We start from the raw sequence: 55,617 nt of genomic DNA on the forward strand, positions 1-55,617 counted from the left end.
GTACGGGCCGCTGGCGGTGACGAGCTCGGGGTCCTCGGGCATCGAGGTGAAGTTGAAGCCCGAGTTCCAGAACGAGGCCATCGGCGCGAGCGCGGCGGCGTCGTTCGACTCGATCGCGTCGAGGACGGCCTGCTTGGCCTCCTCGTTGTCCTCGAGACCGAGGGCGTTCTTGGCGATCACGTGCGCGGGAAGCGGCGAGGTGAAGACGAGCTCCCAGTCGACGAACGGCTGGTCGAAGGTCATTGTGATGGAGCGGCCGTCTTCGCCGATCTCGGGGGTCTCGCTCACGAGGCCCATGCCCGACTCGGGGGTCGCGCCCGAGTCGAAGTAGACGACATCGGTCGGGAACGCCTCGGTGAACTCGCCCGTCTCGGGGTCGGTGAACTCGCCCGGGTCGAAGTCCGGGGTGTCCAGCGCACGCGACAGGGCGGCCCAGTTGAGCATGAGGTCAGCGGCGTCGATCGGCGTGCCGTCGGACCAGTTGACACCCTCGTTGACCGTGAACGTGACCGTCAGCGGGTCCTCGCTGACGAGCTCGTAGGTGCCGAACGAGGTGTTCTGCACGAGCTCGGGCGTGTTGTTGTAGTAGTTGAAGCCGTCCAACACCAGGTAGTTGATGTTGTTGTTGGCGGTGGCGTTTCCGAACGACGTGTTGCCGTTCATCGAGTAGAACGCCTGGTTCCACGCCGCGGTGATGGACGATCCTTCGACCAGACCCGAGTCGTCGCCGGCATCGCCGCCGCCGCCCGGGGCGCAGCCCGAGATCACGAGTGCGCCGACCGCGGTGAGTCCCACCGCGATCGAGAAGCGCTTCATTCTCACTGTTCCTCCTGTGCAGGGTTGTGCGCACGCGAAAAGGCCTGGACCTTACGCCGCGCGGATACCGAAACCCTAAGCACGCCCTCTGTGGATGGTCAAAAGGGTGGCCCAAAACGTTACAGAGCCTTAACTCAGAGCGACCGCGATGTGACAATCTGACAAGATGGCCGCCGTGATGCCCTCGGACGATGTGAGGAATCCCACGGCGCCTTCGCGGTCCCGCACATGGTGGGAGATCGGCATCGTGCTGGCCATCACGGTCGGGCAGAGCGCCGTCTACAGCATCCTGTCCTTCGTCCGGTCGATCATCCGCGCCCTCGAAGAAGACCGTCGCATCTCGGATCAGCAGACGCAGCTCAACCCCTCGCGCGACACCGCGGCCATCTGGGATCTCGTCTACCAGCTGCTCGACATCTTCTTCTCGCTGGCGCTGGTCGCGCTGGTGATCTACCTGCTCTGGGAACCGGGGAAGAGCGCCTTCGCAAGAATCGGATTGGACTTCCGCCGCTTCGGCGGCGACCTCGGCCGTGCTGTGCTGCTCGGCCTCGTCATCGGCGTGCCGGGCCTCGGCCTCTATGTGCTCGGTCGCGCGCTCGGATTGACGGTCGCGGTGGTCGCATCCCCCCTGGATGCCGCCTGGTACACCGTTCCCCTCCTCCTGCTCGCGGCCCTTCGGGCCGGTCTGACCGAGGAGGTCATCTTCCTCGGGTATCTCTTCGATCGCCTGCGGCGGGTCGGGTGGTCGTGGTGGGCGATCATCCTCGCCACCGCCGGCCTCCGGGCGGCGTATCACGCATATCAGGGCGTCGGTGCGATCGTCGGGAACTTCGTGATGGGGGTGGTCTTCGGCTGGTGCTACCGCCGCTGGGGTCGGGTGATGCCGCTCGTGATCACGCACACCCTCATCGACATCGTTGCGTTCGTCGGCTACCCCCTGGCCGTTGCACTCTTCCCCGGCGTCTTCGCCCCCGTGATCCCCACCCCCACCCCCACGCCCACGCCCACCGCTTCCCCCACCCCCTGACCTCGCGCCCCGCTCCCGGTTCCCCCCTCACGCACCCACTCTTCGACGAGAGTGCATCTGGGCGCCGAGGATTCGGGGCCGCCCCGCGTTCTCGGCGCCCAGATGGATTCTCGGGCGGCACGCGCGGGGCCGGCGAGGTTCCTGCACAGGCCGGCTCGACCGCGAGTCATCCACAATCTGGGGAGACCCGCGTACCGCCGTCGGGCTCACCGTCAGGGTGAACGGATGTTCACCTCCTCCTCCTTGCTCGAGGTCGCTCCGTGTCCGTTGCCGCTTCTGAGGGCGCGGAGCATCGCGCACCCCGAGCGTGACGTCGCGCGCGGCACTCTCATCCGAGTCCGAAGAAGTGTGTATGCACCCGCGGAACGATGGCGCGATCTCGCACCCTGGGACCGCTACCTCGCTCGCGTCCACGCGGTGCGCCTCACCCATCCGGACACAGTCTTCAGTCACGAGTCCGCCGCAGCCCTCCTCGGCGGACCGGTCATCGGTGACCCCCAGGTCGTCCATGTCTTGGTCGGCACTGCAGACACCTCACGATTCGGCGGCGGCGTCCGAACCCACCGATCCGGCACGGACCGGGACATCCTCGTCGCCGACGGGTTCGCGATCACGAGCCTGGCCGACACAGCGATTGACCTCGCCCGCTATCGACACTCATCGCTCGGGCTCGCGATGGGTGACTTCGCGCTCCGATCCGACGCCGCACTGAGCCAGGAGGAACTTCTCGGCCGCAATGCGGAGCGGCTCAGCGGCCGCGGACGCGGATCGGCTCGGTGGGCCCTTTCGCGGGCGACGCCCGTCGCTGAGACCGTCCTCGAGTCGATCAGTCGCGCCGTGATCGAGTGGCTCGGATTCCCCGAGCCCGACCTCCAGGTCGTCTTCCGTTCGGCTTCGGGTGTGGAAGATCGCGCGGACTTCCACTGGCCGGCCCTCGGTGTGATCGGCGAAGCCGACGGCGACGTCAAGTACGACGGACGGTATGGGAATCCGGTCGACATCTTCCGACGGCAAGGTCATCGCGATCAGCGCCTGCTCGAAAGCGTTGCGGCGACCGCGCACTGGGGCTGGGTCGACGTCGCTGCCGTCGCGCCCCTTCGAGCGACCCTGCGCAGCGTCGGTCTCCGGCCGATCGCACCGGAGAACACAGCCGAACTGGTCGCCGTTCGTCGCCTCCTCTTCCGCGAGAATGCAACGGGGCGCCGAGAGCACGGGTGAAGCCCACATCCTCGGCGCCCAGATGCACTCTCGCCGGCCAGTGCGCGGCGGCGCGGCGGCCGCGCATGGGGTGCGCGGGGCGCGCGCGCCGGCGCGCGGCGCGGGGCGCGGGCTAGGCGAACGCCTCGATCGGGGGGCAGGCGCAGGTGAGGTTGCGATCGCCGTAGGCCTGGTCGATCCGGCGCACCGGCGGCCAGTACTTCGTGCGCACGAGCGCGCGCACGGGATACACCGCTTCCTCACGCGAGTAGGGATGCCGCCACTCGGCGTCCACGATCGACTCGGCCGTGTGCGGGGCGTTGACGAGCGGGTTGTCGTCGGCGGGCCACTCGCCCGCGGCCACGCGTGCCGCCTCGGCACGGATCGCGATCATCGCGTCGATGAACCGGTCGATCTCCGCGAGGTCCTCCGACTCCGTCGGCTCGACCATGAGCGTCCCCGCCACGGGGAACGACATCGTCGGGGCGTGGAAGCCGTAGTCGATCAGGCGCTTGGCCACGTCGTCCACGGTCACACCCGTCTCCTCCCGCAGCGGTCGCAGATCGAGGATGCACTCGTGCGCGACGAGCCCGCCCTCGCCGGTGTAGAGCACCGGGAAGTGATCGCGCAGCCTCGCGGCGATGTAGTTCGCCGCGAGCACCGCCGACGCGGTCGCCCGGGTGAGGCCCTGCTCCCCCATCATCCGGATGTAGGCCCACGAGATCGGCAGGATCCCCGCCGACCCGTGCGGGGCCGCCGAGACCGCACCGCCCTCGAACCGGAAGCCGCCGGAGTGGTCGGCCCACTGCGAGAACGGGTGCGACGGCAGGTAGGGCGCGAGGTGCGCCTTCGCCGCCACCGGCCCGACGCCCGGGCCGCCCCCGCCGTGCGGGATCGCGAAGGTCTTGTGCAGGTTCAGGTGCGACACATCGCCCCCGAGATCGCCGAAGCGGGCGTAGCCCAGGAGGGCGTTGAGGTTCGCCCCGTCGATGTACACCTGACCGCCGGCATCGTGCACGGCCCGGGTGATCTCCAGCACGTCGTGCTCGTACACTCCGTGCGTGGACGGGTAGGTGATCATGAGGGCCGCGAGCTCGACGGCGTGCGCGGCGACCTTCGCACGCAGGTCGTCGAGGTCGACGTTGCCGGCTTCGTCGCACGCCACGACGACGACCCGCATGCCCGCGAGCACCGCTGATGCGGCGTTCGTCCCGTGCGCCGACGACGGGATGAGGCACACCACGCGCCCCTCGTCGCCGTTCGCGCGATGCCACCCCCGAATCGCGAGGAGCCCCGCGAGTTCGCCCTGCGAGCCGGCGTTGGGCTGCAGCGAGACCGCGTCGTATCCGGTGAGCTCGGCCAGCCAGCTCTCCAGCTGCTCGATGAGCGCCGCGTAGCCGCGCACGTCGGCGGCGGGAGCGAACGGGTGCACCCGGGCGAATTCCGGCCACGACACCGCCGCCATCTCAGTGGCCGCGTTGAGCTTCATCGTGCACGACCCGAGCGGGATCATCCCCCGGTCCAGGGCGTAGTCGCGGTCGGCGAGCTGGTGCAGGTACCGCATCATCGCCGTCTCACTGCGGTGCTGAGAGAAGACCGGATGCTGCAGGTAGGCGTCCTCCCGGCGGAGGGCGGCCGGCACCCCGCGCAGCCCCGCGACCCCGTCGAACGCGACCTCGCGGGCACCGTCGGGCTCCGCATCCGGAAGACCGAACGCCCACGCCACAGCGGCGAGGTCGGCGGCCGTCGTGGTCTCGTCGACCGACACGCCGACGGTGGCGTCATCCGCCCAGAACAGCTGGTAGCCCTTGGATCGCGCTCGCTCGATGACCCGCTCCGCCGGTCCCGGTGTGACGACACGGAGGGTGTCGAAGAACGAGTCGGACACGAGGTTCAGCCCGTATGAACGGAGCCGCTCGGCGAGCGCCTCGGTCTTCTGCGCCACCTCGGTGGCGATCCCACGCAGCCCGTCGGGACCGTGGTACACGGCGTACATCGACGCCATGACGGCGAGCAGCACCTGGGCGGTGCAGATGTTCGAGGTCGCCTTCTCGCGGCGGATGTGCTGCTCGCGCGTCTGCAGCGACAGGCGGTAGGCCGGGTGGCCGGCGGCGTCCTGCGACACACCCACCAGGCGCCCCGGCAGCTGCCGCTCGAGCCCCTGCCGCACCGCCATGAACCCGGCGTGGGGACCGCCGAACCCGAGCGGAACGCCGAACCGCTGCGTGGTGCCGACGGCGATGTCGGCGCCGAGCGAACCGGGGGAAGCCAGGAGCGTCAGGGCGAGAAGGTCCGCGGCGACGACCGCGAGCCCCCCGGCGACGTGGACGGCGTCGATGACCCCGGAGGGATCCCACACCCGCCCGGTGGCACCGGGGTACTGCAGCAGCACGCCGAAGACGCCCTCGGGCAGGGTCTCGCCCCGTGCGAAGTCGCGCTCGACGATCTCGATCCCGACCGCCGAGGCGCGGGCATGCAGGAGCGCCCGGGTCTGCGGGAGCGCGTCGGCATCGACGGCGAACACGTTCGCGCTGCTCTTGGATGCCCGCCGCGCCAGCAGCATCCCCTCGACCACGGCGGTGGACTCATCGAGCATCGAAGCATTGGCGATCGCGAGCCCCGTCAGGTCGGACACCATCGTCTGGAAGTTGATGAGCGCCTCGAGCCGCCCCTGAGAGATCTCGGGCTGGTAGGGCGTGTACGCGGTGTACCAGGAGGGGTTCTCCAGCACGTTCCGGGCGATCACCGACGGGGTGATCGTGTCGTAGTAGCCGAGACCGATCATCGGTCGGGCGACCCGGTTCTGCGAGGCCAGCGCCCGCAGCTCGGCGAGCGCCTCGGTCTCGCTCGCGGGGGCCGGGATCGACGACGACGCGCGCGCCGCCGCACGGATGGATGCCGGCACCGCGGCGCTCAGCAGAGCATCGACGCTGTCGTACCCGAGAGCGTCGAGCATGACCGCCTCGGCTGCGGCGTCGGTGCCGATGTGCCGTTCGGCGAAGGTCCGCGCCATCACTCGCCCCCGGTGAGCGCCTCGTAGGCGGCCCGGTCGAGGAGGCCGTCGACGGCGGCCGGGTCGACGCGCAGCTTCAGCAGCCAGCCGTCCTCGTACGGCGAGGAGTTCACCAGCGAAGGATCGTCGACGACGGCGTCGTTGACCGCGACGATGTCCCCCGCGACGGGAGCGTAAAGCTCTCCGACGGACTTCGTCGACTCGATCTCGCCGCAGACCTGGCCGGCGCTCACGCCGGAGTCGACGGCGGGCAGGTCGACGAAGACGACGTCGCCGAGCTTGTCGGCGGCGTAGTCGGTGATGCCGACGGTGGCGACATCCCCGTCGAGGGCGATCCACTCGTGCTCGGCGGTGTACTTCAGGGCGCTGGTGTCGGTCATTTCTTCCTCCGGTAGAAGGGCAGGGCGGTCACGGTGGCGGGAATGCGGGTGCCCCGCACGTCGATGGTCAGTTCGGTGCCGAGAGCGGATGCCGCGGGCGCGACGTAGGCCATGGCGATGGGGTGTCCGAGGGTCGGGCTGAGAGCGCCGCTCGTGACCTCCCCGACCCGCTCCTCGCCGGCGAAGACGCCGTAGCCGGCGCGGCCCGCGCGGCGGCCCTCCGAGACGAGACCGACGAGGACGGGTGCGTTCTCGTCCGGCAGCGCGACATCCGCTTTGTCGGGCGCGACGACACGACCGAGCCCGGCCTGCGCGGGGCGGATGCCGCGCCCGAGTTCATGACCGTAGAGGGGCATCCCGGCCTCGAGGCGCAGCGTGTCGCGGGCGGCGAGGCCTGCGGGCACGAGGCCGAGCGGCGCGCCGGCCGCCAGGAGCGCGTCCCAGAGTGCGCCCGCTGCGTCGACGGGCACCATCAGCTCGAAGCCGTCTTCGCCGGTGTACCCCGTGCGGGCGACGAGCAGCGGCGCACCGTCGAACTCGCCCTGCCGCCAGGCGTAGTAGCCCAGGTCGTCGAGGCCCTCGACGCTCACGCCCGCCGCCGCACGGAGGATCTCCTCTGCGCGGGGCCCCTGCACGGCCACCAATGCCGTCTGGTCGGTGACATCCTCGATCCGCGGCACCGACCCGGACGGCCACGCGTCTGCGCGCTCTGCGAGAGTGTCGACCGCCGCATCGCGGTTCGAGGCGTTCGCCACGACGAGGAAGTACTGCTCTCCGGTGCGGTAGACGATGACGTCGTCGATGATGCCGCCGTCCTCGGCCAGCACGAGCGAGTACTTCGCCTTGCCGACCGCCATCGAGGAGATCCGGCCGGCGAGCGCATCGTCGAGGAAGCCCGCCGCATCACCGCCCTGCACCCAGATCTCGGCCATGTGCGAGATGTCGAAGAGCCCCGCCGCGGTGCGCACGGCGTGGTGCTCGGCGAGGTCGGAGGTGTAGCGCACCGGCATCAGCCACCCACCGAAGTCGGTGAACGAGGCGCCGAGGGCGGCGTGCCGGTCATGCAGCGGACTTCGCCGCGCTGTGTCGTCCATGGAGTTCTCCCGGTCGGATCGGGTCGGCACGGTGATCCGTGCCGAAGAACTCCCCCTCTGTCATGGACCTGAGAGTTTCGCGCCGGGACGTGCCCGGGCTTTCACCGTCGGCGGATGACGCAGAAAGCGGCGGCATCCTTTTTCAGAGTCGGCCGGCACGGACGGTACGCGGTACCTGAGAGATTGGCGGGGAGGCTTGCTCCTTCGGTGCTCGTCGCCGGGGCGTCGAGGCTCTCCCGTCCGTGTCATGGGCCGGTGTGAAATTGTGTCTCGGCAGGGCCGGTGGGGCCAGCATAGCGGCGCCGCCGACGTTCGCCCAGAGACTCGTCGGCGCGCGGGTCAGCCCAGGCAGTTCCCGGTCGACACCCGGTCGCTGAGCCCCGGGGCACCCGCGGCGACGGGCTCGAGCTCGGCGTTCGTCATCGCGTATCCCCGGGTGTCGTCGCCGTCGGCGCGCGCGAAGACGACGCCCGCCACCTCTCCGTCACCGGTCAGGAGCGGCCCGCCGGAGTTGCCGGGGCGCACCTGGGCGTAGAGCTGATAGATCTCCCGCGGATTGGCGGTGTCGTCGTAGATGTCCGGGACCGGAACGGTGCCCACCGAGAGCACCTCGGCGTTTTTCGCATCCCACGGCCCGCCGAGCGGATAGCCCTGCACCTGCGCCGCGCTTCCGGCGGGGAGGGTCTCACTGAGACCGAGAGGGGCGACGCCGAGCCCGTCGACGGCGATGACGGCGAGGTCGTCGATGGGGTCGAAGTACACCACCCGCCCCTCGACGGCGGTGCCGCCGTTGGGCTGCACGACGGGCGTGTCGACCCCCGCCACCACGTGGGCGTTGGTCACCACGCGATCGGGAGCGACCACGAACCCCGACCCGGTCGAACTCGTGCCGCAGGCGAAAGCGGTACCCGAGACCCGCAGGACTGATGCCGCGGCGAGCGCGAGCTCGGGATCGTCGAGCCCGATGGGCGTCGCGGTGCCGGGCGAGACCTGCGGGGAGAGGAGACCGCCGAGCCGCGGCAGACCGTCGTCGGTGACGAAGCTCCGCCACTGCGCGAGCGTCTGCGCCACGGGCGCCGGGATGACGCCGTTGATGGCCGTCATCACCCGGGACGACGCCACCGCGGGTCCGAGCACCGGCGCGCCGGTGTTGGCGACACTCTGACCGACGAGCGAGAGAGCGAGGGCTGCGACCACGACGCTGACGGCACCGCCGAGCAGTCGGTCGATGACCCGCAGCTTCGCCCGGTCCACGCCGCGCCTGACCGCCCCGCCGAGCACACCGCCGATGGTCCCCCCGAGCACCAGCAGGAGGAAGGAGGCCAAGATCACCACGAGCGGCCGCCACTGCTGCCAGGGCCACGCGTCATTGATGACGGGGGCCAGCCACCAGGCCGCGACCCCGCCGGCGGCCAGGCCCAGCAGCGTTCCGAGACTGGCGACGAGGCCGCGCTGCAGCCCGACGACGAGCGCCACCACCAGCAGGGCGATGAGGAGGAGATCGACGATCAGCACGGCCATCCTTCGGCAGGGAGCCACCAGCGTACGGCGCGCGCCTGAGACATCACCGAGGCGGCGCGGTCGAATGTCGCATTTGCCTTCAGGTCGAAGTGACAATAAGATGGCGTCAGGCTTAAAGTCAGGATGACAAGAACATGGACCACGAGAAGGACCCCATCCGCGTGGCGGTGTCGACGGTGATCTTCTCGCTGCGCACCCGTGAGCCCGGGCTCCCCCCGTCGGTCGTCCTCCCCCTCGTCAAGCGCACCCGCGACCCCTTCGAGGGGCTGTGGGCCCTGCCGGGCGGCTGGCTGGGAGCATGCGAAGGACTGGATGCCGCGGCATCCCGCACCCTCGGCGAGACCACGGGACTCGCCCCGAGCTACCTCGAGCAGCTCTACGCCTTCGGCGCGGTCGACCGCTCCCCCACGCGTGTGGTGTCGATCGTCTACTGGGCGCTGCTGCGTCCCGAAGAGGTCTCCGACGTCGAGAACGTCGGGTGGTTCGACGCCGCCGACCTTCCCCGCCTCGCCTTCGACCACAACGAGATCGTCGACTACGCCCTCTGGCGCCTGCGCAACAAGGTCGGCTACAGCCGGATCGCGCACGGCCTCCTCGCCGACGAGTTCACCCTCGCCGACCTCCGCGAGGTCTACGAGGCGATCCTCGACCGCAGGCTCGATCCCGCGAACTTCCGCCGCCAGGTCGACACCTCGGCCACCCTCATCCCGACCGACCGGTTCCGCACCGGCAGTCACCGCCCCGCCCGCCTGTACCGCTACAACCGCGATGTGGAGCTCGCCGACCGCGGGCCCCTGTCGCGCTCGCCCGAAACGAGTGACCGATGACCACCGCGCTCCCCACCCCCGCCCTCCGCGAGCCCGTCGACCCGTCCGTCGACCACGAGATCCAGGCGATCGTGTCGGGTCGGTCGACGACCGAGACCTGTGCGACCGACCTCGCGCTCGGCCCGTGGGACTTCGACACCCGCCCCGGCTACGGACCGGGATCGTCCATGGGCGATGTGATCCCCACCGGCGCACCTCGCCAGGGCGAGCTCCCCCGCGAGTACCGCGAAGCCTCCGAGGCCGAGCTCGCCGATCGCATCCGAGCCGCCAAAGCCACCCTCGGTGACCGCGTCGTCGTGCTCGGCCACTTCTATCAGCGCGAGGAGGTGATCGCCCACGCCGACTACATCGGCGACTCCTTCCAGCTCGCGAACGCGGCGCTCGCCCACCCCGCCGCCGAGGCCATCGTCTTCTGCGGCGTGCACTTCATGGCCGAGACCGCCGACCTCCTCTCCAGGCCCGAGCAGGCCGTGATCCTGCCGAACCTCGCCGCGGGGTGCTCCATGGCCGACATGGCCGACATCGACCAGGTCGAGGAGTGCTGGGAGCAGCTCGCCGAGGTCTACGGCGATCTCGACACCCCCGACGAGGACGGTCTCGTCCCCGTCATCCCGGTCACCTACATGAATTCCTCAGCGGCCATCAAGGGGTTCGTCGGCCGTCACGGCGGGATCGTGTGCACCTCCTCCAACGCCCGCACCGTGCTGGAGTGGGCCTTCGCGCGCGGGCGGCGGGTGCTGTTCTTCCCCGATCAGCACCTGGGGCGCAACACCGCGAAGGCGATGGGCGTGCCGCTCGAGCAGATGCCGATGTGGAACCCGCGCAAGCCGCTCGGCGGCAGCACCGCTGAGGGGCTCGTGGATGCCCGCGTGGTGCTCTGGCACGGGTTCTGCTCGGTGCACCGCCGGTTCAGCGTCGATCAGATCGACCGCGCCCGCGCCGAGCACCCCGGCGTCCGCGTGATCGTCCACCCCGAGTGCCCGATGGCGGTGGTCGACGCCGCCGACGAGGCCGGGTCGACCGACTACATCCGCAAGGCGATCCAAGCGGCGACCGAGCCGACGACGTTCGCGATCGGCACCGAGATCAACCTGGTGCAGCGGCTCGCCGCCGAGCACCCGCAGCACACCATCTTCTGCCTCGACCCGGTCGTCTGCCCCTGCTCGACGATGTACCGCATCCACCCCGGGTACCTCGCGTGGGTGCTCGAGGGTCTCGTCCGGGGCGACGTGCAGAACCGGATCACCGTCCCCGCCGACGTCGCCGACCCCGCCCGGGTGGCGCTGGAGCGGATGCTGGCGGCGAAGCCCGCATGAACGCCACCCCGTCCCGCGTGCACGCCGTGGTCGTCGGCAGCGGCATCGCCGGGCTCACCGCCGCACTGCATGCCGTCTCCGGCGGCTCCACGGTGACCCTCGTCACCAAGGACGTCCTCGAGCACGCCAACACCCGCTACGCCCAGGGCGGCATCGCCGGCGTCATGTTCGACGACGACCGCGTCGAAGACCACATCTGCGACACCCTCACCGCCGGTGCAGGTCTCAGCGACCCCGACGCCGTCCGCGTCCTCGCCGAGGAGGGACCGGCCCGCATCCGCGACCTCATCGCCCTGGGCGTGGCGTTCGACCGCGCGCCCGACGGCAGCCTGGTGAAGGGGCTCGAAGCGGCGCACTCGTATCCGAGGATCCTCCACGCGGGAGGGGATGCCACCGGGACCGCCGTCGAGAAGGCTCTCGTCGCGCGTCTTCGCGAGAGCGGAGCGACGGTGATCGAGCACGCCTTCCTCGTCGACCTCGTCGTGGAGGACGGCCGCGTGCGCGGCGTGGACCTCCTCGTCGGAGAATCCACACACCGCGAGGGCGTCCGGCGCCGGCTCCTCGCCGACGCCGTGGTCCTCGCCACCGGCGGCGCCGGAGAGCTCTTCTCCCACTCCACGAACCCGGCGGTGGCCACCGGCGACGGCATCGCCGCGGCGCTTCGCGCGGGCGCCGCGGTCGCCGATCTGGAGTTCTTCCAGTTCCACCCGACGGTGCTGCCCCCCGACGATCGGGGCGAGGCCTTCCTCGTCTCCGAGGCCGTCCGGGGCGAAGGGGCCACGCTCATCGACGACACGGGCCGCCGCTTCGCCTTCGACGTCCACCCCGACGGCGATCTCGCGCCCCGCGACGTCGTCGCCCGGGCGATCGCCGACCGGATGGCCCGCCAGGGAGGACGCCCCGTGCGTCTGGATGCCACGCACCTGCGTCCCACACTCGCCGAACGTCGTGCGTTCCTCGCGCGCCGCTTCCCCACGATCGACGCCGCCGTGCGCCGTCGGGGCTGGGACTGGGCCGCCGAGCCCGTGCCCGTCACCCCTGCGGCCCACTACCTCATGGGGGGAGTCGTCACAGACCTGCACGGCCGCACCTCGCTCCCGCGGCTCTACGCGGTCGGTGAGGTCGCCCGCACCGGGGTCCACGGTGCGAACAGGCTGGCATCGAACTCGCTGCTGGAGGGCGCGGTCTTCGGCGCACGCACGGGCGACGTCCTCGCGAGGGACGTCATGGGCGGCTGGCCGCCCATCACGACCCCCCCACCCGCCGTCGCCGGCCTTCCCGCGCTTCCCATCGCGGTGGTCACCCCTCCGCCGTTCGATCGCGCGGCCCTCCAGGAGCTCCTCTGGACCCGAGCAGGCCTCGTCCGCACCGAACGAGGACTCGCCGAGGCGGCGTCGATCCTCCGCGCGTGGAGCGCCGTGACCTCCGAGCCCGTGACCGAGAACGACCACGAGGACGCCAACCTCCTCCTCGTCGGCGCTCACCTCGTCGCCGCGGCGCGCGCGCGCCGGGAATCGGTGGGCGCGCATCTGCGCGCCGACCAGCCGGCGCCCGCCGCGTCGATCACCCGGGCGGCGTCATGCTGACCCCCGCCGTCATCGATCGCGTCGTCGCCGCGGCCCTCGCCGAGGACGCACCCTGGGGCGACCTGACGAGCTCCGCCTTCATCCCCGACGACGCCACCGCCCGCGCCGAGCTGGTGGCCCGCGAAGCCGGGGTCGCCAGCGGACTGGCGGTCTTCGCGGCGGCTTTCCGCCTGACCGACCCGGCGATCACCGTGACGGTCCTCATCGAGGACGGCGCGCCGTTCGCGCCGGGAACCGTGCTCGCCGTCGTCGACGGCCCCGCCCGTGGCATCCTCACCGCGGAGCGGATCGGGTTGAACCTGATGCAGCGGATGTCGGGGATCGCCACCCTCACCGCCCGCTACGTCGCCGAGGTGGCGAACACCCGCGCCCGCATCGTCGACACGCGCAAGACGACACCCGGGCTGCGGGTCCTCGAGCGTCAGGCGGTCCGCGACGGCGGAGGCCACAACCACCGGTTTTCGCTGTCGGATGCGGTGATGGTGAAGGACAATCACCTCGCGGTCCTCACCGCGGGCGGCGCCTCGGTCACCGAGGCCCTCCGCACCGCGATGTCGACCCTCCCCCACACCACCCACGTCGAGGTGGAGGTGGACCGGCTCGACCAGATCGAACCCGTCCTCGCCGCGGGGGTGGACACGATCATGCTCGACAACTTCTCGCCGGACGACCTCCGCCGGGGGGTCGCGCTCATCGCCGGCCGCGCCGTCGTGGAGGCATCCGGCGGCGTGACGCTGGAGACCGTGCGCGCCATCGCCGAGACCGGCGTGGACGTCATCTCCGTCGGGGCCCTCACGCACTCCGCCCGGGCACTGGATCTGGGCCTGGACATCCGGATCTCGGCGCCGGACGCGGGATGACCCATGTCGCTGCTGTATCTGGACAACGCCGCCACGACACCGGTGCGCCCGGAGGTCCTCGAGGCCATGGCGCCCTACCTCACCCGCTGGTTCGGCAACGCCTCCAGCCACCACACCGTCGGCGAGACGGCGGCCGCTGCGCTGGATGACGCGCGGGCGCGCGTCGCTCGCGTGGTCGGGATGCGCGCGAGCGATGTCATCTTCACCTCGGGCGGCACCGAGTCGGACAATCTCGCGGTGAAGGGCATCGCCGTCGCCGCCCGGCAGAACCGGGGCGCGAGGCACGTGGTGACCTCGCCGATCGAGCACGAGGCGATCCTGGAGTCGGTGGACCACCTCCGTCGGATCCACGGCTTCGCGGTGACCATGCTGCCCGTCGACCACCACGGACGGATCGACCCGGGCACGGTCGACGATGCGATCCGGGAGGACACGGCCCTGGTCGCGGTCGGCTACGCGAACAACGAAGTGGGCACGGTGCAGGATGTCGCCGCGATCGCCGCCGCGACCTCGGCGCGGCGCGTCCCCCTCCACCTCGATGCGGTGCAGGCCGCGGGATGGCTGCCGCTCGCCGGCACCGGCGCGGACAGCCTGGCGATCGCCGGCCACAAGCTCGGCGCCCCGAAGGGCACCGGCGCGCTCGCGATCCGGGGGCGCGTGCCCCTGGAACCGCTGTTCCACGGCGGGGGTCAGGAACGCGGGCGCCGCAGCGGCACCGAGGACGTCGCCGGCGCCGTCGCCCTGGCCACCGCGCTGGAACTGGCCGAAGCAGAACGGGAAGGCGACAGCACGCGGGTGGGCGCCGCCCGCGACCGCTTCATCGCGGCCGTGCTTCAGCGCGTGCCCGAGGCCCGGGTCACCGGACACCCCGTCCAGCGGCTCCCCGGGACGGCGAGCTTCGTGTTCCCGGGCACCTCGGGAGAGGCGATCCTGCTCGAACTCGAGCGGCGCGGGGTCGTGTCCTCGAGCGGATCGGCGTGCGCCGCCGGCAGCGACGAACCCTCGCACGTCGTGCTGGCGATGGGGTACGAGCCCGAGGTCGCCCAGACCGCCGTGCGGTTCACCCTCCCCCACGAGCCCGCGGTTGACGCCGACGACCTCGCCGCCCGGGTGGCCGCGGCCGTTCGGGCGGTACGATCAGCCTCGTGACACCCGCCCTCACCGTCATCGTCCCGGGCTTCGATGTCGGGCCCTGGGCGGGTGAAGCGCTGGCGTCGCTGCGGGCGCAGTCCTTCCGGGACTGGCGCGCCGTCCTCGTCGATGACGGATCCACCGACGACACCCCCGAGATCTTCGCGCGGACAGCTGCGGAGGACGACCGCTTCCGCGTGATCCGACACCCCCGGCAGCGGGGCCTCGCCGCCGCGCGCAACACCGGGCTCGCCGCCGTCGACACCCCCTACCTCGCCTTCCTCGACGGCGACGACCGATTCACACCCACGGCGCTGGAGCGCCTCCTCGCCGTGCTCGACGACACCGGCAGCGACTTCGTCGCGGGCGCCTATGTGCGTTTGCGCCCCGCACCCCCCGCGGCCCCCGACGGGCCGGTGACCTACACCCCCGGTGCGGTCCAGCCGTGGGTCGCCGCCGCCACCGACCCCGAGCGGCGCCGGACGTCGCTCGACGAGCACCCCGCGGCATCCGGGAACATCGTCGCCTGGTCCAAGGTCAGCCGGCGCGATTTCTGGCAGCGAGCCGGGCTGTCCTTCCCCGAGGGTCGGCTGTACGAGGACCAGATTCTCGCGCAGCGGATGTACGCCGCCGCGCGATCGTTCGACGTCATCCCCGATGTGGTGGTTCAGTGGCGCGAACGGGCGGACGGATCGTCGATCACGCAGCACCGGGAGGCCCTGCCGGTACTCCGCGACTACCTCCACGGCCTGCGCGGGGGCCTGGATGTTCTGGATGCCGCGGGGCGGCCGGCCGCGGTGCGGGCCCGGATCGAGCTCATCATGACACTGGACCTCCCGCCCCTCGTGACGATCGCCCGTACGCACCCCGACGACGCCTACCGGCGGGCGCTGGGGGCCTTCGTCCGCGAGCTGCAGAGCCGGGGGTCGGCGCGCCTGCTCACGGCGGAGCAGTCGGCGGCGGCCCTCTGGTGAGCGCCGGGCATCACCGCGCGCAGGGATCGGCGGTCAGGGCAGCGGACGGTCGGGAAGGACGACGACGGGTTCGGTGAGGAGTCGCGCCACCTCCTGGCGATCTCGCCGGAGCTCCGCCTCGACCTGTGCGTCCGCCGCATCGTCGGGTGCGCGGTCCGCCCGCCGGTCGGGAAGATCGGCCGGCTCATCGGCCGCCTCCGCCTCCAGCACCCGCGTCGTCGCGAGCTGCTGGGCGGCGAGCTCGGCGTAGAGCCCGCCCGCCGCCACGAGATCGCTGTGCGTGCCGGACTCGACGATCCGCCCGGCCTCGATCACGTGGATGACGTCGGCGGCGATCACCGTCGACAGCCGGTGGGCGATCGAGAGGGTGGTGCGGCCCCGGGCCGCCGCGTCCAGCGCCTCCTGCACGACGCGCTCGGATACGGTGTCCAGCGCCGAGGTCGCCTCATCGAGGAGCAGGACGGGCGGATCCTTCAGCAACACGCGGGCGATGGCGATGCGCTGCTTCTCCCCGCCCGAGAGCCGATAGCCGCGCTCGCCCACGACGGTGTCGTACCCCCTCTCGAATCCGGCGATGACGTGGTGGATGTTGGCCGCCCGGCACGCGGCCTCGAGCTCTTCGTCGGTCGCGTCGGGTTTGGCGTAGCGGAGGTTCTGCCGGATCGTGGCGTGGAAGAGGTAGGTCTCCTGCGAGACGATGCCGATCCGATCGATGATCGACTCCTGGGTGAGGTGACGCACGTTCTCGCCGGCGAACAGCACCGCACCCTCGCTCGCCTCGTACAGGCGCGGGGTCAGGTAGAGCACCGTCGTCTTCCCGGCTCCCGACGGGCCGACGAAGGCGACGTGCTGCCCGGGCTCGGCCGTGAAGGAGACGCGTGCCAGGGTCGGGCGCCTCCCCGGTGCCGCGTCGGGGTAGCGGAACACGACGTCGCGGAACTCGATCCGACCGAGCGGACCCGGCGCCTCGGCGACGTCGATCGCGTCGGGGGTGTCGCTGATGGCGGGCGTGAGGTCGAGGTACTCGAAGATGCGGGCGAACAGGGCGGCGGAGGTCTGCAGATCCAGGGCCACGCGCATGAGACCCATGAGCGGCATGAGGAGGCGCGCCTGCACCGTGGTGAACGCCACGATCGTCCCCGCGGTGATGGCATCGGCGCCGCCGGTGACGAGGAGCCCGGCCACGAGGTAGATGAGCGCCGGGACGCTCGACATGAGCACCTGGACGACGGCGAAGAAGCCCTGCCCGCTCATCGCCCGGCGCACCTGCAGCCGCACCTGGTTGACGTTCTCGTCCGCGTAACGCGCCGACTCGGTGCGTTGGCGGTTGAACGACTTCGACAGCAGGATCCCCGACACGCTCAGCGTCTCCTGCGTGATGGAGGTCAGCTCCGAGAGGGACTCCTGCGTCTCTCCGGCGATCCTGGCGCGGACCTGACCCACGCGACGCTGCACGATCACGAGGAAGGGCATCATCACGACCGCGATGATCGTGAGGCGCCAGTCGATGATGATCATCGCGACGAGGGACGCGATGACCGTGACGACGTTCCCGAGGATGCTGGTGACGGTGTTCGTGAGCACCCCGGACACCCCGCCGACGTCGTTCTGGAGCCGGGATTGGATCACGCCCGTCTTCGTCCGGGTGAAGAAGGCGAGCTCCATGGCCTGGAGGTGGTCGAACAGGCGCACGCGCAGATCGCCGGTCACGCGGTTGCCCACCGTCGAGGTCAGCCACGTCTGGGCGACCCCGAGGACCGCGGAGAGGAGGAACAGCCCGATCATGATCGCGACGAGCCGGGCGAGGAGAGGGATGTCGGGCGACCCGCCGCCGACGGGGAACAGGGCGTCGTCGAAGATGCGCTGCACGAGCAGCGGCGGGATCACCGCGACGCCGGCTCCGACGATGACGAGGATGCCGGTGAGCGTGATGCGCCCGAGGTAGGGCCGGAAGAGGGCGACGACCCGGCGGCCCAGGTTCGGGATCTTCGGCGCCTCGGCGTTCAGCCGGCGCTGCGCCTCGATGTCGACCGGCCGGAAGCCGCCCGGGGGACCCCCGCCGCCACCTCCGCGCATGCTCACCTTCGCCAGCCTACTGACGCCCACCGACACCGGCTCGGTAGGGTGGGAGGCATGAGCGAGACCACGCCGGAACAGCCCGCCCGCGACGGGGAGGACCTCGCCGAGATCCGCGCCGAGATCGACGAGCTGAAGGCCGTGCCCGAGGAGGAGCTCGTCTCCCCCACCCCCGCCGGACTCCTGGCCGCCGAGCCGGAACCCGAGCCCACCGACCCGATCGGTTCGGCCGACGAAGACGTGGAGCCGACCGCAGCCTCCTGAGAGCCGCGCGCGGAGGATCACCTCCGACGAATTCCGCTCCGACGGGAATGCCCTGTCGGAGGTGCGGGTTAGCTTCAGACAGTCCTCGCGGATGCCGTGCTCACGCGCCCTCCGTTCCCTTCGCCTTCTTCCGCTCGTCCTGAGGAGCCCTGTGGCAGCCACCGACACCGTTCCCACCGCCGGCCCCGTCCGCGATGCCGCCGCGCCCCCCGCGACGCTCAGCCCGATCGAGAGCCGCATCATCTGGCTCCTGCTGGCTGCCGCCTTCGTGGCGATCCTCAACGAGACGACCATGGGGATCGCCATCCCGCGTCTCATCGTCGACCTCGGCATCACCGCCGTCGCCGCGCAGTGGCTGACGACCGCGTTCATGCTCACCATGGCCGTGGTGATCCCCATCACCGGCTTCCTCCTGCGCCGATTCACCACCCGGCAGATGTTCATCGCCGCGATGAGCCTGTTCTCCCTCGGCACCCTCATCGCGTTCCTCTCTCCGGGGTTCCCCATGCTGCTGGTGGCACGGGTGGTGCAGGCGTCGGGGACGGCGATCATGATGCCGCTCCTGATGACGACGATCATGAACGTCGTCCCGCCGCAGTCGCGCGGACGCATGATGGGCCGCGTCAGCATCGTCATCTCCCTCGCCCCCGCGATCGGTCCCTCGCTGTCGGGATTCCTCATCGACACCGTCGGCTGGCGCTGGAACTTCGGGGTCGTGCTGCCGATCGCGTTGGTCGCCCTGGCCGTCGGCGCGATCTGGATCCGCAACCTCGGCGAGACCACGCGCGCGCCGATCGACGTGATCTCGGTGATTCTGTCCGCCTTCGGATTCGGGGGCCTGGTCTACGGCCTCAGCCAGATCGGCGGTGCCGCCGAGGCCCACGGCGGCACCGCCGCCGAGGCCGCGACGGCGTCCACGACGGCGACCGTCTCGCTCATCGTCGCCTTCTCGGTCGGCGTGCTCGCGCTGGTGCTGTTCGCGTGGCGTCAGGTGCGTCTGCAGCGCAGCGACGACGCCCTGCTCGACCTGCGGGTGTTCACGTTCCGCAACTTCAGCCTCGCGACCGGCCACATGACGCTGCTGTCTGCGGCGTTCTTCGGCATCATCACCGTGCTGCCGCTGTACGCCCAGAACGTGGTGGGTCTCGACCCCTTCATGTCCGGCCTCATCGTCCTGCCCGGCGCGCTCGCGATGGGCCTCGCCGGACCGATCGTCGGGCGCATCTACGACCGGTACGGCACGCGGGTGCTGCTCGTCCCCGGCACGGTCATCGCCGTCGGCATGCTCTGGGCCTTCACCACCTTCACCGCCACGACCCCCGTGTGGGCGATCGCCGTCGGACAGACCGCACTGTCGATCGGCCTCGCGCTGTCGTTCACCCCGCTCTTCACCGCGTCGCTCGCCTCCCTCGACCGGAAGTACTACTCCTACGGCTCCGCGGTCGTCGGGACGGTGCAGCAGGTCGCCGGCGCAGCGGGCATCGCCCTGTTCATCACGGTCATGTCGAGCGTGCATTCCGCCGCCGAAGCGGCAGGCGCGCCCGACGCGGGTGCCCAGGGCGCGCACGCGGCGTTCCTCCTGGCTGCCATCGTGTCGATCCCGCTGCTGTTCAGCGCCTTCCTCGTGCGCAAGCCCGCGGACGAGGGGCTGCCGATCCCGGCCGCACACTGAGGCGTAGCGGCCCGGAGCCGACGGGGCAACCCCGGGCACGCGGACGAGCGGCCGGCCTAGCGTGGGTGCACCCCACGAAAGGATGAATCATGGCCGATCTCACGGGCAAGACCGTCGCCTTCCTCCTCACGGACGGCTACGAGGACAGCGAGCTGACCAGCCCCTGGCAGGCGGTGACCGGCGCCGGCGCACGGGCGGACCTGGTCTCCCCCGCATCCGGCAGCGTCACGGGCAAGAAGGGTCATGAGCAGGCGGTCGACATCGCGGTCAGCGGCGCCGACGCATCGTCCTACGACGCGCTCGTCCTCCCCGGGGGCGTCGTGAACGCGGATCACCTGAGAATGGATGAGGCGGCGGTGGCATTCGCCCGCGAGTTCTTCGCCCAGCACAAGCCCGTCGGCGTCATCTGCCACGGCGCCTGGATCCTCATCGAGGCGGGTGCCGTGGATGGTCGCACGCTCACCAGCTACCCGAGCCTGAAGACCGACCTGAAGAACGCCGGAGCCCGGTGGGTGGACGAGGAGGTCGTCATCGACCAGGGCCTGGTGTCGAGCCGGACGCCCGATGACCTCCCCGCGTTCAACGCCAAGGTCGTCGAAGAGATCGCGGAGGGGACGCACTCCGGTCAGACGCTCTGACCGCGAGGGCTTCAGACGCCGCAGGCGCTCCCGCCGCAGCACGAGCCCGCGGCACTGGGCGCGCCGAGCAGGTTCTCACCCGGAACGAGCTGCTTCACGTCCTCGTCGATCTCGGCGGCGGGGTTCTCGGTGGCGGAGTTCTGCGTGGTCATCCTTCCATGCTAATCCGATCCCCGCGGGCCGGGCGTCCCCGCTCAGTCAGCGGGACCCTGGCACGTCGGACAGTACTGCGCCGATCCCTTGGACCCCGGTACGTCCGCCACGACTCCGCCGCACACTGGGCAGGCCTCCCCGGTCCGGCCGTGCACCCGCATCGCCGCGGCCTTGGCCTGCTTGAGCTTCGGAAGCGGGATGCTGCGACGCGCGGGCACAGCGTCGGCGAGCTCGTCGCGCACCGCCTGGAACAGCGCTTCGCGTTCGGCGTCGTCCAGGGCGGCCGCGTGCGTGGTCGGCGCGATCTTCGCGCGGTGCAGGATCTCGTCGGAGTAGGCGTTGCCGATGCCCGAGATGCTCTCCTGCTCCTGCAGCAGTGCCTTCAGCTGCTTGCGCCGGCCCAGGGTGATCCGGTCGAAGTCGGCCCGGGTGTAGGTGGGAGACATCGGGTCGGGTCCGAGCTTCTTCACCGCCGGAACATCCTGCGGGTGATCCACGAGCGACAGGGCGACGGAGAGCCACTCCCCGGCATCGGTGAACTCCAGCGCGGTGTCGTCGTCGAGCTCGAGCGTGGCGATCACGGCGGCGGGCGGAGGGGGCGGGTCCGACGCATCCCCGGTGTGTTCCCCGTCGGCGTCGTCCTCCACCCGGTGGCGCACCCACCCGGCGCGTCCGAGGGTGACGACGAGGTCGCCGCGGTCGGTGTCGATGTCGAGGTGCTTGCCGAAGCGCGTCACCCCGGTGATCGTGGCCCCGATCAGGTCCTCCACCGGCCTGTCGCGCGTCTTCCACGCGCGGAACTCGCCCACGTCCGCACCGACGATCCGACGGTGGGTCACCGTCTCGTCGAGGACGTCTGCGAGAACCTGGACTTCGGGCGATTCGGGCATGCGGTCATCCTTTCATCGACGGCCGACCTGAGGCATCCGCATGCCTACAATCGCCGCATGGCGACCGCGACGATCTGGTGCCGCAGCAGACGCGCCGGCGCCGTCTGCACCCGTCCGGCCGGCCATGCGGGGCTGCACAACCGCGTCGGCACCGGGAGGATGTGGTCCACCGCGCAGGCCGACGGGCCTCGGTGCGCAGGGAGCGGCATGCCGGGAGGCGCCGCACCTCCCCTCTCCGACGGATTCCCTCACGGTCGGGCGGTGTGCCCGGTCTGCTGGGACTTCGTCGACCTCGAAGACGGCACGCTGGCACGCCACGACGCCTTCACGGGCCCGTCCGACGAGCAGGACGCCGTGGCGCGCGGCATGGTTCAACGCGCACGGCTGGACCGACAAGACGTCCACCGCGTCGGACTAGAACTCATCTCCCCAGTTCAGTCCCTCGCGCGGATCCGAGGCGACGCGCATCACCGGCCGCTGCTCGCTCGTCAGCGACTTCAGCTGAGCGACGACCGCGGGCGCGGAGAGCTCTGAACCCGTCAGCGGGGCGTCCTTGACCACGATCTGGCTCGCCGGGCCGACCAGGAAGGTCGCGTTGATCGTCGAGCCGTCCGGCTCGCGGACCGGGATCTCCACGATATGGGCGGCGTGTGCGGCGCCGAGCGATTCGCTGTAGTCGAGGAGGGCCGCGGCGACATCGTCCCCCGTCAGGAACTCACTCCCGGCGTAGACGATGATCTTCATGCCTCATGTCTACCCCGCCACCCCCGCGGGGAGGTGCCCCCTTGCCAACCCGGCCGGGGCGAGGTACACGGGTCGTCCTCCCCGAGGGAATGGGTAGCGTGTGGTGATGACCTCTCCGCAGCTGCTCGCCCTCGGCTCCGAAGCGTTCGTCTCCCTGACGACCTTCCGGCGCACCGGAATCGGGGTGTCCACCCCGGTATGGATCGCGCGGGACGGCGATGCGCTGGTGGTCACCACGCCGGCGCACTCGGGGAAGGTCAAGCGGCTGCGCAAGAACGCGTCCGTGACCCTGTGCCCGAGCGGGCGGATGGGCAACGTCGACCCTCACGCACCGCTGGTGACGGCGACGGCGTCGATCGAGGCCGACCCCGCGGAGGTGCAGCGCTGCTCGGAGGTGCTTCACGCCAAGTACGGGGCCGAGTACACCATGATCATGGGCATCGAGAGCCGCTTCGCGGGCGGCCGACAGGATCGGGTGATCCTGCGGATCACGGATTGACCAGACCCTTCCCGGTCAGTCCCAGTCGAGGTACTCCTCGATGAACAGCGCCGTCTCGATCGGATGCGACATCGGGAAGAGGTGGTCGCCCGCAACGGTGCGAACCGTCGCCCGATCGGGAGCCGACGCCTGCAGTCGCTCCCCGTTCACCGCCGGGGTCACCGCGTCTTCCGCTCCCTGGATGATCAGGACGGGGATGCCCGGCGCCAGCGGCGCGCCGGCGTCCTCCGCGCCGAGGAGGAGCAATCCGTCCACCCGCGCGGTGTGCTCGGCCGCCACGGCCCGCGCGACGGTGCCCCCGGGGCCATGACCGCCCACCCAGGTGTCCTCGAGGCCGACGTGCTCGAGGACGGCGATGACGTCGGCCACCCGCTCGTCGACGGAGGCGTCCGCGCCGCCGGGCTCGTCGATGCGGATGATGCGGAAGCCCGCTTCCTCCGCGAGATAGTGAGTGATGGCGCCCAGGGCGTCGCCCTCGAGGCTGTGCTCGGGGATGAGGACGAGCGACACCGGGCCCTCGCCCTCGTCGATGAACGGGATGACACGGGCGTCTCGGGTGACGGTCTGCAGGGCGGGCAACGTGATCCTCTCGACGACGGGACGGGGCGTCCGGTGCCGGAGAACGCCCCGACGAGCCTACCCGGTGGCGCCTCAGAGCTCCGGAAGATCGGCGCCGGCGATCAGTTGTTGAAGCGGAACTCCACCACGTCGCCGTCCTGCATGACGTAGTCCTTGCCCTCCAGGCGCGCCTTGCCCTTCGCACGCGCTTCGGCGACGGAGCCGAGGGCGACGAGGTCGTCGAAGGAGATGACCTCGGCCTTGATGAAGCCCTTCTCGAAGTCGGTGTGGATCACCCCGGCGGCCTGCGGCGCCTTCCAGCCCTTGCCGATCGTCCAGGCCCGCGCCTCCTTGGGGCCTGCGGTGAGGTAGGTCTGAAGGCCCAGCGTGTCGAAGCCGATGCGCGCGAGCTGGTCGAGTCCGGACTCGGTCTGCCCCGTGGAAGCCAGGAGTTCCGCCGCATCCTCAGGATCGAGGTCGATCAGCTCCGATTCGATCTTGGCGTCGAGGAACACCGCCTGTGCCGGAGCGACGAGAGCCGCCAGCTCGGCCTTGCGCGCGTCGTCGGTGAGGACGGCCTCGTCGACGTTGAAGACGAAGATGAAGGGCTTGGCCGTCAGAAGGCCCAGCTCCTTGATCGGGGACAGGTCCCGTCCCGACGCCGAGAGCAGGACGCCCTTGTGCAGCGCCTCCTGGGCGGCGAGGGCGGTCTCGAGCACGGCGGGGTCGAGCTTCTTGCCCTTGACCTCCTTCTCGTACCGGGTGATCGCCTTCTCCAGCGTCTGGAGGTCGGCGAGCTGCAGCTCGGCGTTGATCGTCTCCATGTCGCCCGCGGGATTGACCGCCCCGTCGACGTGGACGACGTCGTCGTCGGCGAAGCCCCGCACCACCTGGGCGATGGCGTCGGCCTCGCGGATGTTCGCCAGGAACTGGTTGCCCAGCCCCTCCCCCTCGCTCGCGCCGCGGACGATGCCGGCGATGTCGACGAACGACACCGCCGCCGGCACGACGCGTTCGCTGTGGAAGACCTCGGCGAGAGCGTTCAGGCGCGGATCGGGAAGGTTCACCACCCCGACGTTGGGTTCGATCGTCGCGAACGGGTAGTTCGCCGCGAGCACCTGGTTCTTGGTGAGGGCGTTGAAGAGCGTCGACTTGCCGACGTTGGGAAGACCGACGATTCCGATGGTGAGAGCCACGGGCATCCAGCCTACCGGGGGTGCGTCCCGTTCCCGTCGTCCTCAGCGCCGCGCGACGGCGCGATAGGCCTCGGTGCGGTAGGGCAGGGTGACGACCCCCCGCTCGGCGCGTTCGTCGAACAGCGTGCCGACCTCATCCAGAATCCGCCGGCGCGTGACGTCGTCGGCGGTGATGACGTAGCTGCGCGAGGCGACCATGTCGAGGAACTCCTCGCGGCCGAGCGGTCGACCCCATTCCCACACCCGGGTCTGGAAGGAATCGAAGGGCGGATGCGGCGGCGGACCGCCGTCGGCGATGAGCTGTTCCGCCACCGACCCGTGCATGATCTCGGTGAGGCGACGCACCCAGGCCACGCCGTCGTCACGGACGTTCCACACCAGACCGAGAACGCCGCCCGCGCGCAGCACCCTGCCCGCTTCCGCGGCGCCCAGGACCGGATCGACCCAGTGCCAGGCCTGGCCGCTGAGGACGGCATCGACAGACGCGTCGGGAAGCGGCATCCGCTCCGCCGTCCCGATGAAGGTGGGCGTCCCCGGCACCCGTCGACGCAGTTCGGCGAGCATGTCGGGGTCGGGATCGATCGCGACGACATCGGCCTCGAGCTCGCGCAGCACCCGGGTGAGCTTGCCCGTGCCGGCGCCGACGTCGACCGTGCGCAGGCGTCGGGAACCGGCTGCGGCGAGTGGTTCGAGAAGCCACGCGACCGCCTCGGCCGGATAGTCGGGTCGACCGCTCTCGTAGCGTGCGGCGTGCCGCCCGAACGACGTGGACATCTCCTCACGGCTGACCATTCCCCGAGCCTACGCCGGGGCGATCCGGGGAACCCCGGCGCGCCTCGGACGCGCCGCCCGACGCGGCGGCGAGGCTGGGGTCGTGGCCCTGGACTTCACCGCGATCGACTTCGAGACGGCGAATTCCAGCAGCGCCTCGGCATGCGCGGTGGGTCTGGCCCGCGTCCGCGACGGCGAGGTCGTCGCCACCGCCGGGTGGCTCATCCGTCCGCCCGTCGGGCACGATCACTTCTTCGACATCAACATGCGCATCCACGGGATCCGTCCCGACGACGTCGTCGATGCCCCGACCTGGTCGCAGCAGCTGGGCGATCTGACCGCGTTCGCCGGGGCCGACGTGCTCGTTGCCCACAACGCCGGCTTCGACATGGCCGTGCTCTCGCGGGCGTGCGAGGCGACCGGCGAGGAATGCCCGCCCTATCGTTACGCGTGCAGTCTGCAGGTGGCGCGCAAGGTGTACCAGCTGCCGTCCTACCGCCTCCCCTTCGTCGCCGCGGAGGCCGGCTTCGCCGAGTTCGCCCACCACAACGCCGTCGCCGACGCCCTCGCCTGCGCGCACGTGATGATCGATGCCGCTCGACGAGTCGCCGCCGATGACATCGACGACCTCGCGACGTGGACCGGCGTCCGGGTTTCTCAGATCGCCGTTCGCGACGCACCCGCTCCACGGCGCTCGGTGGCGTTCGACGCGGTGGCCTGACCGCGCACCCGCGCGCGCCGCAGCACCGATGTCCGACCCCTCGGGCAGGGTGAGGTCATGGACGCCCTTCTCACTCCCCTTCTGGTCACCGTGAGCCTGCTCGCCGGGGTCCTCGCCGGATGGACCCTCGCGGCGATGCGCGCGCAATCCCGCCTGGCCGCGGTGCGTGAGCGCCTGGCCGCCTCCGAGGCTTCCCGGGCAGCGATCGCGGCCCAGCTCGCCGAGCAGCTGCGCCTCTCCCGCGAGCAGGTCGCGCAGGCCCGGTCCGAACAGGCGAACCGCGAAGAACGAGAGCGCCGCGAGCAGGCGGTCCTTCGCGCCCTCGCTCCGGTGGCCGAGACACTGCACACCATGCAGCAGCGGGTCGGGGAGATCGAACGGGAGAGACAGGAGCAGTTCGGCAGCCTCGCCGAGCAGCTCCGACGGGCGCAGCAGTCCGACGAGGCGCTGCGGGCGACCACCGAATCGCTCGCCGCGGCGCTGCGCTCGGGAACCACCCGGGGCGTGTGGGGCGAGACCCAGCTCCGCCGGGTCGTCGAGGCGGCGGGTCTCACGCGCCACGTCGACTTCGATCTGCAGACCGCCGTGAGATCGGATGCCGGCGGCGGGCGCCCCGACATGGTGATCCGTCTCCCCGGCGACAAAGCGATCCCGGTCGACGCGAAGGTGCCCCTCGACGCTTACCTCGAGGCGTCCGCGATCGCCGACGGCGCGTCGGGAGAGGAGGCGGTGCGTCGCCGCGCGCTCCGCGACAGGCACGTCAAGGCCGTCCGCGCGCACGTGGACGCCCTCGCGAAGAAGGCCTACTGGGCGGGGCTGTCGTGCAGTCCGGAGTTCGTGATCTGCTTCATGCCGAGCGAGTCGCTTCTGGCTGCGGCGCTCGAGGACGATCCGTCACTGCTGGACTACGCCTTCGGTCGACGCGTCGCGATCGCCTCGCCGGTGAACCTGTGGGCGGTCCTGAAGACCGTCGCCTACACCTGGACGCAGCAGGACGTCTCCGCCGAGGCCCGCGTGCTGTTCGACCTGGGGACACAGCTCTACGACCGCCTCGGCACGCTCGCGGGTCACGCCGATGATCTTCGCCGGGCGCTGGAGCGCACTCTCGACGCGTACAACGGTCTGGTCGGCTCGCTGGAGTCGCGCGTGCTTGTGACGGCGCGGAAATTCCCCGGGATCGATGAGACCAAGATCCACGGCCTGCAGGCACCCGCGACGATCGATTCGGCGCCCCGTCGCCTCACCGCCCCGGAGCTGCTCGACGACACGTCTGCGGTCACCGCCGACATCGGTCTTCTCCGCGAACGGCTGACCTCGGAGTGAGCGGGAGGAAGCCGCGGAACCTCAGGCGCCGCCGGGCACGAAGCTGAGAAGGGTGATGACCGCGACGGAGACGCCGACGAAGGCGCCGATCATCCACCACGGGGAGAGCTGGTGATCTTCGTCCCGACGGACCCGGAACAGCACATCGGGGCGACGGGCGGGGTCGACGGCGTCGGCGATGACCGCCTGAGCTCCCGTCTGCGGACCCACGGACTGTACCGACATGGAGTAACCCCCTGGTGTGGACGAACGACACGTGACTCCGTTGGCACTGCGTTCAATTGTGCCAGAACCGTCCCCAGAAGCCCGTTACGACTGCGTCACGATCGGCGGTTTGCTAGAGTTCGCCGTTCACGCCGCCGTGCCGTCCGTTCACAGCCATTTGCTGGTCAGGTGCTCCGAGGTGATGCGCCGCAGCGTCCCCGACGCGCCGCGCAGGACGACGCTCTCGGTGTACACGTGGTCACCCTCGCGGCGCACACCGTCGACGAGCTGGCCGTCGGTCACTCCGGTCGCCACGAAGATCGTGTTGCTCCCCTTGACCAGATCGTCGGCCTCGTAGACGTGGCCGTCCAGCTGCAGACCGGCATCGATCCCCTTCTGCTTCTCCTCATCGTCGCGGGGCCACAGCACGCCCTGAATGTGTCCGCCCAGGGCCTTGATGGCGCAGGCGGTCACGATGCCCTCCGGGCTCCCGCCGATTCCGACGCACATGTCGGTGCGGGCGTTGTGCCGCGCCGCGTTGATCCCGCCCGCGACATCGCCGTCGCTCATCAGACGGGTGCCGGCCCCGGCTTCGCGGATCTCGGCGATCAGCCCCTCGTGACGCGGCCGGTTCAGCACCGACACCACGACCTCGTCCACAGGCTTCCCCAGCGCCTTGGCGAGGCGCCGGATGTTCTCCCCGATCGGGAGGCGGATGTCGACCACGCCGACTCCGGCGGGACCGGTCACGAGCTTGTCCATATAGAACACTGCCGAGGCGTCGAGCATCGATCCGCGGTCGGAGACGGCGATCACCGACAGCGCGTTGTTGCGTCCTGCAGCCGTCAGCGACGTGCCGTCGATCGGGTCGACGGCGATGTCGCACTGGGGACCGCGGCCGTTTCCGACCCGCTCGCCGTTGAACAGCATCGGCGCGTCATCCTTCTCCCCCTCCCCGATCACGATCGTGCCGTCGAAGTTCACCGTGGTGAGGAAAGCACGCATCGCGTCGACGGCTGCGCCGTCGGCGGCCTCCTTCATGCCCCGCCCGATGAAGGGAACGGCGCGGATGGCGGCTGCTTCGGTGGCTCTCACCAACTCCAGCGCGAGGTTGCGGTCAGGATGCAGGGGGCTCATGTCGCCCGTGATGCTCACCATGGCGCCAGCCTAGCCAGCACGGCCCGTGCGGGAGGGCCTTCCCTTCGGACCGCACTCGAAGGAACACCGATTCTTTCCGCAGTGCAAAGTCACCGTCGACACCGGTCGCCGGGGTCGACGGGCGCGGCGCGGGTGCCTTCGCTAGAGTTTCGATCGACCCGCGTTGCGCGGAGCCCGCACACCGACCCTCCACCGGCCACTCGAGACCCTCCTCTGGCCACTCGACACAAGGAGTCTTCATGCCCGTTGCCACCCCGGACCAGTACGCCGACATGCTCGACCGCGCGAAGGCCGGCGGGTTCGCGTACCCGGCGATCAACGTGTCGAGCTCGCAGACGATCAACGCGGTGCTCCAGGGCCTCACCGAGGCGGGGTCCGACGGGATCCTCCAGGTGACCACCGGCGGCGCCGACTACTTCGCCGGGCACACCGTCAAGGCCCGCGCCGCCGGCGCGCTCGCCTTCGCCCGATTCGCCACCGAGGTCGCCAAGAACTACCCGATCACCGTGGCCCTGCACACCGACCACTGCCCCAAGGAGGCGCTCCCGAACTTCGTGCTGCCGCTCATCGAGGCGTCGGAGGAGGAGGTCAAGGCGGGCCGGAACCCCATCTTCCAGTCGCACATGTGGGACGGCTCGGCCGTTCCCCTCGACGAGAACATCGACATCGCGAAGGACCTGCTGCCCCGCCTGAAGAACATCAGCGCCATCCTCGAGATCGAGGTGGGCGTCGTCGGCGGCGAGGAGGACGGCGTCGCGCACGAGGGATCCAACGAGGCGCTCTACACCACCGTCGGCGACGTGACCAAGGCCGTCGAGGCGCTCGGGCTCGGCGAGAACGGTCGCTACATCTCCGCGCTCACCTTCGGCAACGTCCACGGAGTCTACAAGCCCGGCAACGTCAAGCTCCGCCCCGAACTGCTCGGTGAGATCCAGGAGGGCATCGCCGCCCGCTTCGGCACCGGTCCGAAGCCCCTCGACCTGGTCTTCCACGGCGGCAGCGGGTCCAGCGACGAGGAGATCGCGCTGGCGGTGGCCAACGGCGTGGTGAAGATGAACATCGACACCGACACCCAGTACGCCTTCACCCGCTCGGTCGCGGGCTACATGTTCTCCCACTACGACGGCGTCCTGAAGGTCGACGGCGAGGTCGGCAACAAGAAGCAGTACGACCCGCGCGCCTGGGGCAAGATCGCCGAGTCGGCGATGGCCGCGCGCGTCGTGGAGGCCACGCAGCAGCTGGGTTCGGCCGGCAGGTCGCTCGGGGCCTGAATCGGAGGCCCTGCCGCAGCCGTTCAGACGCCGCGGTAGATCTCACGCACGGTGGGCGCCCCGTCGGGGCTCTCGACGACCACGACGGGGTCCCCCGCGCTGATGGACCCGGTCCTGCGGACACGCAGGTACGCCCCCAGGCGACCCTCGTCGGAGAAGCGCTTGACCCAGCCGCGCGCCTGGCTGCCGCCCACCCAGCGGGCGAAGGTGGCGCACGGCGTGCGCGGCATCGTCACCTCGAGCTCCACCCGGTCGCCGATGCGCCAGACCTCCCCCACCCGGGCGGCATTGACATCGAGTCCTTCCATCCGGAGGTTCTCGCCGAACCACCCCGGCGGAAGCTCGCGATCGAGCTGGCGCGCCCAGAAGTCGGCATCCTCCTGCGCGTACGCGTAGAGGGCCTTGTCCAGTCCGCCGTGGTGCTTCCGATTCGCCTGGACGTCACCGCGCACGCCGTAGCGCCCGACAGGCGTGGCGCCGGTGAGCGGGCGTTTGTCGATCGCGGTCACGCCGTTGCTCCCGGCGTCGGGGCGCAACTGGTGGACGGCGCAGACTGCGCGCAGAAGTGGCATGCCCCCAGCCTACGAACTGCTGCGGGCGAACCGGATCCCGACATCGGCGTGCGTCGATCGCGCCGAGGCTCCCCGGCGCGTGTCTGCTCTCACCGCCCACGCGTCATCGGAGAACCCACCGCCGCGGAAGACGCGGACATCGTCCGACTGCTCCGGGTCCCACACGTCCCAGCACCACTCCCAGACGTTGCCGAGGGTGTCGAACAGCCCGTGGAGATTGGGGAGCTTGGCCCCGACCTCCTGCGGGCTGCGAACCCCGTCGAGCGCCGTCCACGCGACATCCCGAAGCGGCCCGTACTGTGGCGCCGCCGAGCCGGCACGGCAGGCGAACTCCCATTCCGCCTCGGTGGGCAGCCGGAAGCCGTCGGCATCCCGGTGCCAGGTGACCTCCTCACCCTCGAACGTGTAGACCGGATCGAGGCCCTCCCACTCCGATGCCGCGTTGCACAACCGCACGGCACGGAACCAGCTGAGCGCCGTCGCGGGCCGTCTCGGGTGCCCCCCGGCCCTCGCCGATGAGCTCGGCGACGATCTCCTCCGTCACGGGGTACGCCCCGATGGCGAACTCCTCGATGGGGATGACGCCGCGCGCCCTCCCGCGCACGTCGCGGCGCACCAGCTCGCCGGCCGGGATCCGGGCGAGCTCGATGTCGGTCACTGCGACAGCAGCGCCCCCATGAGCGCCGGATCGCTCAGGAGCGGCACCATGAGAAGGACGCCGGAGAGAAGGTTGAAGACGATGCCGCCGACGAGGGGCACCCAGAAGGTGATCTTCCCCCGCTGCAGCATGATCCACGACACCGCGGCGGTGAGAAGGAGACCCACACCCAGCACGAGCGACGCGGCGACTCCCCACGGCCGCCCGTTCATGCTCGGATCGGGCGCGTCGCTGATGCCCATGAACTCGAAGAGCGTCTGAACGTAGCCGGTGTAGTCCACCAGCGCCGGGATCGCCGTCGCCACGGAGAACACCGCGTAGATGAGGAGAGCGATCGTGAGGACGCGATCGAAGAACCGGCGTCGCGCGGCGATGAGCTCGGACGGGGGCTCCGAGGCCGCAGCGGCGGCGGGTGTCTCGGCCGCGGCCGGTGCCGCACCGGTCTCCAGGGCGACGGTGACGTCGGGCTGCTGGATGCGGGCGCGCTGCTCCTCCGGCGTGGCGTACTCGCCGTACTGCGGACGAGGGCGGGGATCGGACCCGTCGGTCACGCGCGACCCCGGCCGCCGAGGGCTCGGGCGTCGCGACGACCCGAGGTGTCGGTGCGCAGCTCCTTGGGGAGGGAGAACATCAGGTCCTCCTCGGCGGTGCGCACCTCTTCCACGTCGCGGTATCCGGCGCCGGAGAGCTCCTCGAGCACCTCCTGCACGAGCACCTCCGGAACCGACGCGCCGCTGGTGACCCCGACCGTCTGCACGCCGTCGAGCCACTCCTGCTTGACCTCGTCGACGTAGTCGACCCGGTAGGCAGCCTTGGCACCGTATTCGAGCGCCACCTCGACGAGACGGACGCTGTTGGAGGAGTTCGCCGAGCCGACGACGATCACGAGGTCGGCGTCCTTCGCGACCTTCTTGATCGCGACCTGGCGGTTCTGGGTGGCGTAGCAGATGTCGTCGGACGGCGGATCCTGGAGCTCGGGGAATCGCGTGCGCAGACGTCGGACGGTCTCCATCGTCTCGTCCACCGAGAGCGTCGTCTGGGACAGCCACACGACCTTGGAGGGATCGCGCACCTCGACGCGGTCGGCTTCGTCGGGCGAATTCACGACGGTCACATGGTCGGGGGCCTCTCCCGCGGTGCCCTCGACCTCCTCGTGACCCTCATGGCCGACGAGCAGGATCTCGAAGTCGTCGCGCGCGAAGCGCACCGCCTCACGGTGGACCTTCGTCACGAGCGGGCAGGTCGCATCGATCGCCTGGAGGCCGCGATCGGCGGCGGCCGACACCACGGCGGGCGACACCCCGTGCGCACTGAAGACGACGTGCGCGCCCGCGGGGACCTCGTCGACCTCTTCGACGAAGATCGCGCCCTTCTGCTCCAACTCGGTCACGACGTGGATGTTGTGCACGATCTGCTTGCGGACGTACACCGGAGCACCGTAGCGCTCGAGAGCCTTCTCCACGGCGATCACCGCCCGGTCGACGCCGGCGCAGTACCCGCGGGGGGCGGCCAGGAGCACCTTCTTCGGTCCGGACACCGGGATATCCTGGAGCCGCCCGCGGCGCCCCGGTATGCGGGGAACGGGAAGGCTCACGCTCGGAGTGCTCATCCCCTTGATTCTACGGGGCAACCCGGCCCCGACGACCCCGATCCACCGATGGAGTCCCCATGACGACCTTCCAGCCCGCCGCGGTCCCGGGCCAGGCGCCACCACCCGACTCCGTCCACCCTCGCGATTCCCGGTCCGAGGCTCCCACCTCGGTCTCCCGACTCAACGACACCATCCGGGGGTTCATCGAACGGTGGGGATCGGTGTGGGTGGAGGGCGAGGTGACGTCGTGGAACGTCCGCGGGGGGAACGTCTTCGGCCGGATGAAGGATCTCGCCACCGACTCGACCGTGGCATTCCGGGTGTGGTCCTCGACGCTGCAGCGACTCCCCCGGGATCTGAAGGTCGGAGATCACGTCATCGCGTGCGTGAAGGCCGACTACTTCGTCCGCACCGGCGACTTCACCTTCGCCGTCTCGGCGATGCGGCACGTGGGCCTGGGCGATCAGCTCGAGAAGCTCGAGCGCCTGCGTCAGAAGCTGCGTGCCGAGGGGCTGTTCGATCCCTCACGCAAGAAGGCTCTGCCGTTCCTCCCCCGCACCATCGGCCTCATCACCGGGGAGAGGTCCGACGCCGAGAAGGATGTGCACCGGAACGCCGAGCTCCGCTGGCCCCAGGTGGTCTTCCGCACGGCGTACGCCGCGGTGCAGGGCGATCGGTGCGTGCCCGAGACGATCGGAGCGCTCAAGGCCCTGGATGCCGATCCCGAGGTGGACGTCATCATCATCGCCCGGGGCGGCGGAGATCCGCAGACGCTGCTCGGCTTCAGCGACGAGCGCCTGCTCCGGGCCGTCGCCGAGGCGAAGACCCCGGTGGTCAGCGCCATCGGTCACGAGAACGACCATCCGCTTCTGGACGATGTCGCCGATGTCCGGGCCTCCACGCCCACCGACGCGGCCAAGAGGGTGGTGCCGGATGTCGCCGAGCAGCGGGCCCTCATCGGCCAGCTGAGATCGCGGTTGACGTCGCGTCTGACCCAGCGCGTCTCGCACGACATCGCCCAGCTGGAGCAGCTCCGCTCCCGCCCCGTGCTGCGCGCACCCGAGCAGATGGTGGACACCCGGACCCAGCAGGTCTGGCTCGCGACCGCCCGCGGCCGTGACATGGTCGATCGGGCCGTCCACGCCGCGGAGCGTACGACGTCCGAACTCCGCGCGTCGCTGCGTGCCCTCTCCCCCGCCTCCACCCTGGCGCGCGGGTACGCCATCGCCCAGGGCGAGGACGGCCATGTCATCCGTGACGCCGGCGCCGCGCCCGCCGGGACGAAACTCGTCATCACCGTGGAGCGGGGCGTCATCGCGGCGCGGTCGGAGGGGATCTCCGACGTCACCGTCGCGGGCGGCCCCGCGCGGGGTGGGCGCGCCGGAGCCGAACTAGAATGACGGGTATGACCGGGGCGAGCGAGGACGTGGCCGACATCGAGGCGATGACGTTCGAACAGGCCCGTGACGAACTCGTCCGGGTGGTCTCCGAGCTCGAACAGGGCACACCGACCCTGGAGCACTCGCTGGCCCTGTGGGAACGGGGTGAAGCCCTCGCCGCGCGCTGTGAGGAGTGGCTGCTCGGCGCCAAGCGACGCCTGGATGCCGCCCGCTCGGCCGCCGGACAGGGGGGCTGATGGCCCGGGATCCGAAGATCGTCGCGGAACTCGGGCGCCCCGAGACCCCGGATGAGGCCGCGGACCGCAAGGCCGCCTCCTCGCGCACCTATCGCGCGAGCCAGAACACCCGGAACCTCATCGCGGCCCTGATCGCGACCCTCGCGGTGGTTCTGGTGATCATCCTGGCTGTTCCCCGCGGCACTCCTCCCGCGCGCGAGCCGATCGACGTCGCAGCCGTGGCGGCCCGCATCTCCGCCAACGAGGATCGCGCCCTCGTCGTTCCCGACGTCCCCGCCGAATGGCAGGTCAATGCCGCCACCGTCGAGGGCGACTCGGTCCGCGCCTGGACGATCGTCTACGTCCCCGCTGAGGATCGCGGGTTCGTACGCGTGGCGCAGGGCTTCGACGCCGACGAGGGCTGGCCCTCGCGCACACTCCGCGGCGCCGAGATCGCCGACACCGTGACCATCGGCGGCATCGAATGGGACCGCTACGAGATCCGCAATCCCAGCGCGGCCGGCAACGTCGCCGCAGCGCTCGGCACCACGTCGGGTGAGGACACCATCCTCATCTACGGCACCACCGATCAGGCAGCCCTGGAGGAGGCGGCGACCGCCGTCGCCGCCGACCTTCCCCTGCCGACCCAGGAGGAGGGTCCGTGAGCCAGACCAGCCCGCAGCAGGCGTGGGACGAGATGAAGCGCGGCAACGCCCGGTTCGTCGGCGGTGAGCCGCGCCACCCCCGACAGGACGCCGAGCGCCGGCACGAGGTCGCCGCGGGTCAGCGCCCGCGCGCGGCGCTGTTCGGCTGCGCCGATTCGCGACTGGCGGCGGAGATCATCTTCGACAAGGGTCTCGGCGATCTCTTCGTCGTTCGGAACGCCGGACAGGTCGTCTCGGACTCCGTCATCGGCAGCCTCGAATACGCCGTCGCGGTGCTCGGCGTGCCGCTGATCATCGTCCTCGCGCACGACGAGTGCGGAGCGGTGCGTGCCGCCATCGACTCGGTCCGTCCTGACGCACCCGCCCTGCCTCCGCACATCTGGCGCCTGATCGCCCCGATCGTCCCCGCCGTGCAGCGCGTCGTGCGCGCGAACCCCGCCTCGGGCGTCATCGACGGCGAGGCCGTGGGCCGTGAGCACCTGCGCGACACCGTCGGCGACATCCTGCAGACCTCGGAACTCATCAGCGAGGCCGTCGCGGAGGGCCGCCTGGCGGTCATCGGCGCGAACTACCGCCTGGCCGAAGGCGTGGCCGTTCCCGAGGTCATCGTCGGCGCCGTCTCCGACGACCTCGCCCCCTCGGCCGCCTGACCGGACGACAGACCCAGACCGATCCCTTCGCCGCGCCCTGCGGCATCCGTCACACCTCGGAGGACAACGACGTGACCGACATCGAATACCGCATCGAACACGACACCATGGGCGAGGTGCGGGTGCCCAAGGACGCCCTCTACGCCGCCCAGACGCAGCGTGCCGTGGAGAACTTCCCGATCTCCGGCGATCCCCTCGATCCGTCGCAGATCGTCGCGCTCGCGCGCATCAAGAAGGCTGCGGCGCTGGCGAACAAGGAGCTCGGCACCCTCGACGGGGAGATCGCCGACGCCATCGCCCGCGCGGCCGACCGCATCATCGCCGGCGAGCACGCCGATCAGTTCCCGATCGACGTCTACCAGACCGGCAGCGGCACCTCCTCGAACATGAACATGAACGAGGTCCTCGCCACCCTCGCCACCCGCGACCTCGGCCGCACGGTCCACCCCAACGACCACGTCAACGCCTCGCAGTCCTCCAACGACGTCTTCCCCACCTCGGTGCACATCGCGGTGACGCAGGAGCTCATCGACGACCTCATCCCCGCGCTGGACCACCTCGCCGTCGCCCTCGAGGACAAGGCGCAGGCCTGGGCCGACGTGGTGAAGTCGGGCCGCACCCACCTCATGGATGCCACCCCGGTGACCCTGGGCCAGGAGTTCGGCGGCTACGCCCGCCAGATGAGGCTCGGAATCGAACGCGTGCAGTCGGTGCTCCCCCGCGTCGCCGAGGTTCCGCTGGGCGGCACGGCGACCGGTACCGGGATCAACACCCCGCTCGGGTTCCCCCAGCGCGTCCTCGAACTCATCGTCGCCGAGACGGATCTGCCGATCACCGAGGCGAAGGATCACTTCGAAGCGCAGGGCGCGCGCGACGGCCTCGTGGAGGCATCCGGTGCCCTTCGCACCATCGCGGTCTCGCTCACGAAGATCAACAACGACATCCGCTGGATGGGGTCGGGCCCGAACACCGGCCTCGCGGAGTTGCACATCCCCGACCTGCAGCCGGGCTCGTCGATCATGCCGGGCAAGGTCAATCCCGTCGTTCCGGAGGCGAACCTCATGGTGTGCGCACGGGTCATCGGCAACGACGCCACCGTCGCCTGGGCGGGCGCCTCGGGAACGTTCGAACTGAACGTGGCGATCCCCGTCATGGGTACTGCGGTGCTGGAGTCGATCCGCCTCCTCGCCAACGCCGTCCGGCTCCTCGCCGACAAGACCGTCCGAGGCCTCGAGGCCAATGTCGCGCGCGCCGCCGCCTACGCCGGTATGTCGCCGTCGATCGTCACGCCGCTGAACAAGCTCATCGGCTACGAGGCGGCGGCGAAGATCGCCAAGCACGCAGTGGCCCAGGGCATCACCGTGCGCGACGCGGTGATCGATCTCGGCTACATCGAGCGCGGCGAGCTCACCGAGGCGCAGCTGGACGAGCGGCTCGACCTGCTGTCGATGACCCGTCCGGGGTGATGCGCGCGCTCCGCACGTGAGCGCGGATCCGCCTCCGCGGTCCGCGGGGGGCGATAATCAACAGCGTGGTCCGTATCCCGCGCCCGCTGTCGGCGAGAACGCGCATCCTCGCCGCCGTCCTCGCGGTGGCCTGCGTCGGACTCACCCTCGTGGGAAGCGTGACGTTCCTCGTCCAGCGCGAGATGGTGCTGAGCGAGATCGATGAGCGTCTGCAGACGCAGGCCGCGAGCCTCCTGTCCGTCGCAGAGTCCGAGGACGATGTCGCGCAGATCGACGACTTCGCCACCGTCGAGGAGTTCCTGCGGGCCGCGATGGACCGGACCGTGCCCTCCCGCAATGAAGCCGCACTCGCCGTTCTGGACGGCACGACGTTGATCGGACCGGGTGTCGCGTCGGGGATCGACATCAGCGGGGACGACGCCCTCATCGCGCGTGTCCTCAGCCGGGTCGATCGCGGGGCCCCCGTCGCGCCGACCACGGCGGTCACCCCCCAGGGAACCCTGCGCTACATCGCCGTTCCGGTGTCCTTGCCGGCCGACCCCTCGCGCGGCGTCGTCGTCCGCGCCGTCGAGCTCGGCGCGGCCCTGCGCCCGGTGGCTTCGGCGCTCGTGACCTACGGGATCACGGCGGTGGCCGTCCTCGGGGCGATCGGCGTGGTCGGCTGGTTCGTGACCGGCCGGCTCCTCTCGCCGATCCGCCGGCTGCGCGAGACCGCCGACGCGATCACCCTCACCGACCTCTCCCCGCGCCTTCCCGCGGAGGGCACCGACGACATCTCCGACCTGAACCGCACCGTCAACTCCATGCTCGACCGTCTCGAGGGGTCGGTGGACGTGCAGCGCCAGCTTCTGGACGACGTCCGACACGAGCTGAAGACGCCGATCACGATCGTCCGCGGGCACCTGGAGATGATGGATCCGAGGGATGTCTCCGACGTCACCTCCACCCGCGAGATCAGCATCGCCGAACTCGACCGCATGACCCGGCTCGTGGAGGACATCGATCTCCTGGCGGCGGTCGAGGGCGACTCGTTCGCGATGGGCGACGTCGACCTCGCCCTCCTCACCGCGCGGATCGGCGAACTGGTCGCGGTGATCCCCGGCCACCGGTGGCGGATCGCGGAGATCGCGGACGGCATGATCATCGGCGACGCCGACCGGCTCCTGCAGGCGTGGCTGCAGCTCGCCGACAACGCCGCGAAATACACGCCCGCCGGGTCGCCGATCGAGCTGGGCAGCACCTGGGATGCCGCGGGGGCGCGCCTGTACGTGCGAGACCACGGCAGCGGCATCCCGCCGGCCTTCCGGCACCGCATCTTCCGGCGCTTCGATCGCGCGGACGGTGCGAGACTGGCGGGAGGATCGGGTCTCGGTCTTGCAATCGTGGACGCGATCGCGAAGGGACACGACGGCTACTGCGCGGTCACCGACACCCCCGGTGGCGGCGCCACCTTCACCATCCACGTCCCCCCGGCCACCGCCGAGCTTCCCGCTCCGGTGCGTGCGGGCGACGTGCTCCAGCGGGAGTCCAGCACATGACGACGATCCTCATCGCCGAAGACGAGTCGCGCATCGCCGCCTTCGTCAGCCGGGGCCTGGAGAACGCCGGGTTCACCACGGTCCTCGTGACCGACGGGGCCGAAGCCCTCACCGTGGCCCTGCGCGACGGCGTGGACCTCGTGCTGCTGGATGTCGGGCTGCCCACGATGGACGGATTCGAGGTGCTGCGAGAACTCCGGGCCCGAGGGTCCGCCGTCCCCGTGATCATGCTGACGGCCCGCACGAGCACCCGCGACACCGTGGAGGGGCTGGAGGCGGGAGCCAACGACTACGTGCGCAAGCCCTTCACCTTCGATGAGCTCCTCGCCCGCGTGCGCTCGCGCCTGCGGGAGAACCCGGTGCCAGCGGGGATGACCCTCCGCCACGGGGATGTGATACTCGACCTGCTGGGCCGGCGCGCGACGGTGGCCGGGGACGAGGTGGAGCTGTCGGCACGCGAGTTCGCCCTGGCCGAGCAGTTCCTGCGCAGCCCCGGACGCGTACTCAGCCGCGAGCAGCTGCTCAGCCGCGTCTGGTCGCTGGATTTCGACCCCGGGTCCAACGTCGTCGACGTCTACGTGAGGTACCTGCGCGCGAAGCTCGGCACCCATCACATCGTGACCGTGCGCGGGGCCGGCTATCGCTGGGAGTGACGAAGGTGAGAGCCCCCGGCGTTGGGGGAACACCGGGGGCTAGATCCGGGTTGGGGGCCCGGTCACCGGCCGCGTGCGATTTGGGGGATACGCGGCCGTATCCCCATGGTGTCAGAACGGTCCCGTTCCGCGGCACTGCCGCAGATGAGACTCTTCTCACGTTGGGACGAGCAGGCTGTCAGGCCAGCTCCCCCGCTTCCAGGAGGTCGGTCACGAGCGCGGCGATGGCCGAACGCTCCGAACGCGTCAGCGTGACGTGACCGAACAGGTCGTGCCCCTTCAGCGTCTCGATCACCGAGGCGATGCCGTCGTGGCGACCCACCCGGAGGTTGTCCCGCTGCCCGACGTCGTGGGTGAGGACCACGCGCGAGTGCTGGCCGATGCGGCTGAGCACCGTCAGCAGCACGTTGCGCTCGAGCGACTGGGCCTCGTCGACGATCACGAAGGCGTCGTGCAGGGAGCGACCGCGGATGTGAGTGAGCGGGAGCACCTCCAGGATGCCGCGCTGGATGACCTCCTCGATGACATTCGACGACACGACGGACCCGAGGGTGTCGAACACCGCCTGCCCCCACGGGTTCATCTTCTCCGCCTGGTCGCCGGGAAGGTATCCCAGCTCCTGGCCGCCGACGGCGAACAGCGGTCGGAAGACGATGATCCGCCTCTGCTGCTGACGCTCCAGGACCGCCTCGAGTCCCGCGCACAGGGCGAGCGCGGACTTCCCCGTTCCCGCTCGCCCTCCCAGCGACACGATGCCCACGTCGGGGTCGAGCAGCAGGTCGATCGCGATCCGCTGCTCGGCCGATCGCCCGTGCAGGCCGAAGGCGTCGCGGTCGCCCCGCACCAGTCGGAACGCCCCGTCCCCGGTCACACGGCCGAGGGCGGAACCGCGCTCGGAGTGGATGATGAGCCCGGTGTTCACGGGCAGCCCGTGCACGGCGTCGGAGGTCGCGACCTCGCTCTCGTAGAGGTCGCTGACTTCGTCGCCGGACAGGTCGATGGCGGCGATGCCGGTCCAGCCGGAGTCCACGGCCTGCTCGGCGAGATACTCCTCCGCCACGATGCCGAGCGACGCGGCCTTCACCCGCATCGGGAGGTCCTTGGAGACGACGGTGACATCCTGACCGTCCTCAGCCAGATGCATGGCGACGGCGAGGATGCGGGTGTCGTTGTCGCCCAGGCGCATTCCCGAGGGCAGGACCGTGGGGTCGGTGTTGTTCAGCTCCACCCGCAGTGTGCCCCCCGCGCCCACCGGGACGGGGAAGTCGAGGCGCCCGTGCTCGATGCGCAGCTCGTCGAGGTGGCGCAGCGCCTGCCGGGCGAAGTAGCCGATCTCCGGATCGTGACGCTTCTTCTCCAGCTCGGTGATCACCACCACCGGGATGACGATGCTGTGCTCGGCGAACCGGAAGAACGCGCGCGGATCACTCAGCAGAACCGACGTGTCCAGGACGTACGTGCGCAGATCCTGCGACTGCGCGTCCTCGTCAATGTACTGCTCGCGGCGCTGGTCGTGCGGTGCTCGTGTGGTCACAACCCACTCCTGCCCCGGGCGTGTCACCCGGCAGTCTCGAGTCGACCGTGGGTCACGAGTCGCGATCCGAAAGGCCGACCCGACCGGGCACCTTGCCCGGTGAGATGACCGTACGACCGTTCCGTGCCGCGTGGGTCGCAGACACGCTGTCACCCGGTTACGAGCAGATGAAGTTCTCTCGACGCGTCGGAGTCCGCCGTGGCGCGCCGGCCGTCATCGCCCGAAGCGGCGATCGCGTCGGGCGAAGTCGCGCACCGCGCGCAGGAAGTCCACCTCGCGGAGGTCGGGGCCCAGGGCCTCGACGAAGTAGAACTCGCTGTGCGCGCTCTGCCACAGCAGGAAGTCGCTCAGGCGCTGCTCGCCGGAGGTGCGGATCACCAGATCGGGATCGGGCTGTCCGCCGGTGTAGAGATGCTCGCCGATCTGCTCCGGAGTCAGGCTCGCCGCCAGCTCCTCCAACGACCCGCCCTCTCGGTCGTGCGTTGCGATGATGGAGCGCACCGCGTCGACGATCTCGCTGCGCCCGCCGTACCCGACCGCCAGATTCACGTGCAGCCCTCGGTGTCCGCGCGTGCGCTCCTCGGCCATCGCCAGCACGTCGGCCAGTTCGGGAGGGAGCAGATCGGCGCGTCCCACGTGCTGCACCCGCCAGTCGCGTTCGTGGGAGAGCTCGTGCGCCAACTCGGCGATGATCTCCAGCAGGTCGGTCAGCTCCCGTGAATCCCGACGCCGGAGGTTGTCGGTGGAGAGGAGGTACAGCGAGACGACTTTGACGCCGATGTCATCGCACCAGCGCAGGAACTCGCGCATCTTCGCCGCTCCGGCCCGGTGCCCGTGCGCTGCGGAGTCGTAGCCGAGCTGCCTGGCCCACCGGCGGTTGCCGTCGATCATCATCGCGATGTGGTGGGGAACGACATCCGGGGTGAGACTGCGGCGCAGCCGCGAGATGTACAACCGATAAAGCGGCCCTCGCCCCTCATCCGTCGCACTCACACGCCTACGCTACTCCCGCCGCCCCGCCGCTCGCGCGCGGCGGTCAGCCCGCGTGCAGCCGACGGCATGCGCCGCGCCGTACCCTTGGGAGGATGACCCCCAGCCCGGATACCGACCTCTCCCCCGACGGACCGGACATGCCGCAGCTGCCCCTGATGGACGCTGCCGCCGTCGACGCCCGGACCGACGTGAAGCCGACGTGGCGCGGCTGGATCCACGCCGCCACCTTCCCCGTCGCGATCGCCGCGGGCATCCTGCTCATCGTCCTCGCCGACGGCGCGGCGGCCAAGTGGTCGTCCGCCGTCTTCATGGCCACCTCGCTGCTGCTGTTCGGCAACTCCGCGCTCTATCACCGGTTCGACTGGTCACCGCGCACGAAGGTCGTGCTCAAGCGCATCGACCACGCCAACATCCTGCTGCTCATCGCCGGCACCTACACCCCCATCGCGGTCCTGGCACTGCCGACCGGCAAGGCGGTCCTCCTGCTCTCCCTCGTCTGGGGCGGGGCGATCCTGGGGATCCTGTTCCGGGTGTTCTGGATCCACGCTCCGCGCTGGCTGTACGTCGCCCTCTACCTGGTGCTCGGCTGGGCGGCGGTGATGTACTTCGTCGATCTCCTCGCCGCCAACGCCGCCATGATGGTGCTCGTCGTCGTGGGCGGTCTGCTGTACACCGCCGGCGCGGTCGTCTACGCTCTCAAGCGCCCCAACCCCTGGCCCGGGCACTTCGGGTTCCACGAGATCTTCCACGTCTGCACCGTGCTGGCATTCCTCTGCCACTGGACGGCCTGCCTGCTGATCGCGCTGGCGCCGGCCTATCACGCCTGAGGCGACGAGGTCCCGCCGTCCCGGTCGCGCATCTGCTCCTCGGCGTCGAGCTGCTCGTTGATCTCGCCGCGGATCCGCGCGCGGCGGATGCGACGCATCATGTCCCACACCAGGAACACCACCGCGAGGGCGATGAACGCGATCACCGCGAATCCCACCGGCCCGGGGGTCACGAGGTCGGGATCGACCGTCGGTACCGGCGAGGGGGTGGCGGCCGCGACGATCGTCGCGAAAGCGTGGTGCATGGTGTCCTCTCCGGGCGTGGGAGCGCTTAGCCTGGAATCACCAGCCTAGACGCCCCGAAGAAGGCCATGACGACTTCCCAGATGCTCGACGAACGCTACGGCCGCACGCGATCGCGCGCGCCGCGGTGGCTGATCATCGCCGGCACCGCCGTGGCCGCAGCGGTCGTGGTCGGAGCGGGCTGGATGACGGTGGCCGGGGCCCTCGACGACGTCGACGTGCGCACCACGGCTTTCCAGCTCGTCGACGACAGCTCGGTGCGCATCGACTTCCAGGTCACCGCTCCCGCCGGGCGGGAGATCGCGTGCGCGCTCGAGGCGCAGGACGCCGATCACGGCGTGGTGGGGTGGATGGTGATCGAGCTCACCGAGACCGACGGCACGCCCCGGGCCTTCCAGGAGACGATCCCCACCGTCTCGGAGGCCACGACCGGTTTGGTCAACTCCTGCTGGGTGACGTAATCTGGCGGGACAACTCCGATGGACGCCCTGGCCCTCGCCGGGGCGTCTTTGCATACCAGCCGACGACCGAAGGAGACGAACGTGACTGGCGAAGCCCCGGTGACCTTCCTGACCCAGGACGCCTACGACCGTCTCGCCGCCGAGCTCGAGCACCTCTCGACCACCGGCCGCGAAGAGATCGCCAAGCGCATCGAAGCCGCGCGCGAAGAGGGCGACCTCAAGGAGAACGGCGGCTACCACGCCGCGAAGGACGAGCAGGGCAAGCAGGAGGCGCGCATCCGCACGCTCCAGCAGCTGCTGAAGGACGCCAAGGTCGGCGATGCCCCCGAGAGCACCGGTGTCGTGGAGTCCGGAACGGTCGTGACAGCCGTCGTCGCGGGCGGCGAAGAGGTCTTCCTGCTCGGCAACCGCGAGATCGCCGCCGGGTCCGAGCTCGACGTCTACAGCGAGGCCTCGCCGCTGGGCGCGGCGATCCTCGGGCTCAAGGAGGGTGAGAAGACCACCTACACCGCGCCCAACGGTCGTGCCATCGAGGTGGAGATCCTGAAGGTCGAGACCTACTCGGGGCAGTAAGCCCTCCGACGCGGCCTAGGGCGCGTCTCCCATATCTCCGGTGAGGCTCGCGGCAGTCTGGTGGGGTGAGGTCGACGGTTCGCGTTAGCACGCGTGAGACACATACGGTTCCCGCATCCGTACGTCTCCGCGCACGTCGCCCACACCCTCGCCCGGCGGCACGTGGGGCCGGGTGCTGGCGCAGATTCTCGCCGAGGCCGACGCGGCCGGAAAGATCGACTGGGGAGTGTCGATCGATGCGACGATCGGGCGCAGGCTCGCACGTGGTGGGTCGAGGTGCAGGCTTCGGTGATGCGGTGGACCTGGTGCGCAGAGAGATCGTCGTCGCCGATGGAACGACGGTGTCCTACGCGCTGGCCGATGGCGCCGAGCCGACCGTCGTGATTCTGCACGGACTGGCTGGGAGCGGCCGAGAGTTCGAGCGGACCGCGAGTGCGCTCGCGGGGCGTCGCGTGATCCTCATCGACCAGCGTGGCCACGGGCACAGCACACGGCACCCCGGCGACACCTCACGCGACGCCTTCGTCTCCGACGCCGTGCAGGTGATCACGGCCGAGTCATCACACCCGATAGACCTCGTCGGGCAGTCGATGGGCGCACACACGGCGATGCTGCTCGCCGCTGCGCACCCTCGTCTCGTGCGCCGGCTGGTGCTCCTGGAATGCGATGCCGGTAGCGGCACCCCGGAACAACACGCCGCCCTCGGCGACTACTTTCGATCTTGGCCGGTTCCCTTCACCGACCGATCCGCAGCGGTCGCCGCACTCGGTACCGGTCCGCTCGCGCAAGCTTGGGTCGCTGACCTCGAAGAACGCGCTGATGGCCTCCACTCAAGGTTCGACCCCGATGTCATGGTCGCCACAATCACCGAACTTGCGACGCCCCGCTGGACCGAGTGGGAGCAGGTAACGGCCCCCACACTCGTCCTCTACGGCGAGAACGGCATGTTCAGCGAGCAACAGAAGAAGGACTTCGTCGCACGCGGCGGCAACGCCACCCGAATCGACCTCGCCGGAGCATCGCACGACGGCCACCTCGACGCCTTCGACGATTGGGTCGCTGCCCTGACGTCATTCCTCAAGGACGGCTCGGGCGAGCTACAACCCGATATGGGAGACGCTGCCTAGTCGACCGCGATCGTCGGGGCGAAGCCGGCGGCGGTGAGCATCTGCATCACGTGCGCGCGGTGATCCTCCCCCCGCGTCTCCACGCTCAGCTGCAGGATCACCTCGCTGATCTGCAGACCCTGACCGTGACGGGTGTGCAGCACCTCGATGACGTTCGCGCCGGCCTGCGCGAGGACCTCGGAGACCCGGGCCAGCTGGCCGGGCCGGTCGGGAAGCGGAATGCGCAGGGTCATGTACCGCCCCGACGCGGCCAGGCCGTGCGCGACGACGCGCTGGAGCAGAAGCGGGTCGATGTTGCCGCCCGAGAGGATGGCGATGGTCGGTCCGTCGGATCGCACCTTGCCGGCGAGAATGGCTGCGACCCCCGCCGCGCCCCCCGGCTCCACGACCTGCTTGGCCCGCTCCAGGAGGACGAGGATCGCGCGCGCGATGTCGTCATCGGTCACCGTGACGATCTCGTCCACGAGATCCCGGATCATCGCGAACGGCAGATCGCCGGGTCGTGCCACGGCGATGCCGTCGGCGATCGTCGGTCGGGAAGTCGCCGTGACCGGGTGCCCGGCCGCCAACGACGGCGGATAGCCCGCGGCGTTCTCGGCCTGCACGCCCACGATGCGGATCCGGCGCCCCTCGGCGGTCGCGCGCGCCTTCATCGCGGCGGCCACGCCGGCGATGAGCCCGCCGCCGCCGACGCACACCACGACGGTTTCGACGTCGGGGAGGTCCTGATGCAGCTCGAGCCCGAGGGTTCCCTGGCCGAGGATGATGTCGCGGTGGTCGAACGGGTGGATGAGGACGGCGCCGGTCCGCTCCGCGAACTCCGCCGCCAGGCGCAGCGGCGTCTCCACCGTCTCGCCCTCGAGGATGACGTCGGCACCGTACCCGCGGGTGGCCAGGAGCTTGGGCACCGGAACACCCAGCGGCATGAAGATGGTGGCCGGGATCCCGAGCTTCTGGGCTGCCAGTGCCACGCCCTGGGCGTGGTTGCCCGCCGAGGCGGCCACGACGCCACGGGCGCGCTCGGCCTCGGTCAGGCGCGAGAGGCGGTAGGTCGCCCCGCGGATCTTGAACGATCCCGTGCGTTGGAGGTTCTCCAGCTTCAGGTACGTCGGCACCCCGAGCACGTCGGTCAGGTGCTGCGACTCCTCCAGCGGAGTGTGGGCGGCGACGCCGCGCAGGGCGGCCGCCGCGTCCTCGAACTCCGCGAGCGTCGGGATGCCGGAGGCAGCGATCGTCGGGATGCTCACGCGGGGGTTCTCCTTCGACGGGGGACGGTACTCCAGATCAGGTCTTCCGGCGGCGGCCGTCCCCCGGTCTCCCACCCGCGGGATCCGAGGTACAGCACGACGACGTTGACGAAGGCGGCGAGGGGCACGGCGAACAGCGCGCCCGGGATGCCGGCGATCATCGCTCCACCGGCGACGACGAGCACCACGGCGAGGGGATGGACCTTCACGGCCGCACCCATCAGCAGGGGCTGCAGCACGTGTCCTTCCAGCTGCTGCACACCCAGGACAACGATGAGCATCCACAGCGCGATGAGCGGGCCGTTGTAGACCAGAGCCACGAAGACCGCCACTGCTCCGGTCACGACCGCTCCGACGATCGGCACGAACGCGCCGAGGAACACCAGGACCGCGATCGGAACCGCCAGGGGCACCCCGAGCAGGAGGGCGCCCAGGCCGATGCCGATCGCATCGATGGTCGCCACCAGCAGCTGGGTCCTCGCGTAGTTGACCAGGGTCACCCAGCCCGCGCGTGCGGCCCCATCGACAGGAACGCGCGCCGCCTTGGGAAGGAGGCGGGTGGTCCAGCGCCAGATCCCGCCGCCGTCGGCCAGAAGGGTGAGCAGGATGAACAGGGCGAGGAGCGCCCCCGTCACGACGTGACCGAGTGTCGTCCCGATCGCGAGGGCCCCCGACCACAGCAGCGACGCCTGTTCCTGCACCAGCGAGCCGACCTGGTTCAGCAGATCGTCGATCTGGCCGGCGGAGAGGTGGAGCGGACCGTCGATGAGGTACTGCCGGAAGGCGGCCACGGCGTCCACGGTCCGGGCCTGGACCCGTCCGAACTCGCGTGTGATCTGCCAGACCACGACCCACAGCAGTCCCGACACCACGGCCAGCGTGGTGACCACCGCGATGACGATGGCGAGCCCGCGCGGGACGCGGTGGCGCAGCATCCAGCTGAAGAAGGGCCAGAGCAGGGCGGTGACGAGGATGGCGATGAGCAGCGGGACCACCAGCAGCTTCAGCTGGATCACGAGCCAGATGACCACGCCCGCCGCGGCGGCGATGACGAGAAGGCGCCAGGAGTAGGCGGCGGCGAGCCGGAGTCCGCGCGGGAGGGATCCCGTCAGTTCGGTCGACACCACGCGCGTGCGGTCGCGCAGGGCGCTCCACAGCGACTCGCGCTCCTCCGATCCGGCCATTCGGTAAGTCTAGAACCGCTGATTCGCATCCCACGTCGGGGGCCGGGTCTAGTGTTGCCGCCGTGACGCCTCGAGAGCAGCTCAGTGCCGCCGAAGCGCGTCGGGTCGCGGTGGCCGCGCAGGGTCTGGACCGCAGGCGGCCCGACCGCGTCGGCACACGCCAGCTGAACGACGCCCTGCGCAGGATGTCGGTGCTCCAGATCGACTCGGTCAACGTCTTCGCCCGGTCGCACTACCTTCCCCTCTTCTCCCGCCTCGGCCCGTACGACACCGCCGACCTCGACCGGCTGCTCTTCGGGCGTCGACCGCGATACGTCGAGTACTGGGCGCATGTGGCGGCGTTCGTCCCGGCGCCCGATCGACCGCTCTTCGCCTTCCGCATGGCCGAGTTCCGGCGCAAGTACGCGTCGGACCCCGACGGATGGGTCGGGAAGCATCGCGACGTCGTGGACTGGGTCCGTGCGGAGCTCGCCGCACGGGGTCCGCTGCGCCCCGCCGAGATCGAGCGGGACGTGCGGCGCTCCCCTCGCGGCGGCTGGTGGGAGTGGGACGTCGTCAAGGAGGCCCTGGAGTTCCTGTGGCTCTTCGGCGAGGTCGCCATCGCCGGGCGCCGGGGGTTCGAACGCCGCTATGGACTCGCCGTCGACGTCCTGGGCGAGGAACTGGCCGGCCGGGAGGTGCCGAGGCCCGAGGCGATACGCGAGCTGGTGCGTCGCGCCGCCCGGGCGTACGGCGTAGCGACCGCCGCGGACCTCGCCGACTACTGGCGCATCAGGGATCGCGGCGCGATCCTCACCGCGATCGCCGACCTCGTCGCTGAGGGTGAGCTCATCCCCGTCACCGTCGCGGGATGGACGACGGCGGGCCGCCCGGCGCGCGCGTGGCTGCACCGCGACGCCAGGGTGCCGCGAACGGTGGACGCCGCGGCGATCCTCACCCCGTTCGACCCGATGGTGTGGTTCCGTGACCGGGCGGAGCGCCTCTTCGATTTCGCCTACCGCATCGAGATCTACACGCCGGCGGCTCGCCGGCGGTTCGGGTACTACTCGCTTCCGATCCTCGTCGACGACGCGATCGTCGCCAGGGTCGATCTGAAGGCCGACCGCCCGGCGCAGACGCTGCGCGTGCAGTCCGCGTGGTGGGAGCGGGAGCCCGCCCCCTCGGTCGTGGAGCGGGTGGCGCGGGAGCTGCGGCAGGCGGCGACCTGGCAGGGCCTGGATCGCATCTCGGTGTCGGGGTGGGGCGACGCCGTCGACCAGGTGGCCGCCGCGCTCCCCCACGCGGCCCGGCACACCGCCGGTCCCGCGTCCGGATGACCTAGCGTGGGAGGATGCCTGGACCGCGTCGCGCCCGCACGGTCGCGATCATCGTCGCGGCGGCGGTCATGGTCGTCGTGGGCGTCGCGGGCGTCCTGATGTGGGCGGGGTCCCGGCAGGCCGGCCCGGAGGCCGTCGCGCGGGCATGGCTGGTCGCTGTCGCCGACGGTGACGAGGATGCGGCGCGGGCGGCGATGAGCGGCGGGGACGCCCTGGAGGTCGGCGGCGCGGCCGAGAGACTCTCCGAGCCGTCCGTGGGTGCGGTGCGCATCGAGGGCGACGCGGCGGAGGCCGAGGTCTCCTTCGTGCTGGCCGGCGAGAGCCATGCGACGAGCCTGACCCTGTCTGAGACACCGGATGGCTGGCGAGTCGGTCCCGACGCACTCGGCCGAGTGGACGTCAGCACGGGCCTCGGAGACAGTGTCACCATCGGGGAGGCCGTGGTGCCCGTCGGGGAGGTCCGGCTCCTCCCCGGGATCTACGACATCACCCCCGCGCCCCGGGAGTACCTGGGCGACGCGGTGTCCGTCGCCGTCCTCCCGGGTGAGCGCGCGGACGTCGCGATCGACCCGCGCTTCACCGACGCCGGAGTCCAGGCCGTCCGGGAGGCCGTCACCGACCATCTGAACGCGTGCACCCAGCCGGCGACCGTCGTCACGGACATGTGCGGCCTGCGGGTGCCGTGGCCGGCCGACCTCGCGGTCCTCGAGCGCATCGCCTACCGCATCGAGCGGCTCCCCGAGGTGCAGCTCACCGACGACGGCGGGTTCGCCGCCACAGGCGGTGCGGTGGTCGCCACCGCGAGCGGCACCGGCCGGGACGGCTCCCCGGCATCGGCGACGTATCGCGACGACGCCTGGGGGGTCCGGGGCACCGTCACCGTCACGGGTGAGCAGATCCGCCTCGGCGTGCTCTAACGCCGGGACACCTCCACGCCGAGCCATCGCGCCAGGTCGTCGACCTCCGTTTCCACGGCCTCGGCGACCGCCGCCGCGAACGGTTCGTCCTCGTGCACGGCGTTGATCCGCAGCGTCTCCGCGCGGCGATCGAGGGTGGCATCGAGCTTCCCGACGAGCCGGTCACCGTGGAGGATGGGCAGCGCGAAGTAGCCCCACGGCCGTGCCGCCGCGGGTTTGTACATCTCCAGGACGTAGTCGAACCCGAACAGCTCGCGCAGGCGGACCCGGTCGAAGACGAGCCGGTCGTGCGGCGAGAGGAGCGCGGTGCGCGGGCGCGGGATTCCTGCGTCCAGAAGGCTGGGATCGACCTGCCAGCGGCCCGCGACACCGTCGACGCACACCTCCACACCGGCGTCGCCGACGTCGATCGGCTCCCCCGGCTGGGCGACGCCCTTCCGCCTCGCGATCCCCAGCGCCGACAGCCGCCGCTCGGCCCGGCCGCGTGCGGCCTCGTCCTCGGACAGCGCCTCGACGGCGGGGTAGACCCGCTCCGCCAGGTCGAACCACCGGCCCTTCCCATCGCGATGGTCCACGGCCACCTCGCCGCTCTCGACGAGGATGTCCAGCATCTGCAGCACGTTCCGATCGTTCGTCCATCCGGTCGAACGCCAGGGCACCGCCGCGGTGTCGGCGATGTCGGCCGGACGCAGCGGCCCGTCATCCCGAAGCCGCGTCAGGATGTCTCGGCGGAACCGGGCGTTGGCGGCCACCCAGTCGCGGGCGGACGCCGACCTCGGGCCCTTCCGCATCAGGGGGAGGAACAGCGGCAGGTCGCTCATCGGGCGGAAGAACCCGTTCCACTCGAAGATCTGCCGGTCCTCACGGAAGAGACGACGGAAGTCAGCGGGCTCGTAGGGCCAGCCGATGCGACTCCACAGGATGAGGTCGACGCTCGGAGCGATCGCCGCCGTCGGATCGATCGGCAGGACGGTCAGCGACTGGACGGTCTCGATGATGTCGCCGGGACGATCCGCGGTGAGGAGTTGGGCGCGCACCGCGATGCGCGCCGCCTCGGCGCGGGAGAGGGTGCGGACCGATGTCAAAACTGGACGCGCGGAGGCTCCGAGATCGCGGCGCCGTCGACGACTTCGAAGAACTCGCGCTCGTCGAAACCGAGGTTGCGGGCGAAGAGGTTGTTGGGGAAGACCTTGATCTTGGTGTTCAGCTCACGGACGCCGCCGTTGTAGAAGCGGCGAGACGCCTGGATCTTGTCCTCGATGTCGACGATCGACTGCTGCAGCTGCAGGAAGTTCTGGCTGGCCTGCAGCTGGGGGTAGGCCTCGGCCACGGCGAACAGCGAGCGCAACGCCTGCTGCATGTGGCCCTCTGCCACACCCGCATCGGCCGGACCGCCCGCGGAAAGGGTCTCGGCCCGGGCCCGGGTCACATTCTCGAACACCGCTTTCTCGTGAGCGGCGTAGCCCTTCACCGCCTCGATGAGGTTCGGCAGCAGGTCGGCCCGGCGCTTCAGCTGGACGGTGATGTCGCTCCAGGCCTCGTCGACGCGCACGTTGAGCTGCACGAGCGAGTTGTAGGTCGCCCACAGGTAGATCCCCGCGATGACGACCAGTGCGACGACGATCAGGACGGGGATGAGCCATTCCCACATGCCGGGGTCTCCGTTCCAGGTCAGTGCTGACAATCCTAACGGTCCGCCGAGGCGCTCCTCAGGCTGTGCGGCGACCTCACAGGCCTAGAGACCGAGCACGCGGTCCAGATACGCGTTGCGGAAGAGGCCCTCCGGGTCGAACTCCTCGCAGACCGCGAGAAAGTCGTCGAATCGCGGGTACCTCCGCCGCAGGGCGTCGGCGTCCAGCGAGTGCAGCTTGCCCCAGTGCGGGCGTCCGCCGTGGGCGAGCATGACCTCCTCGACGGCCGTGAAATACGCCGTGGGGTCCTCCCGGAAGTACCGGTGGACGGCGATGTAGCCGGTGGCGCGGTCGTGCGCCGTCGACAGCCAGCGGTCATCGCCCGCCGCGAAGCGCACCTCGAGGGGGAAGGAGATCCGCCACCGCTCGGCCGTGATCAGGGCGCGCACGGCCTCGAAAGCGGGCGCGACCTTCTCCGCGGGCAGCGCGTACTCCATCTCGCGGAAGCGCACCGTCCTTGGCTGCGTGAACACGCGGTGCGACCGGTCGAGATAGGTCCGGTCTCCGGTGACGCGCGTGGCGAGACGGGAGAAGACCGGGACGACCGGCGGCAGCACCCGTCCGACGGCGCACATGCCCCGGTACACGCCGTTGGCGAGGAGCGTCTCATCGACGAACCTCGTCACCGGGGGGATCGGGCGCCGCGGAGTCGTCTCCGGGAGTCTCTCGTTCGTCTTCGTCAGGGCGACGTCGGTGTGCGGGAACCAGTAGAACTCGAAGTGGTCTGCGCCGCGCACGCGATCCTCGAGCGTCGCCACGACCTCGTCGAGCGGTTCCGGACGCTCGAGGGCGGCGAGGTGGAAGGCGGGGACGCACTGGAGAGTGACATCCACGAGAACGCCGAGCGCACCGAGGCCCAGGGAGACCGCCGCGAGCAGAGGGTCGTCCGCTCCGATCCGCCGGGTCCGGCCGTCGCCGGTGACGATCGTGACACCGACGACCTGCGTCGCCAACCCGCCGTAGGCGATCCCGGTGCCGTGCGTGCCGGTGGAGATCGCCCCGGCGATGGTCTGCCGATCGATGTCGCCGAGATTCTGCATCGCGAGGCCGTGACGCGCCAGCAGGCGCGGGACCTGGTGGAGAGGGGTGCCCGCGCCGAAGGTGACTCGGGCGGTGTCGGGGTCGAGGGCGACGATCCCCGACAGCGCGGAGACGTCCAGAAGCACATCGGATGCCACGGCGATCCCGGAGAAGCTGTGCCCCGACCCCACGGGCTTCAGCCGGAGCTTCCGCCGGGCGGCCGCCTGGACGGCGCGCTCGACCGCCTCGGCCGTGGCCGGGAACTCCGCGCGCACGGGCCGCGCCTCGGCCGTGCGCCCCCAGTTGCGCCAGACGGCGCCGGGGCGGGTCACAGGAACGCCTTCCCTTCGCCGCGGTACGTGGGGAGCTCGGCGACGAGCCGGCCATCGGAGACGAGGGCGAATGCCGCCACCCGCTCGGCGAGTTCTCCGCTCTTGGCGTGGCGGAACCACACCCGATCCCCCACCGCCAGATGCGCCGCAGCGGGGCCACGCAGGGGCGTCTGGACTTCGCCCGCCCCCTCGCGCGGCAGCATCCCCAACCCCGCCGGCCACACCGGGCGCGGGAGGCGCGAAGGGCTCGCCGGGCCTGACGCGACCCACCCGCCACCGAGCACCGTCACGGTGTCCGCGGCGGGCGTCCGCACGATGTCGAGCGCGAACGCGGCAGCCGGAGCCGGATCGAAGGCGCGGTACCCGTCGAAGAGGTGGCCCGCGAACAGCCCGCTCCCGGCCGTCAGTTCCGTCACGGCGAGGTCGGCGGCCGTCGTCTCGAGCGACCCCGTGCCTCCGCCGTTGACGAAGTCCAGATGGGTGAGCTCGCGGATGCCGCTGACGACAGACCCCCGGCGCTCGCGCAGTTCCGCCGCGGAGCGGCGCTGCATCCATCGGATGACCCCGTCGCCGGCACCGGTCGCGTCCGGCTGCCCGGCGATCTGGGCCTCGTACATCATCACCCCGACCAATCGGAAGCCCCGCCGCTGCGTGATGATCCGCGCCAGGCCCACGGCATCCTGAGCCGTGTGGAGCGGCGAACGGTGCACGCCGATGTGACCGAGCCCCCGAGACCGCCACGACGCGTCCACATCCAGTGCCACACGCAGCTCGGTGCGGGCACTCGGCGGCGCGACCGCGTCGATCAGGTCGAGCTGCGCGGGGTCGTCGATCATGAGGGTGATCCGCGCCGCGGCCCGATCGTCCGCGACGAGGCGGGCAAGACCCGCCCGGTCGGCCGTCGGGTAACCGAGCACGATGTCATCGTGGTCCGCGCTCAGCCAGAGGGCTTCGGCCAGTGTGAACGCCAGGATGCCGCGATACCCCGGAAGCTGAAGGACCGCGTCGAGCACCTCCCGCACGCGCAGCGACTTGCTCGCCACCCGGATCGGAACGCCTCCCGCGCGCACCACCATGTCGAGCGCGTTGAACGACAGCGCCTCCCGATCGATCGCCGCGACGGGCGCTGCCAGGTCGGCGGTGGCCGCCGACATCTCCGCCCAGTAGCGCGCCGGCGTACGCCACCGCTCGCCGGAGGGGTTCGCCGTGGCATCCCGCGCCAGGAGATCGATCGTCACGGCCTCATCCTTGCGCAGATGCGTACCCCCGGTGGGACTCGAACCCACACTGAAGCGATTTTAAGTCGCCTGCCTCTGCCATTGGGCTACGGGGGCGTCGTTCTGCGGCACCCGCCACCTTAGCGTCAGCGTCCGGCGGCGACCTTCGACTTCTCGGGCGCTTCCGCCGCCGCACCCGCGTCACGCGGCGTCTGCGGCGGGGTCACCGCGGCCTGGGCCGGGCGCGGACGAGCCGCGAACTCCTCGAACGCCGCGCGAGGCGTCTGCACGGCTTCCAGGTTCGCCATGTCGCGACCGAGGACCACGTTTCCGAGCCACCCGGCGACGACACGGAGCTTGCGCTCCCAGGTCGGCATGGCCAGGCCGTGGTATCCGCGGTGGGCGAGCCAGGCGAGGAATCCCTTGATCGCGATGTTCCCCGACTGGAAGGCACCGTTGTACAGACCCAGACCGGCGACGGCACCGAGGTTCTTGTGGACGTAGTCGACGGGGTTCTCGCCGCGGAGGACCGCCGTGATGTTCTTGGCCAGCAGCTTCCCCTGGCGGACGGCATGCTGGGCGTTCGGCACGCAGTAGCCGCCCACTCCACCTCCGGACAGATCCGGAACGGCGGCGACGTCGCCCGCCGCCCACGCACCCTCGACGATCTCGTCGTCCGTGCCCACACGCAGGTCGGCGCGGGCGCGGATGCGGCCGCGCTCCTCGACCGGCAGGTCGCCGCCGCGCACGACGGTCGGGTTGGCCATGACGCCGGCCGTCCAGATGATGAGGTCGGCGGGGATGACCTCGCCGGTGGACAGTTCGACATCGCCGTCGACGGCGCTGGTGACCTGCGTGTCGAGGTGGACGAAGGCGCCGCGCTTGGCCAGGTCCTTCAGCACCCACTCGCTGGTCTTCAACGACACCTCTGGCATGATGCGCCCCATGGCCTCGATGAGGTGGAAGTGCGTCTCGTCGAAGGTCAGTTCGGGGTACTTCGACACGAGCGACGACGCGAAGGAGCGCAGCTCGGCGAAGACCTCGATGCCGGCGAACCCACCGCCGACGACGACGACGGTGAGCAGCCGCTCGCGCTCGGGACCCGGCGGGAGCGCCGCGGCCTTGTCGAAGTTCGTCAGCAGGCGGTCGCGGATCGCGACGGCCTCCTCGATCGTCTTCAGCCCGATCGCGTTGTCGGCGATTCCCGGGATGGGGAAGGTGCGCGAGACCGCACCGGCGGTGACGACGATCTGGTCGTACTCCTGCTGGTACGGCTCACCCGCGATCGGCGTGATCGTGGCGGTCTTGTGGGCGTGATCGATGCCGGTGACCTTGGCCGCCACGATCCGGGTGCGCTTGAGGTGCCGACGCAGCGGAACCACCGAGTGCCGGGCCTCGATCGATCCGGCCGCGACCTCGGGCAGGAACGGCTGGTAGGTCATGTAGGCGAGCGGATCGACGATCGTCACCTCGGCCTCGCCTCGGCGCAGATGCTTCTCGAGCTTCCATGCCGTGTAGAAGCCTGCGTATCCGCCACCGACGATAAGGATCCTGTGCGCGGTGTGGGTCACGATGTGGAGTACTCCCCTAGATCAACGGCTCGGCGTGCGGGACGCCAATCGGACGCGTCGGACAGCAGCGGTGACG

General features: G+C 70.6%; 58 protein-coding genes, 1 tRNA gene and 2 riboswitches (2 of these 61 only partly in view). Of the genes, 28 read left to right on the top strand and 31 right to left on the bottom strand.

The window, feature by feature from the left end:
* On the bottom strand, window positions 1-816 hold the 5' end (the start) of the coding sequence (locus MA875_RS03785; RefSeq protein ID WP_248240660.1) for an ABC transporter family substrate-binding protein. The gene continues 1,020 nt to the left of window position 1, outside the view; 816 of the gene's 1,836 nt are visible here — the first part of the coding sequence; the start codon lies at window positions 814-816; its stop codon lies off the left edge, out of view.
* A 178-nt stretch (window positions 817-994) separates the two neighbouring features.
* On the opposite strand from MA875_RS03785, the gene MA875_RS03790 reads away from it, so the two are divergent.
* Together MA875_RS03790 and MA875_RS03795 are read left to right on the top strand one after the other, a co-directional pair.
* On the top strand, window positions 995-1,843 hold the full coding sequence (locus MA875_RS03790) for a CPBP family intramembrane glutamic endopeptidase (protein ID WP_248240376.1): 849 nt from the start codon (window positions 995-997) through the stop codon (window positions 1,841-1,843).
* Window positions 1,844-2,191: 348 nt separating this feature from the next.
* A complete protein-coding gene (locus tag MA875_RS03795; RefSeq protein WP_248240377.1) occupies window positions 2,192-3,061 on the top strand; it encodes a hypothetical protein in 870 nt (289 codons plus the stop codon).
* 112 nt (window positions 3,062-3,173) lie between these two features.
* Here the strand turns inward: MA875_RS03795 and gcvP are convergent, their stop codons facing one another.
* The 4 genes from gcvP to MA875_RS03815 form a co-directional block, all read right to left on the bottom strand.
* Complete coding sequence (gene gcvP / locus MA875_RS03800; RefSeq protein WP_248240378.1) at window positions 3,174-6,053, bottom strand: aminomethyl-transferring glycine dehydrogenase; 2,880 nt, start codon at window positions 6,051-6,053, stop codon at window positions 3,174-3,176.
* Entirely contained in the window at window positions 6,053-6,433 is a 381-nt protein-coding gene (gcvH, locus tag MA875_RS03805; RefSeq protein ID WP_248240379.1) for a glycine cleavage system protein GcvH, read from the bottom strand. The genes gcvP and gcvH overlap by 1 nt, the downstream gene beginning before the upstream one ends.
* Window positions 6,430-7,527: a glycine cleavage system aminomethyltransferase GcvT gene (gcvT, locus tag MA875_RS03810; RefSeq protein ID WP_248240380.1), complete on the bottom strand. Its 1,098-nt coding sequence runs from the start codon at window positions 7,525-7,527 to the stop codon at window positions 6,430-6,432. Before gcvT ends, gcvH begins: the two co-directional genes overlap by 4 nt.
* A gap of 50 nt (window positions 7,528-7,577) precedes the next feature.
* Window positions 7,578-7,678, bottom strand: a riboswitch (glycine riboswitch).
* Between the two features lies 1 nt (window position 7,679).
* A riboswitch (glycine riboswitch) is annotated at window positions 7,680-7,776 on the bottom strand.
* A gap of 90 nt (window positions 7,777-7,866) precedes the next feature.
* Entirely contained in the window at window positions 7,867-9,048 is a 1,182-nt protein-coding gene (locus MA875_RS03815) for a MarP family serine protease (RefSeq protein WP_282448642.1), read from the bottom strand.
* 134 nt (window positions 9,049-9,182) lie between these two features.
* Here MA875_RS03815 and MA875_RS03820 point away from each other — a divergent pair, with 134 nt between their 5' ends.
* The 6 genes from MA875_RS03820 to MA875_RS03845 are packed head-to-tail and all read left to right on the top strand — an operon-like array spanning window position 9,183 to window position 15,742.
* Window positions 9,183-9,875 carry an NUDIX hydrolase gene (locus MA875_RS03820; protein WP_248240382.1) on the top strand — a complete coding sequence of 231 codons (693 nt, stop codon included), beginning with the start codon at window positions 9,183-9,185 and terminating at the stop codon, window positions 9,873-9,875.
* Window positions 9,872-11,191, top strand: a complete 1,320-nt coding sequence (gene nadA / locus MA875_RS03825; protein ID WP_248240384.1) for a quinolinate synthase NadA — start codon at window positions 9,872-9,874, stop codon at window positions 11,189-11,191. The genes MA875_RS03820 and nadA overlap by 4 nt, the downstream gene beginning before the upstream one ends.
* Window positions 11,188-12,777 (top strand): L-aspartate oxidase, encoded by a 1,590-nt coding sequence (nadB, locus tag MA875_RS03830; RefSeq protein ID WP_248240386.1) that lies wholly within the window; start codon window positions 11,188-11,190, stop codon window positions 12,775-12,777. Before nadA ends, nadB begins: the two co-directional genes overlap by 4 nt.
* Complete coding sequence (gene nadC / locus MA875_RS03835) at window positions 12,771-13,637, top strand: carboxylating nicotinate-nucleotide diphosphorylase (RefSeq protein WP_248240388.1); 867 nt, start codon at window positions 12,771-12,773, stop codon at window positions 13,635-13,637. Before nadB ends, nadC begins: the two co-directional genes overlap by 7 nt.
* A gap of 9 nt (window positions 13,638-13,646) precedes the next feature.
* Window positions 13,647-14,786 (top strand): cysteine desulfurase family protein, encoded by a 1,140-nt coding sequence (locus tag MA875_RS03840; RefSeq protein WP_248240661.1) that lies wholly within the window; start codon window positions 13,647-13,649, stop codon window positions 14,784-14,786.
* Window positions 14,783-15,742, top strand: coding sequence for a glycosyltransferase (locus MA875_RS03845; protein ID WP_308221496.1), 960 nt, complete (start codon window positions 14,783-14,785; stop codon window positions 15,740-15,742). The genes MA875_RS03840 and MA875_RS03845 overlap by 4 nt, the downstream gene beginning before the upstream one ends.
* A gap of 33 nt (window positions 15,743-15,775) precedes the next feature.
* On the opposite strand, the gene MA875_RS03850 is transcribed toward MA875_RS03845, so the two are convergent.
* Window positions 15,776-17,818: an ABC transporter ATP-binding protein gene (locus tag MA875_RS03850; RefSeq protein ID WP_248240663.1), complete on the bottom strand. Its 2,043-nt coding sequence runs from the start codon at window positions 17,816-17,818 to the stop codon at window positions 15,776-15,778.
* Window positions 17,819-17,875: 57 nt separating this feature from the next.
* Here MA875_RS03850 and MA875_RS03855 point away from each other — a divergent pair, with 57 nt between their 5' ends.
* The 3 genes from MA875_RS03855 (at window position 17,876) to MA875_RS03865 (ending at window position 20,392) form a co-directional block, all read left to right on the top strand.
* Complete coding sequence (locus MA875_RS03855) at window positions 17,876-18,082, top strand: hypothetical protein (protein WP_248240390.1); 207 nt, start codon at window positions 17,876-17,878, stop codon at window positions 18,080-18,082.
* 151 nt (window positions 18,083-18,233) lie between these two features.
* Entirely contained in the window at window positions 18,234-19,754 is a 1,521-nt protein-coding gene (locus MA875_RS03860) for a DHA2 family efflux MFS transporter permease subunit (protein ID WP_372492506.1), read from the top strand.
* Window positions 19,755-19,843: 89 nt separating this feature from the next.
* A complete protein-coding gene (locus MA875_RS03865; protein ID WP_248240392.1) occupies window positions 19,844-20,392 on the top strand; it encodes a type 1 glutamine amidotransferase domain-containing protein in 549 nt (182 codons plus the stop codon).
* Window positions 20,393-20,403: 11 nt separating this feature from the next.
* Here the strand turns inward: MA875_RS03865 and MA875_RS03870 are convergent, their stop codons facing one another.
* The 3 genes from MA875_RS03870 to MA875_RS03880 all read right to left on the bottom strand — a co-directional run bounded on the left by MA875_RS03870 (window position 20,404) and on the right by MA875_RS03880 (window position 22,179).
* Complete coding sequence (locus MA875_RS03870) at window positions 20,404-20,544, bottom strand: hypothetical protein (RefSeq protein WP_248240394.1); 141 nt, start codon at window positions 20,542-20,544, stop codon at window positions 20,404-20,406.
* Between the two features lie 42 nt (window positions 20,545-20,586).
* Window positions 20,587-21,435, bottom strand: coding sequence for a DNA-formamidopyrimidine glycosylase family protein (locus MA875_RS03875; RefSeq protein WP_248240396.1), 849 nt, complete (start codon window positions 21,433-21,435; stop codon window positions 20,587-20,589).
* Between the two features lie 414 nt (window positions 21,436-21,849).
* Window positions 21,850-22,179 (bottom strand): hypothetical protein, encoded by a 330-nt coding sequence (locus tag MA875_RS03880; RefSeq protein ID WP_248240399.1) that lies wholly within the window; start codon window positions 22,177-22,179, stop codon window positions 21,850-21,852.
* A gap of 106 nt (window positions 22,180-22,285) precedes the next feature.
* Here MA875_RS03880 and MA875_RS03885 point away from each other — a divergent pair, with 106 nt between their 5' ends.
* On the top strand, window positions 22,286-22,678 hold the full coding sequence (locus tag MA875_RS03885) for a PPOX class F420-dependent oxidoreductase (RefSeq protein WP_248240400.1): 393 nt from the start codon (window positions 22,286-22,288) through the stop codon (window positions 22,676-22,678).
* Between the two features lie 15 nt (window positions 22,679-22,693).
* On the opposite strand, the gene MA875_RS03890 is transcribed toward MA875_RS03885, so the two are convergent.
* The 3 genes from MA875_RS03890 to MA875_RS03900 all read right to left on the bottom strand — a co-directional run bounded on the left by MA875_RS03890 (window position 22,694) and on the right by MA875_RS03900 (window position 25,224).
* Window positions 22,694-23,257 carry an alpha/beta fold hydrolase gene (locus tag MA875_RS03890; protein ID WP_248240401.1) on the bottom strand — a complete coding sequence of 188 codons (564 nt, stop codon included), beginning with the start codon at window positions 23,255-23,257 and terminating at the stop codon, window positions 22,694-22,696.
* 101 nt (window positions 23,258-23,358) lie between these two features.
* A complete protein-coding gene (ychF, locus tag MA875_RS03895) occupies window positions 23,359-24,432 on the bottom strand; it encodes a redox-regulated ATPase YchF (RefSeq protein WP_248240402.1) in 1,074 nt (357 codons plus the stop codon).
* Between the two features lie 42 nt (window positions 24,433-24,474).
* Window positions 24,475-25,224 (bottom strand): class I SAM-dependent methyltransferase, encoded by a 750-nt coding sequence (locus tag MA875_RS03900; RefSeq protein WP_248240403.1) that lies wholly within the window; start codon window positions 25,222-25,224, stop codon window positions 24,475-24,477.
* 82 nt (window positions 25,225-25,306) lie between these two features.
* Here MA875_RS03900 and MA875_RS03905 point away from each other — a divergent pair, with 82 nt between their 5' ends.
* Window positions 25,307-25,924, top strand: coding sequence for an exonuclease domain-containing protein (locus MA875_RS03905; protein WP_248240404.1), 618 nt, complete (start codon window positions 25,307-25,309; stop codon window positions 25,922-25,924).
* 57 nt (window positions 25,925-25,981) lie between these two features.
* Window positions 25,982-27,247 (top strand): DNA recombination protein RmuC, encoded by a 1,266-nt coding sequence (locus tag MA875_RS03910; RefSeq protein WP_248240405.1) that lies wholly within the window; start codon window positions 25,982-25,984, stop codon window positions 27,245-27,247.
* A 21-nt stretch (window positions 27,248-27,268) separates the two neighbouring features.
* On the opposite strand, the gene MA875_RS03915 is transcribed toward MA875_RS03910, so the two are convergent.
* Together MA875_RS03915 and glpX are read right to left on the bottom strand one after the other, a co-directional pair.
* On the bottom strand, window positions 27,269-27,472 hold the full coding sequence (locus tag MA875_RS03915) for a UDP-N-acetylmuramyl pentapeptide phosphotransferase (protein WP_248240407.1): 204 nt from the start codon (window positions 27,470-27,472) through the stop codon (window positions 27,269-27,271).
* Window positions 27,473-27,619: 147 nt separating this feature from the next.
* A complete protein-coding gene (gene glpX / locus MA875_RS03920; RefSeq protein ID WP_248240409.1) occupies window positions 27,620-28,609 on the bottom strand; it encodes a class II fructose-bisphosphatase in 990 nt (329 codons plus the stop codon).
* 239 nt (window positions 28,610-28,848) lie between these two features.
* Between glpX and fbaA the strand changes: the two genes are divergently transcribed.
* Complete coding sequence (gene fbaA / locus MA875_RS03925; protein WP_248240411.1) at window positions 28,849-29,880, top strand: class II fructose-bisphosphate aldolase; 1,032 nt, start codon at window positions 28,849-28,851, stop codon at window positions 29,878-29,880.
* A 23-nt stretch (window positions 29,881-29,903) separates the two neighbouring features.
* Here the strand turns inward: fbaA and MA875_RS03930 are convergent, their stop codons facing one another.
* Genes MA875_RS03930 through MA875_RS03945 form a run of 5 tightly spaced genes read right to left on the bottom strand, consistent with a single transcriptional unit; the run spans window position 29,904 to window position 32,719 of the window.
* Window positions 29,904-30,452 (bottom strand): MOSC domain-containing protein, encoded by a 549-nt coding sequence (locus MA875_RS03930; protein WP_248240412.1) that lies wholly within the window; start codon window positions 30,450-30,452, stop codon window positions 29,904-29,906.
* Window positions 30,453-30,461: 9 nt separating this feature from the next.
* Window positions 30,462-30,908, bottom strand: a complete 447-nt coding sequence (locus MA875_RS03935) for a formylglycine-generating enzyme family protein (RefSeq protein ID WP_308221497.1) — start codon at window positions 30,906-30,908, stop codon at window positions 30,462-30,464.
* Window positions 30,844-31,110, bottom strand: coding sequence for a hypothetical protein (locus MA875_RS17725; RefSeq protein WP_308221498.1), 267 nt, complete (start codon window positions 31,108-31,110; stop codon window positions 30,844-30,846). The genes MA875_RS03935 and MA875_RS17725 overlap by 65 nt, the downstream gene beginning before the upstream one ends.
* Window positions 31,107-31,661: a DUF6264 family protein gene (locus MA875_RS03940; RefSeq protein ID WP_248240413.1), complete on the bottom strand. Its 555-nt coding sequence runs from the start codon at window positions 31,659-31,661 to the stop codon at window positions 31,107-31,109. Before MA875_RS03940 ends, MA875_RS17725 begins: the two co-directional genes overlap by 4 nt.
* Entirely contained in the window at window positions 31,658-32,719 is a 1,062-nt protein-coding gene (locus tag MA875_RS03945; protein ID WP_248240414.1) for a 4-hydroxy-3-methylbut-2-enyl diphosphate reductase, read from the bottom strand. Before MA875_RS03945 ends, MA875_RS03940 begins: the two co-directional genes overlap by 4 nt.
* A gap of 59 nt (window positions 32,720-32,778) precedes the next feature.
* On the opposite strand from MA875_RS03945, the gene xseA reads away from it, so the two are divergent.
* From xseA to MA875_RS03980, 7 genes are all read left to right on the top strand, one after another.
* Complete coding sequence (gene xseA / locus MA875_RS03950) at window positions 32,779-34,101, top strand: exodeoxyribonuclease VII large subunit (RefSeq protein ID WP_248240415.1); 1,323 nt, start codon at window positions 32,779-32,781, stop codon at window positions 34,099-34,101.
* Window positions 34,098-34,337: an exodeoxyribonuclease VII small subunit gene (locus MA875_RS03955; RefSeq protein WP_372492508.1), complete on the top strand. Its 240-nt coding sequence runs from the start codon at window positions 34,098-34,100 to the stop codon at window positions 34,335-34,337. The genes xseA and MA875_RS03955 overlap by 4 nt, the downstream gene beginning before the upstream one ends.
* A complete protein-coding gene (locus MA875_RS03960) occupies window positions 34,337-34,981 on the top strand; it encodes a DUF4245 family protein (protein WP_248240419.1) in 645 nt (214 codons plus the stop codon). Before MA875_RS03955 ends, MA875_RS03960 begins: the two co-directional genes overlap by 1 nt.
* Window positions 34,982-35,013: 32 nt before the next feature.
* The gene (locus MA875_RS03965) at window positions 35,014-35,631 is read left to right on the top strand and encodes a carbonic anhydrase (protein ID WP_248240665.1); all 618 of its coding nucleotides are present in this window, start codon (window positions 35,014-35,016) and stop codon (window positions 35,629-35,631) included.
* A 71-nt stretch (window positions 35,632-35,702) separates the two neighbouring features.
* Entirely contained in the window at window positions 35,703-37,097 is a 1,395-nt protein-coding gene (locus MA875_RS03970; protein WP_248240421.1) for a class II fumarate hydratase, read from the top strand.
* 65 nt (window positions 37,098-37,162) lie between these two features.
* Window positions 37,163-38,635: a sensor histidine kinase gene (locus MA875_RS03975; RefSeq protein WP_248240422.1), complete on the top strand. Its 1,473-nt coding sequence runs from the start codon at window positions 37,163-37,165 to the stop codon at window positions 38,633-38,635.
* Window positions 38,632-39,288: a response regulator transcription factor gene (locus tag MA875_RS03980; RefSeq protein ID WP_248240423.1), complete on the top strand. Its 657-nt coding sequence runs from the start codon at window positions 38,632-38,634 to the stop codon at window positions 39,286-39,288. The genes MA875_RS03975 and MA875_RS03980 overlap by 4 nt, the downstream gene beginning before the upstream one ends.
* Window positions 39,289-39,466: 178 nt before the next feature.
* Here MA875_RS03980 and phoH2 read toward each other — a convergent pair whose 3' ends face one another.
* The gene (phoH2, locus tag MA875_RS03985) at window positions 39,467-40,822 is read right to left on the bottom strand and encodes an RNA 5'-3' helicase PhoH2 (protein ID WP_372492509.1); all 1,356 of its coding nucleotides are present in this window, start codon (window positions 40,820-40,822) and stop codon (window positions 39,467-39,469) included.
* 213 nt (window positions 40,823-41,035) lie between these two features.
* Complete coding sequence (locus tag MA875_RS03990; protein ID WP_248240424.1) at window positions 41,036-41,815, bottom strand: isoprenyl transferase; 780 nt, start codon at window positions 41,813-41,815, stop codon at window positions 41,036-41,038.
* Between the two features lie 137 nt (window positions 41,816-41,952).
* On the opposite strand from MA875_RS03990, the gene trhA reads away from it, so the two are divergent.
* A complete protein-coding gene (gene trhA, locus MA875_RS03995; RefSeq protein WP_372492522.1) occupies window positions 41,953-42,642 on the top strand; it encodes a PAQR family membrane homeostasis protein TrhA in 690 nt (229 codons plus the stop codon).
* Here the strand turns inward: trhA and MA875_RS04000 are convergent.
* On the bottom strand, window positions 42,633-42,887 hold the full coding sequence (locus MA875_RS04000; RefSeq protein WP_248240427.1) for a hypothetical protein: 255 nt from the start codon (window positions 42,885-42,887) through the stop codon (window positions 42,633-42,635). The genes trhA and MA875_RS04000 overlap by 10 nt on opposite strands.
* Before the next feature lie 66 nt (window positions 42,888-42,953).
* Here MA875_RS04000 and MA875_RS04005 point away from each other — a divergent pair, with 66 nt between their 5' ends.
* From MA875_RS04005 to MA875_RS04015, 3 genes are all read left to right on the top strand, one after another.
* A complete protein-coding gene (locus tag MA875_RS04005) occupies window positions 42,954-43,346 on the top strand; it encodes a DUF4307 domain-containing protein (RefSeq protein ID WP_248240428.1) in 393 nt (130 codons plus the stop codon).
* Window positions 43,347-43,427: 81 nt separating this feature from the next.
* Window positions 43,428-43,919: a transcription elongation factor GreA gene (gene greA, locus MA875_RS04010; protein WP_248240430.1), complete on the top strand. Its 492-nt coding sequence runs from the start codon at window positions 43,428-43,430 to the stop codon at window positions 43,917-43,919.
* A gap of 305 nt (window positions 43,920-44,224) precedes the next feature.
* Entirely contained in the window at window positions 44,225-45,046 is an 822-nt protein-coding gene (locus MA875_RS04015) for an alpha/beta fold hydrolase (protein ID WP_248240432.1), read from the top strand.
* Here MA875_RS04015 and ilvA read toward each other — a convergent pair.
* Together ilvA and MA875_RS04025 are read right to left on the bottom strand one after the other, a co-directional pair.
* Window positions 45,043-46,293 carry a threonine ammonia-lyase gene (ilvA, locus tag MA875_RS04020; RefSeq protein WP_248240434.1) on the bottom strand — a complete coding sequence of 417 codons (1,251 nt, stop codon included), beginning with the start codon at window positions 46,291-46,293 and terminating at the stop codon, window positions 45,043-45,045. The two genes, MA875_RS04015 and ilvA, sit on opposite strands and share 4 nt — an antisense overlap.
* On the bottom strand, window positions 46,290-47,477 hold the full coding sequence (locus tag MA875_RS04025) for an AI-2E family transporter (RefSeq protein WP_248240436.1): 1,188 nt from the start codon (window positions 47,475-47,477) through the stop codon (window positions 46,290-46,292). The genes ilvA and MA875_RS04025 overlap by 4 nt, the downstream gene beginning before the upstream one ends.
* 62 nt (window positions 47,478-47,539) lie before the next feature.
* Here MA875_RS04025 and MA875_RS04030 point away from each other — a divergent pair, with 62 nt between their 5' ends.
* Entirely contained in the window at window positions 47,540-48,793 is a 1,254-nt protein-coding gene (locus MA875_RS04030; RefSeq protein ID WP_248240438.1) for a winged helix-turn-helix domain-containing protein, read from the top strand.
* A gap of 14 nt (window positions 48,794-48,807) precedes the next feature.
* Complete coding sequence (locus MA875_RS04035; protein ID WP_248240439.1) at window positions 48,808-49,710, top strand: hypothetical protein; 903 nt, start codon at window positions 48,808-48,810, stop codon at window positions 49,708-49,710.
* Here the strand turns inward: MA875_RS04035 and MA875_RS04040 are convergent.
* From MA875_RS04040 to MA875_RS04070, 7 genes are all read right to left on the bottom strand, one after another.
* Window positions 49,707-50,795 carry a DNA glycosylase AlkZ-like family protein gene (locus MA875_RS04040; RefSeq protein WP_248240440.1) on the bottom strand — a complete coding sequence of 363 codons (1,089 nt, stop codon included), beginning with the start codon at window positions 50,793-50,795 and terminating at the stop codon, window positions 49,707-49,709. The two genes, MA875_RS04035 and MA875_RS04040, sit on opposite strands and share 4 nt — an antisense overlap.
* The gene (locus MA875_RS04045) at window positions 50,792-51,361 is read right to left on the bottom strand and encodes a LemA family protein (RefSeq protein ID WP_248240667.1); all 570 of its coding nucleotides are present in this window, start codon (window positions 51,359-51,361) and stop codon (window positions 50,792-50,794) included. The genes MA875_RS04040 and MA875_RS04045 overlap by 4 nt, the downstream gene beginning before the upstream one ends.
* A gap of 84 nt (window positions 51,362-51,445) precedes the next feature.
* Entirely contained in the window at window positions 51,446-52,753 is a 1,308-nt protein-coding gene (locus MA875_RS04050) for a D-arabinono-1,4-lactone oxidase (RefSeq protein WP_248240441.1), read from the bottom strand.
* A complete protein-coding gene (locus MA875_RS04055; RefSeq protein WP_372492510.1) occupies window positions 52,750-53,991 on the bottom strand; it encodes an alanine racemase in 1,242 nt (413 codons plus the stop codon). Before MA875_RS04055 ends, MA875_RS04050 begins: the two co-directional genes overlap by 4 nt.
* A gap of 23 nt (window positions 53,992-54,014) precedes the next feature.
* Window positions 54,015-54,087: transfer RNA gene (locus tag MA875_RS04060), tRNA-Leu, on the bottom strand.
* 29 nt (window positions 54,088-54,116) lie between these two features.
* Complete coding sequence (locus MA875_RS04065; RefSeq protein ID WP_248240442.1) at window positions 54,117-55,541, bottom strand: NAD(P)/FAD-dependent oxidoreductase; 1,425 nt, start codon at window positions 55,539-55,541, stop codon at window positions 54,117-54,119.
* Between the two features lie 21 nt (window positions 55,542-55,562).
* Window positions 55,563-55,617 carry the final stretch of a S8 family serine peptidase gene (locus MA875_RS04070; RefSeq protein ID WP_248240443.1) on the bottom strand. 1,238 nt of this gene lie beyond the right edge of the window, so the window shows 55 of its 1,293 coding nt (coding positions 1,239-1,293); the start codon falls outside the window, past its right edge; it ends in the stop codon at window positions 55,563-55,565.

Origin of the sequence: Microbacterium kunmingense, assembly GCF_023155745.1 — a bacterium.
Taxonomy (GTDB): domain Bacteria; phylum Actinomycetota; class Actinomycetes; order Actinomycetales; family Microbacteriaceae; genus Microbacterium; species Microbacterium kunmingense.

What these genes read in the sequence shown, in the direction of transcription:
- MA875_RS03790 (WP_248240376.1), top strand. Translation starts at nt 995, where the DNA reads ATGCCCTCGGACGATGTGAGGAATCCCACGGCGCCTTCGCGGTCCCGC.
- gcvP (WP_248240378.1), bottom strand. Translation starts at nt 6,053, where the DNA reads ATGGCGCGGACCTTCGCCGAACGGCACATCGGCACCGACGCCGCAGCC.
- gcvH (WP_248240379.1), bottom strand. Translation starts at nt 6,433, where the DNA reads ATGACCGACACCAGCGCCCTGAAGTACACCGCCGAGCACGAGTGGATC.
- gcvT (WP_248240380.1), bottom strand. Translation starts at nt 7,527, where the DNA reads ATGGACGACACAGCGCGGCGAAGTCCGCTGCATGACCGGCACGCCGCC.
- MA875_RS03815 (WP_282448642.1), bottom strand. Translation starts at nt 9,048, where the DNA reads ATGGCCGTGCTGATCGTCGATCTCCTCCTCATCGCCCTGCTGGTGGTG.
- MA875_RS03820 (WP_248240382.1), top strand. Translation starts at nt 9,183, where the DNA reads ATGGACCACGAGAAGGACCCCATCCGCGTGGCGGTGTCGACGGTGATC.
- nadA (WP_248240384.1), top strand. Translation starts at nt 9,872, where the DNA reads ATGACCACCGCGCTCCCCACCCCCGCCCTCCGCGAGCCCGTCGACCCG.
- nadB (WP_248240386.1), top strand. Translation starts at nt 11,188, where the DNA reads ATGAACGCCACCCCGTCCCGCGTGCACGCCGTGGTCGTCGGCAGCGGC.
- nadC (WP_248240388.1), top strand. Translation starts at nt 12,771, where the DNA reads ATGCTGACCCCCGCCGTCATCGATCGCGTCGTCGCCGCGGCCCTCGCC.
- MA875_RS03850 (WP_248240663.1), bottom strand. Translation starts at nt 17,818, where the DNA reads ATGCGCGGAGGTGGCGGCGGGGGTCCCCCGGGCGGCTTCCGGCCGGTC.
- MA875_RS03855 (WP_248240390.1), top strand. Translation starts at nt 17,876, where the DNA reads ATGAGCGAGACCACGCCGGAACAGCCCGCCCGCGACGGGGAGGACCTC.
- MA875_RS03865 (WP_248240392.1), top strand. Translation starts at nt 19,844, where the DNA reads ATGGCCGATCTCACGGGCAAGACCGTCGCCTTCCTCCTCACGGACGGC.
- MA875_RS03870 (WP_248240394.1), bottom strand. Translation starts at nt 20,544, where the DNA reads ATGACCACGCAGAACTCCGCCACCGAGAACCCCGCCGCCGAGATCGAC.
- MA875_RS03875 (WP_248240396.1), bottom strand. Translation starts at nt 21,435, where the DNA reads ATGCCCGAATCGCCCGAAGTCCAGGTTCTCGCAGACGTCCTCGACGAG.
- MA875_RS03880 (WP_248240399.1), bottom strand. Translation starts at nt 22,179, where the DNA reads ATGAAGATCATCGTCTACGCCGGGAGTGAGTTCCTGACGGGGGACGAT.
- MA875_RS03885 (WP_248240400.1), top strand. Translation starts at nt 22,286, where the DNA reads ATGACCTCTCCGCAGCTGCTCGCCCTCGGCTCCGAAGCGTTCGTCTCC.
- MA875_RS03900 (WP_248240403.1), bottom strand. Translation starts at nt 25,224, where the DNA reads ATGGTCAGCCGTGAGGAGATGTCCACGTCGTTCGGGCGGCACGCCGCA.
- MA875_RS03910 (WP_248240405.1), top strand. Translation starts at nt 25,982, where the DNA reads ATGGACGCCCTTCTCACTCCCCTTCTGGTCACCGTGAGCCTGCTCGCC.
- MA875_RS03915 (WP_248240407.1), bottom strand. Translation starts at nt 27,472, where the DNA reads ATGTCGGTACAGTCCGTGGGTCCGCAGACGGGAGCTCAGGCGGTCATC.
- glpX (WP_248240409.1), bottom strand. Translation starts at nt 28,609, where the DNA reads ATGGTGAGCATCACGGGCGACATGAGCCCCCTGCATCCTGACCGCAAC.
- fbaA (WP_248240411.1), top strand. Translation starts at nt 28,849, where the DNA reads ATGCCCGTTGCCACCCCGGACCAGTACGCCGACATGCTCGACCGCGCG.
- MA875_RS03930 (WP_248240412.1), bottom strand. Translation starts at nt 30,452, where the DNA reads ATGCCACTTCTGCGCGCAGTCTGCGCCGTCCACCAGTTGCGCCCCGAC.
- MA875_RS03945 (WP_248240414.1), bottom strand. Translation starts at nt 32,719, where the DNA reads ATGAGCACTCCGAGCGTGAGCCTTCCCGTTCCCCGCATACCGGGGCGC.
- xseA (WP_248240415.1), top strand. Translation starts at nt 32,779, where the DNA reads ATGACGACCTTCCAGCCCGCCGCGGTCCCGGGCCAGGCGCCACCACCC.
- MA875_RS03955 (WP_372492508.1), top strand. Translation starts at nt 34,098, where the DNA reads ATGACGGGTATGACCGGGGCGAGCGAGGACGTGGCCGACATCGAGGCG.
- MA875_RS03960 (WP_248240419.1), top strand. Translation starts at nt 34,337, where the DNA reads ATGGCCCGGGATCCGAAGATCGTCGCGGAACTCGGGCGCCCCGAGACC.
- MA875_RS03965 (WP_248240665.1), top strand. Translation starts at nt 35,014, where the DNA reads ATGAAGCGCGGCAACGCCCGGTTCGTCGGCGGTGAGCCGCGCCACCCC.
- MA875_RS03980 (WP_248240423.1), top strand. Translation starts at nt 38,632, where the DNA reads ATGACGACGATCCTCATCGCCGAAGACGAGTCGCGCATCGCCGCCTTC.
- trhA (WP_372492522.1), top strand. Translation starts at nt 41,953, where the DNA reads ATGCCGCAGCTGCCCCTGATGGACGCTGCCGCCGTCGACGCCCGGACC.
- MA875_RS04000 (WP_248240427.1), bottom strand. Translation starts at nt 42,887, where the DNA reads ATGCACCACGCTTTCGCGACGATCGTCGCGGCCGCCACCCCCTCGCCG.
- MA875_RS04005 (WP_248240428.1), top strand. Translation starts at nt 42,954, where the DNA reads ATGACGACTTCCCAGATGCTCGACGAACGCTACGGCCGCACGCGATCG.
- MA875_RS04025 (WP_248240436.1), bottom strand. Translation starts at nt 47,477, where the DNA reads ATGGCCGGATCGGAGGAGCGCGAGTCGCTGTGGAGCGCCCTGCGCGAC.
- MA875_RS04035 (WP_248240439.1), top strand. Translation starts at nt 48,808, where the DNA reads ATGCCTGGACCGCGTCGCGCCCGCACGGTCGCGATCATCGTCGCGGCG.
- MA875_RS04045 (WP_248240667.1), bottom strand. Translation starts at nt 51,361, where the DNA reads ATGTGGGAATGGCTCATCCCCGTCCTGATCGTCGTCGCACTGGTCGTC.